This window comes from Kribbella deserti (assembly GCF_042434725.1).
Classification (GTDB): Bacteria; Actinomycetota; Actinomycetes; order Propionibacteriales; family Kribbellaceae; genus Kribbella; species Kribbella deserti.
Genome location: NZ_JBHLTC010000011.1, coordinates 57,672 through 114,487, shown reverse-complemented (window position 1 = coordinate 114,487; position 56,816 = coordinate 57,672). Strand labels below are relative to the sequence as shown.

Below are 56,816 nucleotides of genomic sequence, written 5' to 3'. Positions count from 1 at the left end.
CATCCGCACGATCAGCGCGATGAGCGCGTCGTACAGCAAGACCTCCTGCTCAACCCCGCTCGCCAACGGATAGTCGCCCAGGTCCGTCTTGGCCTGCAACACCGCGACCAGGTCCTCTACCCGACAATCCCCAACCCGCAACCAACCAATCCGCGAGACCAATCCACCTGGCGGTACTAGGTCTTTGCCGCTCGGTGAAGTCATGCCCAACGCCAGTGCTGGGCAGGCTGTTTACTCCGAGCGACGATGCGTTGCCATCACACCCGTACCACCAACCTGCGACCAGCCGTCGAGCCCGTCGCCACTTCCACCGGCACCGGAAGGTCGTCCCAGTAGGCTCGATCTCACCGCGTCCGAACCGAAGGAGTGCCATGACCTGGGACGAGCTCCGCGCCCAAGTTCTTGGTGACCCGTCCATTGACCAGGGCCGGGGCGTTTCCGAGGCCAAGGTGCGCGCGGCCGAATCGCTGATTGGCCCGCTACCTCTCGAGTTCCGTCAGTACCTGCTGGACTTCGGCTCGCTAACGAAAGGCCACCGCCGGCTCTACGGCCTAGGGCCCGACGTCCATCCGAGTATGAACGTCGTGCGTATGACCCTCCTGGAGCGAGCCGACGCGCCGGGTCTCCCGCAGACAGCTGTGGTCTTCTACAACAACGGCTCGGGCGACCTCTCCTTCGTCAACCCGTCCGGCCAAGTACAGACCTGGCTCCACGAAACCCCCGCGGATCCATACTTCGAGGCGCCCACCTTTGCCACCTGGCTATCCGACCACTTCGGCTACTGAAGCCCGCGCGATAGCCAGTACGACGCGCCTTCACGGCCGGAGCGATTCTGCTGGGGATGCGGTAACCGAGGAGGCTAGCGTGGTTCCGGCTACCGGATCGGCGACTTCGCAGGGGAGTGATAGACGTGGCTAGTGACCTTGCGGACCGGTTCGCTCACATGGGCGGCAGTGAGATCGAGGTGGACCGTTGAGCACCCCACACCGACTGCACTGGCGGTTTGGAATTGCGGGCGCGGCAAATTCGGCGAGCGCGCGGCATGGCTGGGGAACGCGGGCCTGATCTGCGAGGTCGGGGATGACCGCTATCGGTTCCGATGCTCGGACGGTCCCGGCGGCATCGCCTTCGCAGCCCTGGTCTTCGATCTGGTCCTGGAGTAGCTGCAAGGCCCAGAGCACAATGGGCCCCTTCGGCCGAAAGGCCTTCACGTTCTGCTCAATTGGCAGCTCTGCGGTCAACCGTCACCGGAGGTGAAGGTGGCAGAGTTGGCGGCGTCGAGCGAAGGCTCCCGCTTCCGGGAAAGTGTCGATGTGAGGGTCGGAGATGAATCGAATGGAACTGCGCATCGAAGTGCCGGACTGTGGTGACGCGCTGCGATTCGAGTGGGACGAGGGATTCACGATCGCGGTGTCCGTTGATGAGGGCGGTCAGGTATTGATCAGTGCCAACAACGCGGGGCTCGTATCGCTGGCGAGGCACCTCCTGACGCTCGCACAGGACGGCGCGGGGCCCGGAGCGCATCTCCACCTGACGGCGGGCCAGGAGATTGACGGCGATCACGACCTGGTTCTGGAACGCTCTTCGCGAGCCACATGACCAAGGTGAATCAAGCATGGCTCGGTTCACTCAACGCCGATGGGACCGGTTCGTGACTGTCTTCGAGTTTGACGGCCGATTGATCGAAGTCACGGAACTGCTGCCCGCGGACGCTGCTGGCGCCATTGTCGAATGCTGGGACCTCACATCTGATTCCTCCGCAGGGTTGCTCTTCGCCTTGGAGCGCACGGCCCGAGGACTGACAGTGCGCTCGATGCAGAGCGGAGTGCCCGTCGCGCTGATCGTGACAGTGGCGCGGTTGGCGACGGAGCAGTAGAAACCTGTGCCGGTGGCGACCACCCGAATGACGCTGTGATCGACTACCGGACGGCGAGGTCGAACCGCCGGAGTCAACGAGGTGACGATATCCCTTGTGGATAACGAGATTCGGGCTGGCAGCTGCGATATAATCGCTAGTATGTTCGATCGTGGTGAGGTTGATGAGCTCGGCGTGGATCAGACCCTGGCCCGCGCCGCGGCCAGGCGCGCTCAGGTGGCCGACGCTGAAGCCGACTCCCTGCTCCTGGCTCTGCACTACGCCGATCTCAACGCCGCTGTTGAGCCACCGGCGGGCGGGGAGATCGTGCCCGGCATTGAACGCCTCCGCGTCTATGGCGGCGAGGGTTGTCCGGCGATCGCTGAGTTCTGTGCTCAGGAGTTCGGGTGGCGTCTTGGCATGTCGGGTGGCGCCGCGGCCGCTTATCTGGGTGAGGCGTTGGCGCTGCGGCACCGATTCCCCAAGACCCTAGCCCAGGTTCTGGCCGGCAATGCCGAAGCGTGGAAGGCCCGCTGGATTGCCCGCACCTGCCTGTCGCTGTCCCTGGAAGCGGCTCGCATTGTGGACGACAAGGTCAATGCGATCATCGACACTCTCAGCCTGTCGCGGCTGAGAGTGTTCGTGAAGGCCGCGAAGATGCAGGCGGACCCCGATAAGGCCAAAGCCGACGCCGATCAGTACGCGCGTCAGCACGGGGTGTGGCTGGGGCAGTCCAACGACCACGGCACCAAATCGCTGGTCGCCCGTACCGCGGCCGGTGACGCGATCCGGTTCGATGCCGCCGTCGAAGAATTGGCCGAGATCTTGGCCGAAGAGGGCGACACCGGCACCCACCAGCAACGCCGCGCCCGGGCCGTCGGTTTGCTGGCGGACCCGGCCCTCGCCCTCGGCCTGCGCGAACATGGCCGCAGCAAAGCCCGCCGAACCGCCGCCCAGAGTGCGCGCCCGACGGACAGCACCTGCGCCACGGCGCGTCCTTCCCGCGACGAGTACGACATCGGCGACGACGGTGCGCGCGCTGCGGGCGGCCCACGGCAGCCGGTGGACGGGTTGCTGGCGGGCATCACGTCCCGTAATCGCAGCCGGGGGCTGGGCCACGCGCCACATACCTTCTATGTGCACATCAGCCAGGAAGCACTCGCCAGTGGTGAAGGAATCGTGCGAGTCGAAGGCATGGGACCGATGCTGGTCTCGCAACTGAAAGGGCTCATCGCCAGCGAAGCCGTGGCACTCAAGCCCGTCATTGACCTGCGCGAACACCTGAGCGTCAACGCCTACGAGATTCCGGACCGGATGAGGGAATGGGTCAAACTGCGCTACCCCACACCGATGGAACCCTGGGCTACCGGCGAAACCACCTCGTTCGCCGATATCGACCACGCCGTGCCGTACGACAAGAACGGTCCACCAGGCCAGACCAGTACGAAGAATTTGCTGCCGGTGACGCGCACGCCACATCGGGCGAAGACCCATGGTGGGCTGCGCAACGTGATCCTGCCCGACGGCAGTGTCGAGTGGACCACTCCGCGCGGAGCCAGGTATCTGGTCGACCACAACGGCACCCATTACATCGGCCAGGTCGATCTCATCACCGGCGAACTCATCTCACCACCACGACCTCGATGGAAGGCCTCGAGGCACCTCAAGAGTGTCGAGCCCGCGTCGGGAGGCGACTAGGGAAGGCCGGCGCGGGTGAACTCCTCCTGGAGCCGGGGGCGGCGGCGGTGGGTTTCGCGTAGGTCGGCGATGAATTCGTCCACCTCGGCGGTCTTGCTTGTCCCGGCGGCGAGTTTGCGCATTTTGGCGAGGCGGCGAGCGGCGAGTCGGTAGTGCTGGGCGCCCGTTTCGACCAGCTGGTTCTCGACGAGGCGGACATGGATCGGCAGGGCGGCCAGCGGGTCGAGCTTCTCGTACGCCTTCACCAACTCGCTCCAGGTGTGGTCACTGACGAGTCCCAGTGAGTGCGCTAGGTTCCACGCGAACTGGACGTCCTTGAGCGTCAGGAGCGCGAACAGCACGGCGTCGTTCGGGCTGCCGGCAAGGATGGTGAGGACCTCGTCGCGGTAGCCGGGCCAAGCCTTGCCTGCGGCCTTGTGCAGGCGCGCCGCCGTCGTCGATGACGGCCAGCGCCTGAACACCAGCAACCTGGCCTCCAGCGCCTCGCTGGGCCGGTGTTCATCCAGGAGCTCGCACCAGTAGTCGGATGCCTTGAGGGACCGGTGGCCGAGATCGAAGTACGTTGCTTGCTTCGCCCAGTCGATCGCAAGATCCATCTCGCCGATCTCAGCGAACGCCCGCGCGGTGTCTTCGAACCAAGCGGCGACCTTCCGGTCCCTCGCATGAGTGCGGATGATCGCGTCGATGTCGTGGTCGAGGACGGCAAGACGCTTGGCGTTCCAGTGGAGGGTGAACCGCTCGTGGCTGTGTCCTGCCTGCCAATCGTCCTCTGCCGCCGCCGGCAAGCTGGCGCGGACCTCGTCCAGCTTCGTCCGGTAGGTCGCCATGCCCTTTTCCTTCAAAGCCGGCGCGTAGGCGACTGGGTCGAGTTCGAAGTAGTCGACCTCGCCGTCGAACTGGAACGTCATCATCCACGCGATGAGCTTCGATGCTGGGACGTCGGCAGCTGCGGCAGCCTTGGGATGGAGGTCGAGAAGGCGGTGGCACGCGTCGCCGATGATGCCGCTGGAGTCGTCAGCGCGGGAGATGACCTTGATCGCTGAGGTGAGAGCCTTGTGCGTGACGGCGTACATCTCTTTGGGGTCGGCGGTTTGAGCTGCCGCCTCCAAGATGTCGACCGCTTCGTGCATCTGACGGCCGTGAGAGTTCGATGCGCTCCAGCGGGTGACATCGCTGCGCGTGCGAATGAGCGGCAGGACCGCGTCCGCGAGTGCGGTCAACGGCCTAGCCGCTCTCGGCCTTGAAGGCGGTGTCGATCCCTGGTGAAGCACACCAGCACAGCGTACCTATCGGCTGACGGTGAGCTTGTCCTCGTCCGCTTCTGGGACGCGTTCGACGGCCGATAGGTCGAGGGCGGGGGAGACTTTGTGGACGGAGGTTTGGGCTACGAAGGCGCCGGCTAGAACGATGCAGCCGCCTAGGACCTGGAAGAAGGTGAGCTTTTCGCCTAGGAGGAGGAAGGCGAAGAGGGCGGCGGCTACCACCTCGACGTAGGCGACGGCTCCGCCTACTGCGGCGGAGAGGCGTTGAACGGCGGCGGCTCCGGCGAGGTATGCGATGACCGTGCTGACGATGATGAGCCAGGCGGCGAGGGACCAGCCGGGCGCCGTACGGTTGGCGAACGGCAGGGTGTCGGTCAGGACGTGCCAGGGCATCGTCCACGGCAGGGCGACGGCGGTCAGCAGGATAGAGCCGACGACGCTGCCGACGGCGGTCATCACCAGCGGATCGGCGAGGCCGGTGAGGCGGTCGATCAGGATGAAGTACGTCGCCTGGCAGGCCGCAGCGCCGAGACCGCAGAGTAGGCCGATCGCGTCGAGTTGGACGCCGGCCCAGATCTCGACAACACACGCGAGACCCAGTACGGCGATGCCGACGCCAAGGGCCGCCGAACGCGGTACGTGGCTCTTCCGGCCGAACTTGAGCCAGCCGACCACCAGCACCGGTCCGGTGAACTCGAGCAGGATCGAAACGCCTACCGGCAACCGGCTGGCGGCGATGAAAAAGAGGGTCTGACACCCGGCGATACCGGTTGCGCCGTACATCACGAGGGCCGGCCAGGAGGCGTGGGCGCTGCGTAGACCCGTGCGGCCGCGAAGTACCAGCATCAGCGGAACGAGCACGATGGCCGAACCGAGGATGCGCATCCATGCCGCCTGCTGCGGGGACATGCCGGCGGTGATCAGGGCCTTCGCGAACGGGCCCGATCCACCGAAGCAGATCGCCGAGAACAGGGCGAACCCCAGGCCGACCGATTTCACCCGAGCCGCGTCGTGCATTCGTACTCCCCACTGCGTTCAGGCCCCGTGCTAATGAGCGTAACGATGCCACACTCATTACAGGGCGTCGACCGAGATTTCTGTCGGTGGACGGCAAGATCGCGCCGGCCGCACGACTCGATCGCTACCCGTAGCCGCCTCACCGCGTAGGCCGTCGTTGTCGGCTGCGCGCGGGCGGCGAACCACGTCCGCCGCGGCGGCGAACCACGTCCGCCGCGGCGGCGAACTACGTCCGCCACTCGGCGTACGGCGGGGTGGTTGAGCGCCAACCAGAAACCCCGGCCACACCGGGAAGGGCGGCCGGGGCTCAGGCGGAGCGGGTTATTTGGTGTAGAGGGCTTCTACGTCGGTGGCGTGTTTTTCCATCACGATGTGGCGGCGGAGGCTGAGTTTGAGGCTCAGTTCGCCGGTTTCCTGGGTCCAGTCGCGCGGCAGGATGGTGAACTTGCGGATCGCCTCGGCCTTGGAGACGGCCGAGTTGGCGTCGTCGATGGCGCTCTGGATCTCTGCAATCAGGTCCGGATCGTCCACCAGCGCCGGGATATCCGCCGGCTTGTCGTGCTGCGAGGCCCAGTGGCCGATGGTCTCGGGGTCGATGGTGATCAGCGCGGCGATGAAGGGCTTGCCGTCGCCGACGACCATGCACTGGCCGACCAGCGGGTGGGTGCGGAGGCGGTCTTCGAGAATGGTCGGGGCCACGTTCTTGCCGCCGGCCGTGACGAGGATCTCCTTCTTCCGGCCGGTGATCTTGACGAAGCCCTCGGAGTCGAATTCGCCCAGGTCGCCGGTGTGGAACCAGCCGTCCGAGTCGATCGCCGCGGCGGTGGCCTCGTCGTTGCGCCAGTAGCCGATCATGACCTGGTTGCCCTTGAACAGCAGCTCGCCGTCATCCGCGACGGCCACGGTGACACCGGGCAGCGGGCGGCCGACCGTGCCGATGCGGATGTCGTCCGGCAGGTTCACGCAGATCGCCGCGGTGGTCTCGGTCAGGCCGTAGCCCTCGAGCACGGGTACGCCGATGCCGCGGAAGAAGTGGCCGAGTCGTTCGCCCAGCGGCGCGCCACCGGAGACGGCGTACTGCACCTTGCCGCCGAGGACCGCGCGCAGCTTGCTGTAGACGAGCTTGTCGAACAGGCGGTGCTTCAGCTTCAGTCCGAGACCCGGTCCGCCCTTGTCCAGCGACCTGGAGTAGTCGATGGCGACGGCGGCGGCCGCGTCGAAGATCTTGCCCTTGCCGGCGGAGTGCGCCTTCTGGCTGGCGCTGTTGAAGACCTTTTCGAACACGCGCGGCACGCTGAGGATGAACGTCGGCTGGAACGAGCCGAGATCGTCGACCAGGTTCTTCACGTCGGCGCTGTGGCCGACCTTGACCCGCATCATCACGCAACCCACCTGGATGATCCGGGCGAACACGTGCGCGAGTGGCAGGAACAGCAGCGTCGAGGCGCCGTTCTTGTCGAAGAGCTCGTCGAGGATCTTGGTCGCCGTGCCGAGCTCGTCCATGAAGCTCAGGTGCGAGATCTGACAGCCCTTGGGCTGGCCGGTGGTACCCGAGGTGTAGATGAGCGTCGCGACGTCGGCCGGGGTGACCGCCGTACGGCGCTTGTCGAGCTCTGCGTCGGATACCGAGGCTCCACGCGCCACCAGGTCGTCGATGCCACCCGCCTCGAACTGCAGGATCTCCCGCACGCTCCCGGCGCCGGCGGCCTCGACGGACGCCGCGTGGCTGGAGTTCTCGACGATGGCCAGTACGGCCCCGGAGTCGCCGAGGATCCACTGGATCTGCGACGCGGAGGACGTCTCGTAGATCGGTACCGTGACACCACCGACGGTCCAGATCGCGTAGTCGACCAGGGTCCACTCGTAGCGGGTCGGGCTCAGCAGAGCCACCCGCTCACCGTGCTGAACGCCCGCCGCGATCAAGCCCTTGGCGACGGCCGCGACCTGGTCGGCGAACTCCGCCGCGGTCACATCCGTCCAGCCCGACGACGTACGACGGCTGAACACAGGAGTGGCAGGATGGGACTGCGCGTTGGCCCAGACCGGGTCGCTGAGACTGCCTGTGGTCGGCGGATCGATCACCGCGGGCGTGGTGTACTCACGCATCCGTTCTCCTCCGTGCTCCGAGTTGTCGGCGTTTTTGCACGCTACAGTCACCTACTCGGAAGTAGCCAGGCCGGACACGTGTGACCCAGGGAACTGCGCATGCCATCGCTCGACGTCAATTGCGACGACCTCATAGTCGCGGAGCCAGCCTACGTCGCGCGTCGGCTCGGCGATGACTCGCTGTGGCGTTCGTGGTGGCCGAAGCTCACCCTCACGCCGTACGAGCGCCGTGGGCTGGAGGGGGTTCGCTGGACCGTCGCGGGGGAACTGACCGGCACGGCCGAGTTCTGGCTCGAGCAGGTTCGCGACGGTGTTGTCGTGCACTGGTACCTCCGGGCGGAACCGTCGCGCAAGTTGTCCCGCCGGGCGGTCGACCGGCTGCGTGAGTCGTACGTCGGGGGCTATCGGCGGCAGCTGTGGCGGTTCAAGGACGAGGTCGAGGCCGGGCGCGCGGCAGGTGAACACCGTGCGGGCTGGCATCCCGCGATAGTCTCCGGTGGTACCGGTGTCCCGTCAGCCTTCCGGCAGCGAAGAGGTGATTCGATGGCAGAGCAGACCACCTCGTCCATCGTGGTCGAAGCGAGTGCGAAGGAGATCCTGGCGGTGATCGCCGACTTCGAGGCCTATCCGGAATGGGCGGACTCGATGCGGGAGACCGAGGTGCTGTCCACCGATGAGGCGGGCCGGCCCAAGCAGGTCCGGTTCAAGGTCGACGCGGGCGCGATCTCCGACGAGTACACCCTCGACTACACCTGGGGCCGTAACGAGGTCACCTGGACACTCGTTGAGGCGAAGATGGTCAAAGGTCTCGATGGTGCCTACCTGCTGAAGGATCTCGGCGCGCAGGGCACCGAGGTGACCTACCGGCTGGCCGTCGACGTCAGCATTCCGATGATCGGCATGCTCAAGCGCAAGGCGGAGAAGGTCATCATCGATACGGCCCTGAAAGGCCTCAAGAAGCGCGTCGAGTCCTGAGCGACCGTGACTCGGGTTCTGCTGTACACCGGCAAGGGAGGCGTGGGTAAAACCACGTCTGCCGCCGGTACCGCGACCCTTGCCGCGCTGCGCGGACACCGCACGCTGGTGCTCTCGACCGATACCGCGCACTCCCTGGCCGACACCTTCGACGCCGCCGTCGGTGCGGAACCGACCGAGGTCGACGACCGGTTGTTCGTGCAGTTGATCGATACCCAGCGCCGGTTCGAGCGCTCGTGGGGCGATATCCAGTCCTACCTGCGCCGCGTGCTGAACACGGTCGGCGTGGATCCGATCGAGGCCGAGGAACTGACGGTGCTGCCCGGCGCGGAAGAGGTGCTCGCGCTGCTGGAGGTGCGCGACCACGTTCGGTCCGGCCAGTGGGACGTCATCGTGGTGGACTGCGCGCCGACCGCCGAGACGTTGCGCCTGCTCGCGTTGCCCGACGCCCTCAACTGGTACATGAACCGCCTCTTCACGGTCGAACGGCGCGTGGTGCGCACGTTCCGCCCGGTGCTGAGCAAGGCGGTGGGCCTGCCGTTGCCGGACGACAACGTGTTCGACGCGTTGCGCCGGTTGCGCGACGACCTGGCCGACGTACGGACGATGTTGTCCGGGCCGGACGCGTCCGTGCGGCTGGTGCTCACGCCCGAGGCCGTGGTTGTCGCCGAGGCTCGTCGTACGTTGACGACCCTTTCGCTGTACGGCTATCGCGTGGACGGCGTCATCGCGAACCGGGTCTTCCCGGCCGCCGGCGCGGACAACTGGCGCCGCCAGTGGGTCGCGGCCCAGCGGGGGATTCTCGAAGAGGTCGCCGTCTCGTTCCAGCCGCTGCCGATCTGGGAGTCGCCGTACCGTGCCTGTGAGCCGGTCGGTGTCGAGGAACTGGCCGCTTTCGCCGTCGAGATGTACGGCGGGGAGGACCCGTTCGTGCGGGCCACCGACGAGACCTCGCTGTGGGTGGACCGTCATATCGACACCGACGGGCGCAACTACACGCTGACCATGTCGTTGCCGTTGGCCACCGCGAGCGATCTCGAACTGGCCCGGCGTGGTGACGAGCTGCTGATCACCGTCGGCTCTTACCGCCGGGTGCTGCCGTTGCCCGCGGCGCTCGCGCGGGCCGAGGTGACCGGGGCCCGGCTGGACAACGGCCGCCTGCAGGTACGCTTCGCCCCGCAGGGAGCCCAGCAACCGGTGGTACCACCGCAGACCGAGCCGGGTTACCGCGAAAACGGGCGCCACCTCGGCCGCGAGCTGGGGCACGCCACCCGCGGTGGCGCGGGCCGGCTGGCAGAGCACAAGGCCATGACGGACGGCAACAGGTGAGCGCGGAGGACAACTCGTGAGCAAGGAAGCGATCGGCTCGGTCGGCGAAGAGGCGGCGAAGCTGTTCGCCGTGCTCCAGCAGGCCTCGGCCGACGCCCGCCACGGCGCCACCACCGACTCCCCGCCCGCTCACACCTCGGGCGCTGACGCCTTCGCCGAGAACGACGCTTCCGTCGGGGCTGAGACGGAGGCTGGGGAAGCGGCGGCGGGCGACGCGTCGTACGACGGGCATGCGCACTCGCCGGCCGAGTGCCAGTGGTGCCCGGTCTGCCAGCTCATCTCACGGGTGAAGCAGACCAGTCCCGAGACCATCGAGCACCTCGCGACCGCCGCCGCCGGAGTTCTCGGCTCTGTTCGGTCGTTGCTCGAAGCCGCCGCCGAGGCCGCCCGCCAGGCCCGGACCGATGCCGATGCCGCCGCCGGTTCGCAGGCTCAGGAAGAAGAACAGACCCGGCCGAAGGCGGACCGGATCGACGTGAGTGAGGACCCTGAACCATGGGACTGACCATCGGCATCGATGTCGGCGGTACCAAGATCGCGGCCGGCGTAGTCGGCACCGACGGCCAGATCGGCGCACGCAGCCATCGCGATACCCCGGCCGGTTCGGTCGATGAGACCGCCAAGGCCATCTGCGACGCGGCCGCTGAGCTGATCGCCGGACACGACATCGAGGCGATCGGGATCGGCGCCGCCGGGTTCGTCTCCTCGGACCGATCCACCGTGCTGTTCGCGCCCAACCTGGCCTGGCGCGACGAACCGCTCGGCGCCCGCGTACAGGAGACCCTCGGCCTGCCGGTCGTCGTGGAGAACGACGCCAACGCGGCGGCCTGGGGTGAGTTCGCCTTCGGCGCGGCCAAGGACGTCGAGCACATGGTGTGCCTCACGGTCGGTACGGGTATCGGCGGTGGCGTCGTCATCGATGGCGAGCTGCTGCGCGGTGAGCATGGTGTCGCCGCGGAACTCGGGCACATGCGGGTCGTGCCCGGCGGTCATCGCTGTGGCTGCGGGGCCCGCGGTTGCTGGGAGCAGTACGCCTCCGGCAACGCGCTGGTCCGCGAAGGCCGGGCGCAGGCCGAGTCGGGTTCGCTCGCGGCAGCTCAAATGCTCGGCGTCTGCGGTATCAGCGACCCGGCGGAGTTGAGCGGCCCGATGATCACCAAGGCCGCGGCTGCTGGTGACGCCTGCGCGATCGAACTGCTGGACGACCTCGGCCGCTGGGTCGGCGAAGGCCTGGCCAGTATCGCGACGTTGTTCGACCCGAGCCTGATCGTGCTCGGCGGTGGCGTCAGTGCCGCCGGTGACCTCGTCCTCAAGCCGGCCAAGCGCGCGTTCGAGCGGGTGCTGCCGGCCAAGCAGAACCGGCCTCATCCGGGCTTCGGCCTGGCCCTGCTCGGCAATGACGCCGGGCTGATCGGGGCGGCCGACCTGGCTCGGCGACACTGATTCTGAACGCTGGGGGTTCAAGAGAGGAGTCGAGGCGATGGCGTTGACACAGGCGCTCACGATCGGCATCGACATCGGTGGTACGAAGGTCGCCGCCGGTGTGGTCGATCCCGAGGGCAACGTGCTGGACCGGTTGCGCCGGGACACGCCGACCAAGGACCCACGCGAGACCGAGGACGCGATCGCCGAGGTGGTCGAGACCCTCGAGGCCAAGCACGACGTGATCGCGGTCGGCATCGGCGCGGCCGGATTCGTCGACGGCACCCGGTCCTCGGTGTTGTTCGCGCCGCACCTGGCCTGGCGGCACGAGCCGCTGCGGGACGCGGTCGAGCGCCGCCTCGGCGTACCGGTCGTGGTCGAGAACGACGCCAACGCGGCGGCCTGGTCCGAATGGCGCTTCGGCGCGGGCCAAGGCGAAAGCCACCTGGTCTGCGTCACCCTCGGTACGGGTATCGGCGGCGCCATCCTGAACGACGGCGCCTTGCAGCGCGGCAAGTTCGGCATCGCCGGGGAGTTCGGCCACATGCAGGTCGTGCCCGGCGGTCATCGCTGCGAATGCGGCAACCGCGGCTGCTGGGAGCAGTACGCCTCCGGTAACGCGCTGGTCCGGGAAGCCCGTGAACTGGCCGCGTCGGGCTCGCCGGTCGCGCACAACCTGCTTCGCCGGGTGAACGGCGATCCGCGCGCGATCACCGGTCCGCTGGTGACCGAGCTGGCCAAGGACGGCGACCCGGTGGCGGTCGAACTCCTCGAAGACGTCGGCCGCTGGCTCGGTATCGGCCTCGCGAACCTCGCTGCCGCGTTGGACCCGGGCACCTTCGTCATCGGTGGTGGCGTTTGCGACGCGGGGGAGTTGCTGCTCGCGCCCGCGCGGGAGGCCTTCCGTCGTACGTTGACCGGGCGGGGATTCCGGCCCGAGGCGCGCGTCGTGCGCGCCGTACTCGGACCAGAGGCGGGCATGGTCGGCGCGGCCGATCTCGCTCGCGAGGAGGCGACCTGGTTGCGCCGGGTCCGGGTGAAGACGACGGCCGTGACGACCGCCGCCCGGGCCACCCGTTCGGAGCGACCACCTCGCTCGGAACGCGCCGCCGCCCGCGCGGAACGTGTCGCCCGCCGTACGTCGATGCTCGGCACCAACCGCCGCTCGGCCCGTACGGGAGTGGACCACTCGAGTGATCCGGTCGACTCGGCCGGGGTCGAGACCGAGTCGATCCGCCTCAGCACGCCGTCATCCACTTCGGCGGTGGAGCGGCCGACTGCGGCGCCGGGGCAGGAGCCGGGCGCTTCATCGGGCCGGGATGACTGACGCCGGTCTGCGCGTCCTGTCGTACAACGTGCACCGCTGGGGCGACGACCGCGAGGCCCTGGCCCGGGTGGTACGCGCTTGTGCGCCGGACGTCGCGCTGATCCAGGAAGCACCGACCTGGTGGGGAACGCGCCGCAAACGCGAGGCGATGGCCGCGACGTTCGGCCTGCGGTACGTCGGTGGCGCCGCGCGGAACGCGATCCTCGCGGCCGACACGATCACCCTCTCGTCGTACCAGCACTGGCGAGTCTGGCGCCCGTTCATCCGCCGCCGCCTCCGCCTGATCGCCACCCAACTCCCCGGCGGCGCCATCGGTGCCCGCACGGTCCTACCCGGCGAGGGTCAGCCCGTCGATAGGGAAACGGTGAGCGGGCGCGAGGTGGCGCTGGTGGTGTGCCACCTCGGCCTTCACGTCGGTGGACGCCTGCGCGAATTCCGTCAGGTGATCCGCGGCTGCGAGTCGTTCGGCGTGCCGTACCTGCTGGTCGGCGACCTCAACGAAGAACCAGGCGGCGACCTGTGGGCCAAAGTCGCCGAAGCCGGCCTGACGGATAACGGCGAACACCTCGGCCCAACGTTCCCAGCCCGCGCACCAGGCCGTCGCATCGACGCCGCCCTAACCTCACCCGGCCTCACCGTCAACGCCATCCCACTCTCGGAAGTCCCCGGCCTAGACCCCGCCGACCTCCCCAAAGCCTCCGACCACCTCCCCATGCTCCTCCACCTCACCTAACCACCCACTTCCCGCACCCCCCGGGCGTGTCATCGGGCGCTTGTGACGCGGCGTGTCGGGGTTCATCGGACGCTTATGCCCGGACTGCGGCGTGTCGTCGGACTCTTGTGACGCGGCATGTTGGCGTTCATCGGACGCTTGTGACCAGGCTTAAGCCTTCTTGCGATTGAGGAATGCGAGCATCGCCTCCTGCGCCGCCTCCGAACCGAACAGCGACGCCGACAACGCCGCGAGATCCTTGCCCCTGGCATCGATATCCGCGAGCAGTTCCCGGTTGAGCAGCTTCTTGGTCTCACGCAAGCCCTGCGGCACACCCTTGAGCAGGGACTTCAGCACCCCGGCGAGTACGTCGTCCAGGTCCGCGTCGGGTACCGCCCGGCTGACCAGCCCGAGCGCCGCCGCCTCGGTCGCGTCGAACCCGTCGCCGGTGAGAAACGTGAACGCCGCCGCCCGATCCGTCATCCGGGGGATCACGGTCAGCGAGATCGTCGCCGCCGCCAGGCCGAGCCGTACCTCGGTCAACGCGAAGGTGGCGCTATGCCCGGCCAGGCTGATGTCGGCCGCCGCGACGATGCCGATCCCGCCCGCGCGGGCGGGCCCAGCGACGCGGGCGATGACGGGCTTGGGGTTGGCCACGATGGCTCGCTGTACGTCGACCATGCGCTGGGCGCCGACGCCCATGCCGACGGTGGTCGCCTCGGACATGTCGGCCCCGGAGCAGAACACCTCGCCCGACGAGCGAATGACGATCACCTTGGCGGCATCGTCCGCGGCGGCGGTTTCGAGATGGGCGAGCAGTTCGCCGGTGAGTTGCTGGGACAACGCGTTGCGGTTGTGCGGGGAGTCGAGCGTGATGCTCGCGACGCCGTCGGCCACGTCCAGATGCACGAGTTCGGTCATACCGGCCATCCTGCCCTCCCACCTAGCCCCTTCGCCGTAACCCACCTCTCTCTTCGACACCCATTCCCGAGGCTGCTGGCGGCGACCGCTGGATTGGCCACGCTGTTCGCGTTGGTGCCGGAGATCTACGTCACGCTGAAGATCGCCGGTGCGGCGTACCTGCTTTGGCTTGCGTGGAACGCCCTCCGCCCGCGCGGCGACTCGGCCTTCACACCGAACGCTGTCGAGCCGGATCGCCCGCGCAAGCTGTTCGGCATGGGCCTGCTGACGTGTCTGCTCAACCCGAAGATCGCGGTGCTGTACATCTCGCTGCTGCCCCAGTTCGTCGACCCGTCGCGTGGTCACGTTGGTGCTCAGAGCCTAATTCTTGGTCTCACCCAGCTGACCGTTGGTGTCGCGGTCAACGCGGTCTTTGTCATCACCGCCAGCTCCGTCGCGATCTTCTTCAACGGCAAACCGCTCTGGGCCAAGATCCACCGCTACCTGACCGGGACCGCCCTCGCCGTCTTCGCGATCAAGCTCGCCACCGACCGTACCCACCCGCCCCAGCGCCGTAAGCCGCACGAACCACCGAGGCACTGCGGTCACAAGGGTCCGATGAATGCCGACACGCCGCGTCAGAAGGGTCCGATGACACGCCGGGGAGGGGCCGGCCCGGCCCCGGGGCGGTGGGGCCGGGCCGGGGACGGGTTAGCCGTTGGTGGGGTGGAGTTTTACTTCGGCTAGGGAGAGTGGGGCGGTGGGGGATTCGAGTTGGATGCGGATGTGGCGCGCGGTGACCGGAAGGTCGATGAGGGTGGGGGTTCCGGCCGTGGCGGTTTGGCGGAGGGCGGTTACGCCGGGAGCGGTTCGGGCTTCTTCGAGCGTGTCGGCCGTGATCGGGTTCTCCGAGGCGATGATCCAGTAGTTCGAGAGGCGGTCGGAGCAGCAGTCGGTCCGGTTCCACACCGCGATCTGGGACAGGCCTTCGGGCTTGCCGAGGTCCACCTGCCACCACGCCTGGTTCGACGGCTCGGCCGTATGCGTGACCGAGTTGTCCCCCCAGCTCCCGCTGGTATTGCCGTCGACCGCTCGCGAGGCTGGTGCGTTGTGCGCGGTCGTGCTCTGCGTGGCGGTCTTGCCGCGTGCGAGGTTCACCCGCCACAGGCCCGTGCCGGCTCGGGCGGACAGCACGTGGTCCGATGTCTTGAGCCTCGCGACCAAGGTGAAATCGCCTTCGCCCGAGTCCAGCGTTGGCGTCACGGTGAACACCGCCTCGTACGGGCGGCCCGGCTTCACCGCGGGCGTACTAACCGTGGCGGGGGACACCTTCCACCCGGCGGGTACGGCGAGCGTGAGATCGCCCGCCGGGATGGAACCGCTGACAGAGGCCTTGACCTCCACCGGTTGGAACGAGACGGCCTTCGGTGCCGTGAGGTCGATCTGCGCCTTGGCCCGGATGAGGTACGTGCGACCGGCCGACGTACCGAAGGTGATCGAACCAGCCTCGGTACGGCGTACGTCGACCTGGCGGCCCTGGTCATCCGTGACGGTGAATGGGCCGTCGAACATCTGGTTCCGCAAGGTGACGGGTTCACCCTGGTCGGAACGTAGGCGGATCTCGGAGGCGGCTCCGTCCTGCCAAGTCGCTCCGACCGTGAAGGCGCCTCTAGCCCGTAGGCCGTCGTACGAGCCCTTGTCGGCCCAGGTGTCGGGTAGAGCAGGCAGTACGTCGATGGAGCCGGCGTGGCTCTGCAAGAGCATCTCGGTCATCCCGGCGGTGGCGCCGAAGTTGCCGTCGATCTGGAACGGCGGATGGGTGTCCCAGAGGTTCTTCAACGTACTGGTCTTGAGGAGTTCCGACAGCATCTTGTGCGAGTGGTTGCCGTCCAGAAGGCGTGCCCAGAAGTTGATCTTCCAGGCCTTGCTCCAACCGGTTCCCCCGTCGCCACGGCCCTTCAACGTCATAGCGGCGGCTGCGGCGAGTTCGGGCGACTTTGACGGGATCAACTGGCGTCCGGGATGCAAGCCGAACAACTGGGACGTATGCCGGTGCTGGTCCGTCGGGTCGTCCCAGTCCTCCTTCCACTCCTGCAACTGGCCCCACGAGCCAATACGCATGCCCGGGTCCAGCCGCTCGAGTACGGAGGCGATCTGCGCGCGGTAGGTCTGGGACTCGCCTACTACGGGTGCAGCCTCTTTGAGGTTCGTGAAGAGGTCCCAGACGATCTGCTGGGGCATAGCCGCTCCAGCAGAATAGTCGCCGTGTTCGGGCGAGAAGCTCGGGGAGACGACAAGCTTGCTGTCACGAGGATCAACTTGCAGTTCGTCGAGCCAGAACGCGGCGAGCTCCTTCATCAACGGGTAGGCCCGCTCCTTCAGGAAGCGCTTGTCCCGCGTGAACTGGTAGTGCTCCCAGTAGTGCTGTGCAAGCCATGCACCCGCGTCCGGCATCCAGAAGGCCAGGGGATAGCCGATGACGCCCGTGAAGCCGAACGGGTTGGTCTGGCTGTGTACGACCCAACCGTCGGCGCCGAACATCTCCTTCGCCGTAACGCGTCCCGGCGGTACCAGCGCGTCCACGAAGTCGAAGAGCGGCGCGGTCGTCTCACTGAGGTTGGTGGTCTCAGCGAGCCAGTAGTTCATCTGGAGGTTGATGTTCACGTGGTAGTCGGAACGCCAGGGCGGACTCGTCCACTTGTTCCACACGCCCTGCAGATTGGCCGGTAGAGGAGAGATATCCCGCGACGACGCGATCAGCAGGTAGCGCCCGTACTGGTAGAACAAGACCTCCAGAGCTTTCCGCTCCGCCAGAGAGGCCGTATCTTCCCGGTACCGCGAGAGCAGGTCGTCGGTAGGTACGGACGGCACAACCTGTCCCAAGTTCACTGAGACCCGGTCGAACAAGCGGCGGTGGTCCGCGATGTGCCGCGCCCGAAGCCCGTCGTACGACATGCGGCTCGCAGCGTCGACTCGACGGGTTATACCGGGCCCAGGGTCTTCACCGCGGTACGCCGGGTAGGTGTCGGCATAGTCGGTACCAGCCGACAAAACGAGTACGACGGAGTCGGCGCCGGTCACCGTGACACTGCCGTCCGGGTTGTCCGTACGCGTGCCGCCGGAGTTGATCACCTGGGCCTGCGTCTCGTACCGCATCCCGTTGTCCAGCAGGGTTCCCGTGACCTTGATCCGGCCGTTGACCGCAGTGATCTTGTGGGTGCGGTTGGCCTCGCCAGTGAGGGTAGTGGTGAATCCGACCTTGCCAGGCTTGCTGGCGCTCAACCTGGCCACTAGGACGTTCCCGGGCGCACTAGCGAAGTACTCCCGGGTGTAGCGCACGCGGTCGGCCTCGTACTGCACACCGGCTAGAGCGTTCTTGATGTCCAGGTGACGCCTGTAGCCGGAGGCAGCCGGTACAGGGTTCATGTCCAGCTTGAGGTCCAGCAGCGGCTGGTAGTCGCCGAAGCCGATCTCCTCTTGGGCCAGCATCTCGGTCGCCTTGTCAGGAAGGACCTTGAGGTTCTGGTCGATCAGGCGTCGGATGTCTTGCAGGGCCGTCGGCCGCGGCGTACGCCAGTTGCCGAAGTCGTAACCCTGTTTCGCACCGGGGCCACCGGTCCACAGCGTCTTCTCGTTCAGCTGCAGGTGCTCGGTCGAGGGAGCACCGAAGATCATCGCGCCGAGGGCACCGTTGCCGATCGGCAGGGCCTCCGATTCCCAGTCCTGCGCGGGTTCGTCATACCAGAGCATGGGACCTTCCGAAACACGAGCCGCCGAAGCGGCGGGCTGGCTGGGGGACGCGGTCATGCCGGTGAGAACGCTCACAGCGGCGACCATAGCGAGGCCGGCGGTCAGTGGGTGCATCCGTATCTCCTGGGGCGTAGAGATCCGATGAATTCCCGCACACGCTAAGCGGCGAAAACAACGTTGTCCACAGTTCATCCGATAGGAAATCGGATATCTCGCTCTCCAGTGCCACTAGGAGACACAAAAGCTCCCTCACCCGAACGACGGATGAGGGAGCTGACGTGCCTGGACCAGGAGGCTAGTTCGAGGACGCGTAGCCCGGCGCCAGTTCGCGAGCGAGGTGCTCGATGAACAGGCCGACATCGGTGACGATGCCGCGGGCCTGGGACGAACCCCGGTCGGCCAGCTTCGTCACCGTGGCCGGGTTGATGTCGACGCAGGTCAGCGGAATCGACGCCGGCAGAATGTTGCCGGTGGCCACCGAGTGCAGCATGGTCGCGGCCATCAGGCAGTAGCCGACGCCGGTCAGCTCGGCGCGCATCGCCCGCTGGCCTTCGAGTACGTCGGTGTAGACATCGGGCAACGGCCCGTCATCGCGCACCGAACCGACCAGCACGAACTGCTTGCCGTTCTTCACCAGCGCGTGCATCACGCCGGAGGTCAAGACGCCCTGCTCCACCGCGGCGGCGATCGAGCCGGCCTTGCGAATCGTATTGATCGCCCGGATGTGGTGCTCGTGACCGTGCTCGACGCCCCGGCCGCGAGACAGGTCGACGCCCAGCGAGGTGCCGTACAGCGAGGACTCGATGTCGTGGGTGGCCAGCGCGTTGCCCGCGAACAGCACGTCCACGAATCCGGCCTCGACCAGCGCGACCATGGCCGGCGCGGCGCCGGTGTGCACGATGCCCGGGCCGCCGACCCACAGCACCTTCTGGCCGTTCGCCTTGGCCTCGCGCATCCCGTCGGCGACCTGCATCACCAGCACGCGCTGCGGCTTCTCGCTGGACACGTCGGACTCCATGAACCCGAAGGACTCCTCGGTGTTCAGCACCAGCGGCGGGGTGACCTTGACACCCTGGGCGCTGGTGATGATGCGCATACCGGCCTTGACGTCCGACATCGGAATCGTGCGTACGGTGTCGCCCTCGACCAGCAGCCCGCAGTCCATCTCCGGATTGGACACCCGCACCCAGCGACCGCCGAGCCGCACGCTGGTCGGCAGGTTGGTGGTCGAGTAGAACCCGTCCGGAAAGACGCCGTCGGTGTCCGCCTCGGTGATCTGCGGCTCGCCGGGATTGACCAGGTTCGCGCCCTTGGTCTGGATCCGCATCAGCAACCGCTGCAGCGATTCCTCGTCGTCGGCGCCGACCGTCATCTTGACGGTGGAGGTGTCCTCCTTGTCGTGGCCGAGTTCGAACTTGTCCAGCGTGTAGTCACCGCCGTACTCCCGGATATCGTCGAGCACCCTCGACAGCAGACCGGAGTCCATCAGGTGGCCGGTGATCTCGACGGTCTCGGTGACCTGCACGGCGGTCCCTCCTTCAGCCCGCGATCGCCAGATTGTCCGACAATCGTTGGCCTTGTCTATCAGACTCAGACAACCGCGCCGTCGTCGCCACTGTCGTCGCCGGGTAGCCGGTCCTTCATCCGGACCACCAGGGTGAGGAATCCGGCCGCGAACGCGAGCGCGGCGAACAGCGTGATCCGGCTACCCGAACCGATGCTCAGCAACGCCACCAGGATGAGCACCAGCGGCCCGCCGAGCACGCCGGCCCAGGCCAGCCGGCTGATCCAGTCCAGCCGCGGTCCACGCGGTGGTTCCGGCGGGATGTAGTGGTCGTGCGGGTCCTTCGCCTGGGCCGGTCGCGGCTTGGGCTCGGATTCCGGCTCGTCCTCCTCGGTGATGCGGACGGGCTCGCTGCGATCGGTCTCGATGTCCAGGTCCTCGATCGCGGGCCAGCGCGCCACGGTCGCGGCCTCGCCCGGCTTGTCCGCGGCCGGAGCCTCGTCGAACTGCGCGACCAGGGCCTTCCACTCCGCATCCTCGCTGCTGCGGGCGATCACCACTCCGGCCCGTTCGGCCGAGGCCTGATCGACGTACAACTTGTCCATCGTGCGGCGGCTGGTCTCGCTCGGCTCCACCTGTTCGGCGTACGCCGCGATGCCGGCCTCGGCCAGGGCGCTCAGTACGGCGTCGGTGATGGAGGGGTCGACCTCACCCATCTCCGCGTACGACGACGCGGTCAGGCCGTTGTCACGCATCCGCGGCCACCCGGCGAATGAAGCCGACGCTGTCGGCGAAAATGCGTGGGGCGTCGTTGTCCAGCGTGGCCACGTGGTAGCTGTCCTCCAGCAAGGTCTCGGTGACGTCGCGCGACGAGATCGAGGAGAGGATCTTCAGCCCGCTGCTGGGCTCGACCACGTGATCCACGGTCGAGCGGAACAGCATCACCGGCTGCGTCACCTTGGCCAGGTCGTCGCGAGTGAGCCGCCACAGCTGCGACAGCGAGAACAGCGCCTTGAGCGGCATCCGGTCGTACGCATACTCGTTCACACCGGGCTTCTTGATGTCGTTGCTGATCCCCGGCAGCGACGGCACGAACCGCTTCAGCACCGGCAGCGCCACCAGCCGCTTGTCGTCGGTCATCACCGAGGGGTTCACCAGCACGAGACCGCGCAGGTCCGCACCATGCTGCTCGGCCAGTCGCAGCGTTAGGCAGCCGCCCATCGACAGGCCCGCCATGAAGACGTGGTCATGCTCCTTGCGCAGCCGCTCGAACTCGTTCTCCAAGACGGCGAACCAGTCCTCCCAGCGGGTGCTGTTCATCTCCTGCCAGGAGGTGCCGTGCCCGGGCAGCCGCGGCAGCGCCACCCCGAACCCCTCGGCGGCCAGGTGCTCGGCGAACGGCCGCATCGACGCGGGCGAGCCGGTGAACCCATGGCTGAGCAGAACGCCGATACCGGCATCGGCGCCGGAACCGGGGGAGCGGAACTCCTCCGCGTAAGAGTGCACTGGCACGCTGACTCCTCAGGCGGTACTGAACGACTTCAAGACGCCATGGTCGCAGGCGGGTGGGCCGTCGCCCAGCCTGGCGCGGCGGTTGCGCTACCAGCGTGACATCCCGCACAACTCCGCGCCTCCGCCGCCCGCTCCGTGGTCGTGTCTTCGGCGCTCGAATCCGGAACTGATCCCTGGTTCGCGACGAAGCGCAAGGGGCTGGAGGCGTGCGGTGACATTGCCGGAGGGGCAGAGTGGACGTATGGTCCTGTCGACTACGGCGTGACGGAGGTGAAGGCGTGCTGTATCTGTTTCTCAAGCGGTTCATCGTCGGACCGCTGGTGCGACTGATCTTCCGTCCTTGGGTCAAGGGACTGGACAACATCCCGACGAAGGGCCCGGCGCTGCTCGTCAGCAACCACCTCTCGTTCACGGATTCGATCTTCCTGCCGGTCGCCGTACCACGGCAGATCATCTTCCCGGCCAAATCCGAGTACTTCACCGCGCCCGGGCTCAAGGGCAAATTGATGGCCACCTTCTTCCGGTCCATCGGCCAGATCCCGATCGACCGCTCCGGCGGACGCGCCTCCATCGCCGCGCTGAACACCGGCCTGGACATCCTCAAGAAGGGCGAGCTCTTCGGCATCTACCCCGAAGGCACCCGCTCACCCGACGGCCGCCTCTACAAGGGCAAAACCGGCGTCGCCCGGATGGCGATCGTGGCCGGCGTTCCGGTCATCCCGGTCGCCATGATCGACACCGAGAAGCTCAACCCGCCCGGCACCCTCATGCCCCAGTGGCTCCGCCGCGAACCCGGCCGCCGCTTCCCGCGCATCCTGCGCCCCGGCGTGGTCATTGGCGAACCGCTCGACTTCTCCCGGTACGAGGGCATGGAACGCGACCGGTTCGTACTCCGCTCGGTCACCGACGAGATCATGTACGCCCTGATGGACCTGTCCGGCCAGGAGTACGTCGACCTGTACGCCGAAAAGGCCAAAGAACTCCTCAAGGCCGGCGAAGCCCTCGAAGACCACGTTAAACCCCGCCAAAACCCCGATACCAAAGCCTCCTGACCCACCGGTCCGGACCCACCGCGCTCCGAACCGGTGTCGCGGCGTCCGAGTGCTCGTCGCCTCGCCAGAAATGGGCCAGCCACTCCCGGGCACGCCACCCTCATCCCGCCGCTACCGGGATTTCGCCCGCCTACCCGGTTTCAGTGCACCCGCTACCGACCCACCCCGCCGCGCACCCGCCGGGTCGCGAGTGGCTCGGCGTACGGCGTCCTGCGCTGGTTCCGGTGGGGGTGGCCCGACATGAGCCCGGTGGCGGGGGATCCGGCGCGGAGCGTGCGGATCCCCTCGAACCCGGGCAGACCTCCCCGTCCCTCTGACAGCCGCCGCCTTTGGTTGGTTCGGACCGGGTCAAGGGCGCGCAGCGTCACCGGAGATGATCCCGGTGCGAACTGCCTGGGCGACCGAGTGGTCACAAGAGTCCGATGAACTGCAACACGCCGCGTCACAAGCGCCCGATGACCTGTATGCCGGCGCGCCGCGACGGCGGCCGCGACGGCGGGGTGGGAAGGGGCGACGCGGCGTGGGGTGGTGGCTGGGTGAGACGGGCGGGTGGGGTGGGGGTGGGGGCGTTTAGGGTGGGGGTATGCAATTTGCGATGTTGGGCTCGGGGGTTGTGCCGGGCGTGCCGAGTTTGGATGAGCTTCGGGCGCTCAAGCCCTTGCAGCAGCCGGAGTGGCCGGCGGGTGATGCTTTGGAGCAGGTGATCGGGGAGCTCCGGACGCTGCCGCCGCTGGTTTTCGCCGGTGAGTGCGACGACCTCCGGGACAAGATCGGTGCCGTGGCTCGGGGCGAGGCGTTCCTGCTCCAGGGTGGCGACTGCGCCGAGACGTTCGCCGGAGTCACCGCGGAGAACATCCGCGCCAAGCTCCGCGTTCTCCTCCAGATGTCCGTCGTTCTGCAGTACGCCGCGAGTGTTCCCGTCGTGAAGGTGGGCCGCATCGCCGGGCAGTACGCGAAGCCCCGCAGCAGCGGTTCCGAGACCCGCGACGGCGTCACCCTGCCGGCGTACCGCGGAGATGCCGTGAACGGCCTCGAGTTCACCGAGGCCTCCCGCATCCCGGACCCGCAGCGCCTGCGCGGCGTGTACAACGCGGCCGCCGCCACGCTGAACCTGACGCGCGCGTTCACCACCGGTGGTTACGCCGACCTCCACCAGGTCCACGCCTGGAACACCGACTTCGTCCGCTCGTCGCCCGTCGGCCAGCGCTACGAGCAGCTCGCCGGTGAGATCGAGCGGGCCCTCGCGTTCATGCGGGCCTGCGGCGCCACCTCGGACGAGTTCCGTACGGTCGATTTCTACGCCAGCCACGAGGCGCTCATCCTCGAGTACGAACACGCCCTTACCCGGATCGACTCGCGCACCGAGCAGCCGTACGACGTGTCCGCGCACATGCTCTGGGTGGGGGAGCGGACCCGCCAGCTCGACGGCGCGCATGTCGAGTTCCTCGCGACGCTGAGCAACCCGCTGGGTGTGAAGGTGGGCCCGACCACCGAGCCCGACTACATCCGCGCGTTGATCGACAAGCTGAACCCGAAGGGCGAGGAAGGCCGGCTGACCTTCATCACCCGGATGGGCGCGGGCAAGATCCGCGAGGGACTGCCGCCGCTGCTGGAGGCCGTCCGCGACCACGGTTCGCCGGTGGCGTGGGTGTGCGACCCGATGCACGGCAACACCTACGAGACCCCCAACGGCTACAAGACGCGCAACTTCGACGACGTGATCACCGAGGTCGAGGGCTTCTTCGACGCGCACGAGCAGATCGGGACGTGGCCCGGTGGTCTGCACATCGAGCTGACCGGTGACGATGTGACCGAGTGCCTCGGCGGTGGTGAGGACCTCGTCGCCGAAGACCTCGTCAACCGGTACGAGACCGCCTGCGACCCCCGCCTCAACCGGCACCAGTCGCTCGAGCTCGCCTTCCTCGTCGCCGAACGCCTCCGCGCCGCCCGCGCCTGAGCGCCCGCACGCAGGGCACACGCGAAAAGAACAACTGCAGAGGAAAACCAGGTGATCGACCTTCGCAGTGACACGGTCAGCCGGCCGTCGGCGGGCATGCTCGAGGCGATGGGCCGCGCGCCGGTCGGCGACGACGTGTACGGCGAGGACCCGACCGTCATCGAGCTCGAAACCGAGGTGGCGGGCCTACTCGGACACGAGTCGGCCCTGTTCACCGTGACGGGTTCCCTCGCGAACATTCTCGGCGTACGAGCGCTCGCTCCGATCGGCACCGAGGTGCTCTGCGAAGCCCGGGCCCACATCGCCCGGGCCGAACTCGGGGCCCACGCGGCCGTCAGCGGAATCACCACACGGACCTGGTCCGACCCGGCCGGCCTGATCGACCTGGATCAGATCCGGGCCTTGATCGCGCCCGACCTCGGGCCGTACTTCGTGACCACCGCCGCCGTTTCGGTCGAGAACACGCACAACTTCGGCGGCGGCACGATCCAGCCCAAGCACCAGTACGACGCCCTCGCGGACGAACTCGACGCGGCGGGCCTGCCGTTGCACCTGGACGGCGCGCGTCTGTGGAACGCCCATGTCGCGACGGGCGTTCCGCTGGCCGACTACACCCGTCGCGCGAAGGCCGCGAGCGTCTGCCTTTCGAAAGGCCTAGGCGCTCCGGTGGGTTCGGTCTTGGTCGGATCGGCTGAACTGATTCGCGAGGCCCGGGTCTGGCGCAAACGCCTTGGCGCGGGATGGCGCCAGGCCGGCGTACTCGCCGCCGCCGGGTTGTACGCCGTACGGCACAACGTGGCGCGGCTCGCGGAGGACCACGCGAAGGCCCGGGCCATCGCCGAGGTGCTCGCGGACGCCGTACCGGGTGGGGTGAAACCGGACGCGGTCGAGACCAACATCGTGGTGGTGGATCTGCCCGCCGAGGGTAAAACCGTGCCGCAGGTGGTCGCGGAAGCGAAGGCGGAGGGCGTGCTGATCGGTGGGGTGGGGGCGCGCACGCTGCGGTTCGTCACCCATCTGGACGTCTCGTTGTCCGACAGCCGGTACGCCGCCGAGGTCGTGGCGAGGATCGTCGCCACGGCGGGATAGGCTGCGCACGTCGGGTCTGAGCTGTGGTCCTCGGGGAGTCAGCAGTGCGCGAGATCGTCGTCTTCAGCGGTAGTGCCCATCACGGACTGGCGGAACAGATCTGCGCCGATCTCGGGGTCGACCTTTCACCGGTGGAGATCAGCCGGTTCAGCAATGACTGCCTGCAGGCGCAGCTCCAGGCGAACTGCCGCCAGCGCGATGTGTACATCGTGCAGCCGCTGGTGCCGCCGACGCAGGAGCACCTGATGGAGCTGCTGATGATGATCGACGCGGCCCGGGGTGCTTCCGCCGCGCAGATCACCGCGGTGATGCCGCACTACGCGTATGCCCGGTCCGACAAGAAGGACTCGTCGCGGATTTCCCTCGGCGGCCGGTTGGTGGCCGACTTGCTCTCGACCGCCGGCGCTCATCGAGTGCTGACGATGGCGCTGCACGCTCCGCAGGTGCACGGGTTCTTCTCGGTGCCGGTGGACCACCTGACCGCCATCGGCGTACTGGCCGAGCACTTCCGCGAGCGCGACCTCACCGACACGGTGGTGGTCAGCCCGGATCTCGGTAACGCGAAGACCGCCACCCAGTTCGCCCGGCTGCTCGGACTGCCGGTGGCGGCGGGGAGCAAGCAGCGCCTGGCCGACGACACGGTGGTGATCGACGCGATCGTCGGCGACGTGGCGGGCCGTCGCGCGATCGTCCTGGACGACGAGATCGCCACGGGTGGTTCGATCGTGGAACTGCTCGATCGGCTCCAGCAGTTCGGTTGTACGGGCGCGGCGGTCGCGTGCACCCACGGGTTGTTCACCGGCAAGGCGGTCGAACGGTTGCGCAACCACCCGTTCATCACCGAGATGGTCACCACCGACACCGTGCCGAGGCCGGCCGACTGGCCCGAACTCCAGGTCCGTTCGGTAGCCGGCCTGTTCGCCGAGGCCATCTCCCGCATCCACGCGGGCGAATCCGTCAGCTCCCTCTTCGACGGCGTAGACCCCTCCCACGCCCCACCCCAACCCAAACTCCCGTTCTAACCCCGCCTCGCGACGGCATCCACCCGTCGCCCCGCCCGGCGTGTCCAATATCGTTCATCGGACGCTTGTTACGCGGCGTGTCGCCGTTCATCGGACCCTTCTGACCATCCGCGTGCCCGTACCTCACCGACTCACCATCGCCCGTCAACGCTGCGCCCGGTCCCGCGCTGTGGTCACTAGCGTCCACCGACATGCCGGACTTGGTTACTAGGGTCCGATGAACGGCGACACGCCGCGTCACAAGCGTCCGATGAACGGGGAGGGCCCAGTTGGCGTGGTCGCTGTTTTTGCCGTTGCCGCCGTCGGTGGTGGCCAGGGTCAGGCGTTTCACGCCGGTGACGTTGAGGTCGAGTTCGTGGGCGGTTTCGCCCGCGCGGATCACCGGGGTGCGGGCGAGTTCGCGGCCATCGCCCACCACGATGAAGCCAACTGACCCCTCAGTGGTTTGGGTGCCGTCATCCACGCCGACCTCGGCCACGAAGCGGCTGCAGTTCGCTCCGAGCCAGGTGGTCAACGAACTCGGCGCGTGCGAACCGACGCCCTTCGCGTAGGTCTTGCCCGCGATGGTCAACGCGCCTGGCGGGCGATCACCACCGTGGCTGTGATCGCGTTGCTGCGCCCGGCCGTACCCGTTGCTCTCGTCCGTCCACGGCAGGTCACTGACGTACGTCGACCCCGTCGGCGGCAGCGGATCTGCGAAGATCGGCACCACATCGGCTGAGTAGACCCGACGGCCGTCCGGCGCGGTGTAGTTGCCCGCGACAACGAGTTCCAGATCGCCGCGCACGCCACCGCGCAACAGCTTCAACGTCCACTTGGCGCTGACGCTTTGCCCCGCCGCCAGTCGGCTCTTGCGCACGGGCTGTCCCGCGACAAGCGCCCATCCGGCCGGAACCTCCGGCGCCAGCGTCAGATCCGACACCACGCCACCGGTCCGCGCAATGAAGATGCCTTGCACCTGTTCGGAATTGTTTGGGAACGTTTCCGCCTCGGCTTCGACTGTCCCGTTGCGCACTCTGCAGCAGCAGCCGGCTTAGCCCTCGCGGTAGACCCGGTGCAGCCACTCGACGTACAGGAATTGGCTGGTGTCTTCGCGGAACCGCTTGCTGACGGTTTGACCGCTGCCAGCGCGACCTGCTTGCCATCGGGGGAGAACCGTGGCGCGGTTTGCGCTCCCGGCAGGCTCGAAACCCTGCGGTTGTTGCCGGAGGCAAGGTCGTACGAACAGAGGTCGGCGGTTGCGTCCCGATCCCTCCACCCTCCGCCCACCCGGTCAGCCCAACCGGCGCGTCCCGCTGAGCGCACCGCCTCGACGTTCATTCGTCGGAATCTGCCCTCTCAGCTCAAGCACACCGACGCCGGCAGGCGGGGGAGGACGGATTCCGACGAATGAATGCAGAACTACACGCTCACGGGATCGCGCGGGTCGCGTCGAACCAGGTGCCCGGGTCCGTCGGGTTCGCTGACAGATCGAGGCCCTCGCCGATGCGAGTCAGTTCGCCGCGAGGGTCCGCGAAGCCGGCCGTGGACAGATGAATAGCCACCTCGAACCCGTCGCCTTCGATGTAGAGGGTACTGAGGCCCGGCGCCTCGACGAGGGTCGCCTTCAGGCCCTGCACCGTCACCGGTGTTCCCTCGCGGGTTTCAGCCGGGCCCGGAGTGTAGGAGAGTTGCGCGCCGTGCTTCACCCTCGAGGTGCCGTCGCCACGGGCCTCGCCGCTGATGCCGAAGGCCGGGGCCGGACCGGACGAGCCGGCGGGCTTCTTCGTCAGTGGTGTCAGGCTGTCGACCGGCGCGGAAGCCGGCCAGTATCCGACCTTGAGCGGTGCGTCGATCCGCCCCGGCTTGAACGTCAGGCCCCCGGCGATCGTTTTCGCGATCGCCACCAGATCGCCGCCACCCGAGCAGCCGACCACCGCCCAGGAGTTGGCGTCGTACTGCCAGACGGCTCGTGGCAGTGTCTCGGGTGCGGAGCTGCCTGGATCGGTCATCGTGGCCAGGTGGCCGGGCTTGCCGTTGATCGAGATCCGCGGACTGCCGGCCGGGATTCGTTTCGGGTCGAAGAGCCCGGCACGATAGGCGGTGATATCGCACAGGGCGGTTGGCGGACCGCTCGCGGTGGTGCGGTGAAAGGTAGTGGTCACGTATTGGTGGTCAGCGGTGAAGCCGGTCGGCAAGTCGGTCGTGAACGCTGTCCGCCAGGCCGGATTCGCCGCTCTGTCGGCCCCGCTCGCGGGTAACGCCTGCTCGTTTTGCAACAGGATCGGCGCGGCGATGGCGACAGCTGCGGTCGCGGTAGCTGCGACGGCCGAGATCATCAGGATCCCGCGCTTGGGCTTCGTTCGCTCGGCCTGCTCGATCGCGGCGAGCACGGTGTCGGCCTGCGGCGCGTCGGCGGCGAGGTCGCGGTACGCCTTGGTGAGGTCTTGTTCAGTACGCATGATTGGCTCCTGTCTGCGCCGTGCGTCGTTGGTCCGTGGTTGAAGTGGTGGCGGTCAGCTCTACTCGCAAGGTCGCCAGAGCGCGGGAGGCGTGCGCCCGGACCGTGCTGGTGGAGCACCGGAGGGTTTCGGCGATCTCGGCGTCGTTGAGCCCGCCGTAGTAGCGCAAGGCCAAGACGGCGCGTTGCCGCCGCGGCAGCCGGCCGAGCTGGCTGATCAGCTCGTCCCGGGCCGTCACCGTCTCGGCGTGGTCGGCGTTGGTCTCGGCGATCCAGATCTCCGGCTTAGGGACGAACCGGGACCACTTCCGCCGCCAGGACAGAAACTCGTTCACCAGCATGCGGCGCAGATAGGCGTCCGGCCGGTCGGTTTGCTGGATGTGGTCCCAGCGCCGATGGGCGTTGATCAACATGTCCTGCGAGATTTCCTCGGCCAGATGGCGGCTGCCGCACAAGGCTGTGGCGAAGCGCAGCAGCCCAGGTAACTCCGTTCGGGCCCAATCCTCGAATGTCACTCTCGCTCCTCTTCGCTGTGTCCACTAAAGACCGCGGCAGGGCCGGATCTGCTGCGTCGGACTTCGAGAAGTTTGACCAGAGTGTGAGAAATCGATTTCCCCGCGTTCCGCGACGGCTTCGCGCGTGCCTAGGGTCGACACATGATCAGTGGAATGAGCGCGCTGTCGGACCGCCGGACCAGGTCGATCAGCCCGGAGAACCCGACCGGCGAACCAGGCCAGGGCGGCCGTCGTACGGAGGGCACGGGCGCGAGGGCGGCCCGCGACCTCGGGCTCGGCTGGAAGGTCTCGCCGTCGATCGAGATCGGTCCGGGAGAAACTGCCACGCTGGCCGATATCGCCGGGCCGGGCTGCATCACGCACATCTGGCTCACCACGCACCGGGACAACTGGCGCCGCCTCGTTCTGCGAGCCCGGTGGGATGGCGATGACCAGCCGGCCGTCGAGACACCGATCGGCGACTTCTTCTGCTCGGGCTGGGGCGAGTTTGCCCAGGTCAACTCCGTGCCGGTGGCGGTGAACCCCAATGGCGGGTTCAACAGCTACTGGGAGATGCCGTTCCGGTCGTCGGCCGAGCTGACTGTGGAGAACACGCACGACGAGCCCGTCATTTTGTACTTCCAGATCGACTACTGGCTTGGAGACGTCCCGGCGGACTCGGCGTACCTGCACGCGCAGTGGCGCCGGAGTAATCCCCTGCCCGCCAAGGAGGTTCATACGCTTCTGGATGGCGTGGAGGGTCCCGGCCACTACGTCGGGACCTACCTGGCTTGGGGCGTTAACAGCTCCGGATGGTGGGGCGAGGGGGAGGTGAAGTTCTACTTGGATGAGGATCTTGAAGCGGCCGAGCCGTTCCCGACGATCTGTGGCACGGGTACGGAGGACTACTTCGGTGGAGCGTGGAACTTCGACTTGGGCGAAGACCGCGGGGGTTACGCCACGTTCAGTACGCCGTACCTCGGGCTGCCGCAGGTGATCCGCCCGGACGGGTTGTACCGCAGTCAGCAGCGGTTCGGCATGTACCGGTTCCACCTGCCCGACCCGATCCGCTTCGGCTCCAAGCTGCGGGTCGACGTCCAGGCTCTCGGGTGGCGCTCGGGTGGCCGGTACCTGCCGCTGCAGGACGACATCGCCTCGACGGCGTTCTTCTACTCGGCGGTCACCAGCACTTTCCGGCCGGACACCCCGACGGCGGACACCATGGAGATCCTGTAGTGCCGGTAGGCTTCGGCCATCATGGAACCGAAGACCACCGTTGTCGTACCCACTTACAACGAGCGGGAGAACCTGCCCAAGTTGGTGGAGCTCCTTACGGCGTTGAAGATCCCGAACCTGCACGTGCTCGTCGTGGACGACAACTCCCCGGACGGTACGGGTGAGGTCGCGGACAAGCTCACGACCGAGGCCGAGATCCCCGTCGGCGTCCTGCATCGCACGGTCAAGGACGGCCTCGGCCGCGCCTACGTGACCGGCATGACCAGGGCCCTGGACGAGGGCGCGCACATCGTCATTCAGATGGACGCCGATCTCTCGCACCCGAGTGAGGCCATTCCGCGCATGCTGGAGAAGCTGGCCGGCACCGACGCCGCCGTCGTGCTCGGCTCCCGGTATGTGCCGGGTGGCGCGACCGCGAGCGACTGGCCCTGGCACCGCAAGGCGCTGTCCGCCTGGGCGAACTTCTACGTGAACGCGATTCTGCGCCTGCACGTGAAGGACGCGACCGCCGGGTTCAAGGCCTGGCACGCGGAAACCCTGCGCGCGATCGACGTCGCCTCGGTGCAGAGCAACGGATACGCCTTCCAGGTGGAGATGAACTACCGCGTGGTCAAGCGCGGGCTGACCATCGCCGAGGTGCCGATCCACTTCGAGGAGCGCAGCGAAGGCGTTTCCAAGATGAGCCTCGGCGTGCAGATCGAGTCCGCCCTGGTGCCGTGGAAGCTGCGCTTCAGCCGCTCCAAGTAGCCTGACCCTGAGCGGCCTGAGCGGCCTGAGGGTGGCTCAGGCGGATTGGCGTTTCACCAGCCGGGTGGGCAGGATCAGTGGGCTGGGGTCGTTGCCTGCCATCAGCGCGAGCAGCATCCGGCCCATCTCCTGACCGAGCGCCTCAACCGGCTGGTGCACGGTGGTCAGCGGGGGATCGGTGTGCCGTGCCCCGGCCAGATCGTTGAACCCGACCACCGCCACGTCACCCGGCACCGTGCGCCCGTGGTCGCGCAGCACCCGCAGAGCGCCGACGGCCATCGTGTCGGAGGCGATGAACACCGAATCCAGGTCCGGGCAGCGTTCCAGCAGCCGGGTCATCGCCCGCTCGCCGCTCTCCTCGGTGAAGTCGCCGGGCTCCATCCGTTCGGGACCGAGGCCCGCGATCGCAAGGGCCTCCTGGTAGCCGCGATAGCGCGCGGCGCCGGCGCCTTCGTCGAGAGAACCGGTGATGGTGGCGATTCGGGTCCGGCCGGTATCGATCAGGTGCTCGGTCGCCAGCCGCGCGCCGCCACGGTTGTCCGCGTCCACGTAGTACTTGGGCTCGAAGGTCAACGGACGACCACCGAACACGACCGGCAGGTGCGACCGGTCGGCGAGTCCGGCGAGCGGGTCGTCCCCGTGCAGAGACATCAGCATCACGCCATCGGCCTGGCGGTTGCGCAGCACCTGTTCGAGCTTGGCCTGGCCCCGGCTGGAGGTGGCCAGCACGAGCATCAGTTCGAGATCGGTCTGTTCCAGCACCGCGTTGACTCCGACGATGACCTGGCCGAAGAACGGTTCGGCGAACATGGCCGGGTTGTCGCCCGACACCGCCAGCACAACCGCGCCGACCTGGTTCGTTGCGAGGGCCCGCGCGGTCGGATTCGGCACATAGCCGAGATCGAGTACGGCGCGCTGAACCGCCTCGCGCTTGGCCCGGCTGACGTGCGGTGCGTTGTTGATCACCCGGGACGCAGCGGAACGGGACACCCCGGCGCGCGCGGCGACCTCGTCCAGCGTCGGCTGGTGCCTGGGCGTCTCGATCGCCATCACGTCCTCTTCCCTGGTCTGCCCGCTGAGCTTAGTCGGTGGCCGCACGCTCGTGGTCATGCCCGAACCGCGCCGTCCATGATCCCGCTGATGATCTGCTTACCGAACAGGATGAAGACCGCCAGCAGTGGCAACGTCGCGATCAACGTGCCGGTGAACATCAGGGTGTAGTCGGTGTAGTACTGCGTCGCGAGCTGGCTCAGCGCGAACTGCACCGTCGGGTTGTCCGACTCCAGGATCGCCAGCGGCCAGAGGAACTCGTTCCACGTGCCCATGAAGGTGAACAGCCCGAGTACGGCGGCACCGGGCCGCAGCGCCGGGGCAACCACTCGCCAGAACAGGCCGAACGTGCTGCAGCCGTCCAGTCGCGCCGCCTCGATCAACTCGTCGGGTACGGCGCGTTCGGCGTACTGGCGCATCAGGAAGACGCCGAAGGCGGATACCAGGAACGGCACGATCACGGCCTGCAGCTGGTTCTGCCAGCCGAGCTTCACCATCACCATGTACAGCGGCACGATGCCCATCTGGACCGGCACCATCATGGTCGCGAGGACGGCGACCAGCAGGATGTTGCTACCGCGGAACCGCAATTTGGCGAAGGCGAAACCGGCCAGCGACGAGAAGAACACCACCGACACCGTGACGGCCGTTGCCGCGATCATCGAGTTCACCATGCCGAGGGCGAAGTGGGCCTCCTCGGCGCCGAACAGGCGGGAGATGTTCGAACCGAGGTTGCCGCCCGGAAGCAGTGGTGGTGGCATCTGCCCGATGACGTCGTTGGACCGGGTCGCGACGACGAACAGCCAGTACAGCGGGAACACCGACAGGGCGATCGCGGCGAGCAGGGTGAGGTAGACGAGGCGATTGCCCTTGTTCGCAGGGTTGCTGCTTTTCACTGGGTGCCTCCCTTGAAGCGGCGGGCGATCACGGCGTTGAGGCCGCCGGCGATCAGCGTGATGACGAAGATCGCCAGCGCGATGGCCGAGCCGTAGCCGTAGTCGAAGTTCGTGAAGCTCTGCTCGAACATGTACATCGCGATGGTCTGGAACTGCCGCAGGCTGCCGCCCGAGATATCGCCCTGCCCGAACAGCAGTGGTTCGGTGAACAGCTGCATGCCGCCGATCGTGGCCATCAGCGCGGTGAAGATCAGGGCCGGCCGGATCAGCGGCACGGTGATCCGCCAGAACTGGCTGATCTGTCCCGCGCCGTCGATCGACGCCGCCTCGTACAGATCCTTGGGAATCGCCTGGATCGCCGCGAGATAGATCAGCGCGTTGTAGCCCATCCACCGCCAGTTCACCATCGTCGCGACGGCGATCCAGGATGAGCCGACGCCTGCCTGCCAGTCGATCGGGGTCACGCCGACGAGGCCCAGCAGGCCGTTCACGAGTCCGGTGTCACGGCCGAAGAGCTGGCCGAAAACGATCGCGACGGCCGCCACCGAGGTGACGATCGGCGCGAGCACACCGAGCCGGAACAACATCAGCCCCCGCAGCGGGCGGTTGAGCAGGCCCGCGATGATCAACGCGAGCGCGAGCTGCGGAACGGTCGCGAGTACGAACATGCCGAGGGTGTTGACCAGCGCGTTCCAGAAGTCGGGATCACCCAGAAGCCTGCTGTAGTTGGCGGTTCCGACGAAGCCTTCGTCGCCGGTCAGGTCCCAGTCGCGCAACGAGACCCAGGCGGTATAGCCGAGCGGGAACAACCCGAAGACGGCGAACAGCAGGAAGAACGGGGCCACGAAGAAGTACGGCGAACCGTTGACGTCCAGGCGGCTCCAGCGGGAGGCCTTGCGGCCCTCAGGGTTCGAGGGCCGCACCGGCTTCGTACGGTCGGGTCGGAGGGCGGTGACGGTCACTGCGGCACGGCCCGTCGGGCGTCCGCAAGGGCCTTCGTCCAGGCCTCATCCGGGTTGAGCTTGCCCTGCTCGACGGCGGTCAATGCGTCGCCCACGGCGTCCCCGACGATCTGGTTGTCCGGTCCGAGGTACACCGGCTTGAGGCTCTTCGCGCTCTGGCCGAAGATCCTGCCGACCGGAGCGTTACTGAAGTAGGCGTTGGTGGCACCTGAGACGGTCGGATCGTCGATAGCCTGCGGGGAGCTCGGGAAGTTGTTCTTCGCCTTGAACGCGCCGACCTGGCCCTTGGGGCTCGTGAGGAACTTGGCGAGCTCAGCGGCCTCCTTCTGGTGCTTGCTCTGTGCCGGTACGGCGAGGAACGATCCGCCGCGTACGGCGCCCTCGCCCGGTACGCGGGCCACATCCCACTTGCCGGCGTTCTCCGGGCCGGCCTGGTCGGAGATCACGCCGAGCATCCAGGCAGGGCAGGGGATCGTGGCGAACGTGCCCTTCTTGAAGCCGGCGTTCCACTGCGGGCTCCACATTTGCAGCTTGCCGGACAGACCTGCTTGGACCATGCCGACGGTGCTTTCCCAGGCCTTACGGACGCCAGGGTTCTGCTCGATCACTAGCTTGTTGGAAGTGTCGAAGTAGGTGTGATCGCCCTGCTGCATCAGGATGTTCTGGTAGACGCTACCGGCGGTGTCGAAGAAGCTTGAGCCGGTGTTGGCCGCCGTGAACTTCTTACCCGTCTCCAAGTAGCCGTCCCAGTTCGGCCAGAGCTTGCCGACTTGTTCGCGATCAGTCGGCAGGCCGGCCTTGGCGAACAGGTCCGTGCGGTAGCACATGCCCTGCGCACCGATGTCCGTGCCGAGTCCGACCAGTTTCTTGCCGTCGGTGGTCAGTGCCTGCTTCCACTTCCAGTCCAGGAAGTTCGGCTGCAGCGTGGCCGCGCCGTGGTCCAGCAGATTCACGAACTGGTCGGGCTTGCCCATCAGCTTGACCAGAATGCCCTCTTCAAGTGCGACGACATCGCCCGCGCCGCTGCCCGCGGTCAGCCACTGCTGGAGCTTGGGCGTGTAGTCGGCCAGCTTGGCGATGTTGTCCTCCTTGATGACAACGCCCGGGTGATCCGCTTCGTACTGCTTGTAGAGATCCTCGTAGCCGAACTTGCTGAACGTCTTGACCGTCAGCGTGATCTTGCCGTCGGTCTCACCACTCCCGGCGTCGCTGCCCCCGCAGGCGGCGGTGACCGCCAGCAGGGTGATGCCAACGGATAAGGCGAGGGCTTTGGACAGTCTTGGGCGCATGAACCTCTCCAGGGGATCTCAGGCTTCGTTCTGACGGCACCCGGCTGAAACTGGGCGGAAACTGGAAGCGCTTCCAGTCAGAGTAAGCAGACAATCGCTCTCTTGGGAAGGGCTTTCCCAGCCCGAATTAAGCGGGTTCCGGCTCTTGACAGCTGGTTGGCGCCTCGACAGCATTCGGGGAACGTCGCTGGATCCCCGGCGAAACCGCAAGCGCTCCCAGAGCGACCGCCCGCATTTCGGAGGTCCGGTATGTCCACACTGCGCAGGCTCGTACTGGCCTGCCTCGGTCCGACGCTGATCATTCCGTTGCTCGCTGCACCGGCGCACGCCGGCGGGCCCTACGAACGGCTGCTGAACACCGGCTTCGACACCGCCGACAAAAGCCCCTGGTGGAGCAGCGGAAACACTCCGTCGACGGTGACCGACGGTCGCCTGTGCGCGGAGATTCCGGCCGGCACGGTCAATCCGTGGGACTCGATGATCGGCCAGAACGACGTACCCCTGGAAAAGGGGCAGCCCTACACCCTGCGGTTCGATGCCTCGGCCAGTCAGCCCGTGACGATCCGGGCGGTGGCACAACTGGCGATACCTCCGCACACCACTCCGCTCAGTCAGGCCGTCGCGATCACGACGACCTCGCAGACGTACACGGTGAACGGGACGTCGACCATCGACTCGGAACACGGCCAGGTCAGCTTCCAGATGGGCGGCGCCACTACGGCGTACACGTTGTGCCTGGACAACATCTCGTTTGTCGGAGGTGTCGTACCGCCTGGTGGGCCCCGAGACCTCGGATCGCCCGTACGGGTGAACCAGCACGGCTATCTGGTCGATGGGCCTAAACGGGCCACGGTCGTCACTACGGCGACTGGAGCGCATCCGTGGCGTCTGCTCGACGCGAGCGGTACGGCGGTTGCTAGCGGACAGACCTCGTTGTACGGCCGTGACGCGATGTCGGGGGACTCCGTCCAACTGGTCTCGTTCGACAGCTTTCGCGTTGTAGGTAAGGGTTATCGCCTTGCAGTCGGCTCTGAGATCAGTGAGCCGTTCGAGATCTCCAAGGACTTGTACGACGGCCTGCGGCGCGACGCGCTCGCGTACTTCTACCACAACCGCAGCGGCATCCCGATCGAATCCGCCTACGTGGGTGAGGCCTACGCCCGGGAGGCGGGACACCTCGGGGTAGCTCCAAACACCGGGGACACGTCCGTACCGTGTCTGCCCGGTACATGCGACTACAGCCTCGACGTCCGTGGCGGCTGGTACGACGCCGGGGACCACGGCAAGTACGTCGTCAACGGTGCACTGGCCGCTTGGCAGTTGCTGGACCTCTACGAGCGTTCGGCGACTACCGGTGACTATGCGGGTGTTGCTGACCGTACGTTGCGTATTCCCGAGTCTGGGAACCGCAAGCCCGACGTGCTGGACGAGGCCCGCTGGGAGATCGACTTCATGCTGCGGATGCAGGTGCCGTCTGGAGAGCCTCTCGCTGGCATGGTGCATCCGAAGATCCATGACCTCGCGTGGACCGCTGTGCCGATGCTGCCGTCTGCGGACCCGCAACCGCGTCACTTGTACCCGCCGACGACCGCGGCGACTCTGAACGTTGCCGCCGTTGGAGCCCGGTGTGCCCGCGTCTACGCGGTCTGGGACCCTGCGCTCGCTCTGCGGTGCCTGTCGGCGGCTACGAAGGCGTGGAAGGCCGCGAAGGCGAATCCGGCCGTGTACGCGCCTGCCGAGAGTGTTGGCGGTGGGCCTTACTCGGATACCGATGTGCGGGACGAGTTCTCGTGGGCCGCGGCAGAGCTCTTCGCGACCACCGGGCTTCCGACGTACAAGAGCCAGATCACGACCGGCCTGACCACGGAGGGCTTCTCGTGGCGGGACATGGGTGGACTGGCCGATCTGGCGTTGGCCCGGGTGCCTTGGCGATTGACCGGTACGGCGCGTAAGGCGGTCGAGGCGCGGATCAAGTCCGTCGCCGACCAGTACGTCACGGCGCTTCGCCAGCAGGGATACGCGAATCCGTATCTCCCGCCGGACGGGCAGTACGTCTGGGGTTCGAACAGCGCGGTGGCCAACAACGCCATGGTGATCGCGATGGCCTACGACCTGACGAAGCAGGCGCGCTACCGGGAGGCCGCGCTGGAGTCGATGGACTACTTGCTCGGGCGGAACGCGCTGAACCAGTCGTACATCACCGGGTACGGCGAACGGTCGGCGCAGAACCAGCACCACCGGTTCTGGGCGCACTCGCTGGAGCCGGCCCTGCCGAATCCCGCGCCGGGCTCGCTAGCGGGTGGCCCGAACTCGGGACTGCAGGATCCGGTCGCGCAGCGGTACCTGCCCGGCTGCGCGCCCGCGGCCTGCTACGTCGACCACATCAGCTCCTGGTCGACGAACGAGGTCGCGGTCAACTGGAACTCCGCCCTCGCCTGGATCACCGCCTTCGCCTCCTCTGCCGCTTCAAGCCGCCCGGGCCATAACGGCGGCTCGGCGGCTCCGGCCTCGGGCGCTTCGGGTTCCGGGGCGGCGCGGGTGCTGGCCAGTCCGGTGGAGTTGACCAGCGGGTTCTACGTGGACCCGAACTCGACTCCGGCGACCTGGGTACGCAACAACGGCGGTGACTCCCGCGCCAGCGCGATCAACGCCTCGATCGCGACCAAGCCGATGGCCCGCTGGTTCGGCAACCCGCCGAGCGGAACCACCATCGGTACGATCGTCGGGGCCTTCGTTGGAGCGGCCGACAATGCCGACAAGCTGCCGATCCTGGTCGCGTACAACCTGCCGGGCCGAGACGCTTGCGGCGGTCATTCCGGCGGGGGAGCGGGATCACCTTCGGCGTACCGCACCTGGGTCGCGGCGTTCGCGTCCGCCATCGGCACCCGGCCCGCGGTGGTGGTCCTCGAACCCGACGCCCTGGGTGATTTCGACTGCATGACCGCGGCGCAGATCACCGAGCGGAACGCCATGCTGTCGTTCGCGTTGCAGCAGTTCCGGGACAACGCGCCGAACACCTGGGCCTACCTCGACGGCGGCAACGCGGGCTGGGTAGCGGCCGACACGATGGCCCAACGCCTGCACGGCGCGGGTCTGTCGTACGCCCGCGGTTTCGCGGTGAACGTGTCGAACTACTACACCACCAGCGCCTCGACCAGCTACGGCAGCGCGGTCCGGAGCAGCCTGAGCAGCCGGTACGCGTACACCAAGCCGTACGTCGTCGACACCAGCCGCAACGGCAACGGTTCCAACGGCGAATGGTGCAACCCGGCAGGCCGACGCCTCGGCTCGGTCACCCAACTGGGCGGCGGCGCCGAAATGCTGCTCTGGGCCAAAGTTCCCGGCAACTCCGACGGTCCCTGCGGCACCGCTCCCGACACCACCGCCGGCCAATTCTCCCCAACCCTGGCCACCAACCTGATCACCAGCACCTAGCCCACCCCCACCCCCACCCCCACCCCCACCCCCACCCGCGACACGCCGCCTCACCCGTTCATCGGACGCTTGTGACCAGGCGTGTCGGGGTTCATCGGACCCTTGTGACACGCGCCCGGCGGGGTTATGGGATGGGGAGGGGGCGGTCCAGCGCGGTGGCCGTGAGGACCACTAGGGCGGATGTCCAGCCGAGAGGGGCTTCGCCGGCGACGGCGTTGAGGCGGTTGACCTTTTCGGGGATGGAGCCGCTGCTGGTGCGATGGTTGTCGAGCCAGGCCAGTACGGATTCGGCCGTACGGCGATCGCCACGGGCCGCCGCGCTCAGGCCGAACAAGGCGGTTTGCGGCGTCCACGCGACTCCGTCGGCACGCCAGTCCTGGCCCGGTGTGACGCCGCCGTTCGGCAACGTCAGCACGGCGTGGCTGCGTTCGATGGCCTCGACCACCGGTGGCCGGGCCGCGGCGAAGGGTGGCCCGAGAACCGTCACGATCGCGTCAGCACCACCGTGCTTGGTCCGGGGATAACCCCGGCGGCCGCCGAAGGCCCGGTCGATGGCGTGCTCGAGCCGGCCCGCCGCGTTCGACCAGCGCTCGGCGTCTTGCAGGTGGTTCGTCCGCTTCGCCAGCGCACTCGCTGAACGTAGGCCCGCCAGCAACGGTGCCACCGTGCCAAGCGTGAGCTCGGATTCGTTGCGCTCCCAGTAGTCGGGCGAAGGCGACGGTAGACCGTTGGACCCGAGCTCCATTGTGATCTGGTCGGCCGACTGCCGCAGCATCGGCCAGTTCCGGACCACCTGGGCATCGGCCGCGGCCCGGTCGCCTTGCAGCGTGGCGCAGAACCAGGCGGACCAAAGGACCCAGCCCGATCCATCGAGCTGCGGATGGCGTCCGTCGAGCATGGGTCCGGACGCGTCACCGTGGTACCGCGCCTCCCAGCGTCCACCGCCGTGCCGCCCACCGCTGTGCGGCTGAGCGCCGGCGGCCAGCTCGCGAGCGGCTCCGCCCGCCTTGGTTTTCTGCGGCCGGACCTTGTCCAGGAACGCGAAGACCTCACTGGCCTCGTCGTACTGCCCGACCGCGCACCAGGCAGCCGCGGTGAACGACGCGTCGCGCGGCCATACGTACCGCCAGGGTCCGTCCCAGCCCGCGAGCGGTCCGTAGCCGTTCGGCGTTAAGGCTTTGAGATCGGTCAGCGCCTGCCGGACCAGCTCCGGATGGGTCGAGGGAAGGCGCAGATCGGTTGCCAAGGACACCTTTCGGTATTCGGGCGGCAAGCCTTCGACCAACTGGGGATGAGGATTCATCCGCACGTTGACCAGAGCGCCCGCCGTCAACGTGACCAGCAGTACGCCGATCACCGCCCACGGGTAGACCGTGGCAGCACGTCGCATCCGGTCCACCTCCACTTTGCGCACTCGCCCTTTGCCCGGGTCCTTCGGCCTGGTCCCTCGGATGGCCGGTCGATCAGGTCCTTCGCCAGGTCAGGATAGTCATTGCGCCAGGTGCTGGACTTCGGCCTCGATCTTGCGACGTGGTGAAAGTTCGACCAGGAACATCGCGGCGAGTACGAGCGCCCCTCCGGCGAGCATCCGCACGGTGAGGTGCTCGCCACCGAAGAGTACGGCGAAACCGGACGCGAAAACCGGTTCCATCGTCATCGCGATCGCCGCCCGGGTCGGAGCGAGATGCGCCTGCGCCCAGGTCTGCACGATCAACGCGAACGCGCCGGCGATCAACGCCATGTACAGCACGCTGATCCAGTCCTGACCGCCGCTCGGCAGGGTGAAACCGCCCGGAATGGCGCCTATTCCGCACACTCCGACGATCACGACCATCTGCAGGGCGGAAAGCCCGAACGCGTTCGATGAGGTTGACCAGGCGCCGAGGCCGACAATGTGCAGCGCGTACAGCGCGGCCGAGGCCAACGTCAGCAACTCCCCGTGGCCCATGGTGAACCCGCGCAGGGAGAGTACGGCGAGACCGATCGTGGCCAGCAGTACGGCGATCCACGCCCACCGGCCGATCTTGTGCCGCAGGATCACCGCCGCCAGGAGAGGCGTGAAGACGACGTACATCCCGGTGACGAACCCGGACACGCTAGCCGAGGTATGGCGAAGGCCTTCGGTCTGAACCAGCTGCGCGATTCCGTACGTCACACCAAGAGCGACCGCCCGCCCCTTGTCGAGGCGGCTCAGCCGGGAGATGGCGGGCGGATTGATCGCGATCAGCGCCACGGCCGCGATCGCGAACCGCAACGCGAGATAGTCCGCGACATCCATCCGCGTGAGCAGATCCTTGGTCAGGAAGAAGGTCGAACCCCAAGCCGCCGCAACGGCAAGCAGGGCAACGACGGCGATACGCGGATGTGTCACCAGCAAAGCCTCTCAGACGCCTGTTCCGCTCGGCCGTGGCGGTCGGGGGTACGGCGGTCGGGTGTACGGCGGTCGGGGGTACGGCGGTGAGGTGCGGGTGGTTGCGGTGCGTCCGCTCTGGGGGTACGGCGGGTGGGGTGCGGGTGGTTGTTGGTGCGTCCGCTCTGGTGGTTTCGGTTGGCACCCGTCCCCCTGAGTCTTTCGAATTGTGAGGTCGGTTCGGGCCGCGTCAAGGGTTTGGGAATCACCTGCGGTGACGCTGCGCGCCCTTGACCCGGCCCGAACCGACCAAGGGCGGCAGCTATCAGGGGGACGGGTGGGGTTTGGCCGGGTTTCGCGATTTCCGCACGCTCCGCGTCGGGTAGTCGGGCACGCTCCGTGCCGGGGTGGCTGGCGGGGTGGTTTGCGGCCGGCTGGCGGTCCCGTTGGCCCGGCTGGCGGTTCAAATGGGGCTGGCTGACGGTTCGGACGAGCCGGCTGCCGAGTTTTTGCTCGACTACCTGGCTGCAACCGGGTAGCGGCGCAAAAACTCGGCAGCGGCGACGCCGAAACCGGGTAGTCGCGCTAAAACCCGGTACTGGGCGAATTCCGGGACTCCGTTCCCGTTCAGACCACGCAACCTCGCGTTCCCGGGCTCCATGACGTTGACGGCCAGCCCGACACCGGCAGACGGTTGGCCCGACATCGGCAGAAGGTCAGGCGGACACGGGATGGCTGGTCCGAAGGCGGGGTAGCAGGCCATCGGACCGCGCCTGCGGCAGCCTCGCGGCGCGCCGGGCGCGGGCGGGGACGTGTTGGGTCGGTATGAGGTCGATCCGGGAAAGTGCGGCGACGCGAATGCGCGCTATCCGAGTACCGATCCGCTCGGGCCTTCACGGCAACCACCCGAGTCGACCGGCCACACCTCACCCGTCCACCTGACAATTCGGAAGACTTAGGGGGACGGGTGACCACGGCTCATCCCGGCTTCGGTGGCGCAACGCCGTGACATCCCGCCGCAACGCCGTGAGGCCCGCAGCGCCGGGGACGCGAGGACTAGAGGATGGTGATGGTTACGGTGCTGCCGGGTTTGGCCATGGTGCCGGCGGTGGGGTTTTGGGCGGCTACCAGGTTCAGGTGGAGGTCGAAGGGGCCTCGGCGGATTTCGACCTTGAAGCCGGCGGCGGTGAGGATCCGCTTGGCGTCTTCGACGTTTTTGCTGCGTACGTTGGGGACTTCGCGCAGGGCCGGGCCCTTGGAGACGAGCAGCTTGATGGTGTCCCGGGTGTACCTGATGCCGGTGCGCGGGTCTTGGCTGATGACGCGTCCCTCGGGCACCTTCTCGCTGAAGGCGAGGTCGATCTTGACCGTGAAGCCCAGCCGGCGAAGGGCGGTCTTCGCCTGGATCTGCCGTTTGCCGGTTTGATCCGGCACGGTGATGGGGCGTTTGCCCTTGCTGACGGTCAACAGGACGAGGGCGTCGCGCTTCACCGAGGTGTTGACCTTCGGGTATTGGCCGAAGACCACGCCGGCGGGCACGTTCTCGTTGTAGACGGTGCTGATCTTGCCGAGACGCAGGTTGGTGTTCTCGATGGCCTGGGACGCGGCTTCTTGGCTGAGGCCCGTCAGCTTCGGTACGCCGTACCGCTCGGGTCCTTTGGAGACGGTGAGGCCGATCGTGCCGGTTTTGCGGATCCGTTCGCCCGCGCCGGGGTCGGTCGCGATGATCAGGCCGGCGCGCACGGTTTCGCTGAACGTGGACTCGCGCTTTTCGATCTTGAGACCGATCTCGCCGGCCTTGGCGCTCGCGGCCACCTCGGTGAGGTTCACCAGGTTCGGGGCGTGGGTGTAGCGCTGGACGCCGACGAACCAGGCCGCCGTACCGACGGCACCGGCGATGAGCAGGACCGCCAGCAAGGTGGCGAGGCCGCGGCCCCGGCGGCGTTTGGCTGCGGGAGGCCTGGCGACTGACCCGGGTTTGAGGGCGCTCGCGATGAGTTCGGGTTCGACCACGATGGTGTCGTTGTGGCCCGGGTTCTGCGGGAAGGCCACGCCACCAACACCGGCCGGGGCGGGCATCGCCGCGGCGGCGGATCGGGAGTAGCCGTCGTCGTACCCGCTGTCTTGGCGCATGGCCTGAATCGGCACGGTCAGATCGCCGGTGAGCTCGGGATCGTCCTGCAGGCCTTCGTCGAGGGCGCTGCGCACGCGGTTGACCTGGCGGCTGAAGACGCGGGCGTCGGCCGGCCTGAGGTCGCGGTCGCGGGCCGTGGCGCGTTGCACCAGGGCGTCGACGTACGGCGGGATGGAGGCTTCCAGTCGCGACGGCGGAGGCACATCCGCGTGCACGTGCTGGTAGGCGACCTGGATCGGGCTCTCGCCACTGTGCGGCTTCTCGCCGGTGAGCAGTTCGTAGAGCAGGATGCCCGCGGAGTACACGTCGGAACGGGCATCGGCTCGGCCGTCGGTGACCAGCTCGGGCGCCAGATACGAAACGGTGCCCATCAGCATGCCCTGGGTGGCGGTGTTGCCACTCGCCGTACTCGCTCGGGCCAGGCCGAAGTCGGCGACCTTGACGGTGCCGTCGTTCGCGATCAGTACGTTCTCGGGCTTGATGTCGCGGTGCACGATGCCGGCGTCATGCGCGGCGCACAGCGCGGACAGCACCGGGGTCAGCAGTTCGAGCGCGCGGCTCGGTGACATGGGGGAGAACTGGCGGACCAGGTCACGCAACGTACGGCCCGGCACGTACTCCATGGCGAGGAACAGCGTGCCGTTGTCGTCGCCCTGGTCGAACACGGCGACCACGTTCGGGTGGGACAGCCGGGCGGCGGAGCGGGCCTCCTGCACGAAGCGGCGGGCGAACTCCGCGTCGTCACCGAGGCCGCTGTGCATCACCTTGAGTGCGACGATCCGGTCCAGCCGGGTGTCGAGGGCCTCGTAAACCGTGGCCATACCGCCCTTGGCGACCCGGGAACCCACGCGATACCGGCCGTCGAGCAACCGCCCGACGAGAGGGTCGCTGGTCTGGGTGTCCACGTGGGCCTTCCCGCTCAGATCATCGCTGCTGTACGCACTCCTGCCTTGAGAGTGTAAAGAAGTGGCCCGGGAGCGCCTTCGGCGCCGCGCCGGACCACCCTCGGTGACCGCTCTCGTACCAGGTCGACGTGCCATCGTACGTGTTGTCAGCCGGCGGGGTTCCAGCCCTGATCGAGCCGGTTCATGATGCGGGTCACGTTCTGCACGTAGACCTTGGTATCGGCGTACATCCCATGGCGCCGGACGCCGCCGAGGCCCTGGTAGTAGCCCGCGATGGCGATCGGCAGCTCCGCCGCGTTGGTCAGCCGGTCGAGCAGTACGACGCCCGCGGTGATGTTGTCGCGCGGTTTGAGCAGATCGAGGTCGCGCCCGACGATGTTCGAGCTGAACCGCCCGGTGGACGGGATGACCTGCATCGCGCCGATCGCGTTCGCGGGCGAGACGACCCGCTGCTTCCAGCCGGACTCCTGCCAGGAGATGGCCAGTGCGAGGTTCGGGTTGACGCCGTGGCGCTTGGCCGTGGCGATGATCAGAGCGCGGATCTGGGCCCGGCTCGGCAGATCGCGCGAGCGCAGGATGGCCCGGTTACGGTCGGCGGCCGCGACCACCTTGTCCGAGTACGTTCGGCCGGCGAACGTGTTGTTCTTCTTCTTGGGCTTTGCCGGTTTCGAGGTCTTCGGCGGTTTCGCCGGTTTCCCTGGTACGGCGATCGGGATGCGCAGCGGCTTGCCGGCGAAGATCCGGGCGCTGCGGGTGAGGCCGTTGGCCGCCAGCAAGGCGCTTTGCTTGATCTTGTAGCGCCGCGCGATCCGCTCGATCGTGTCGCCGGGCTTGATCACGTAGACCACGCCGGCGCGCGGACGCTGCGGCCGCACGGTCTTGCCGCTGCCGCCCTTGCCGGGCAGCTTCAGGATGTCGCCGACGTAGATCGCGTTGCCGTTGCCCGGCAGGTGGTTCAGTTTGACGAGCGCGTTGACGGTGGTGCCGTAGCGCTGCGCGATGTGGCTGAGGGTGTCACCGCTCTGCACCTTGTAACCGCCGAAACCGGGTGAACCCGCCGTGATCAGACCGGCGGCGATCAGCGGGACGCTGACGCCCTTCGCGATCATCAAGGTGGTCCGCCGCCGGTTGTCCCGGGCCGCCGACCAGGCGGTCGCGGAGACGCTGACCGGTTCGTGCTCAGCCGGTGCGGAGGTCCTGCCGCCGGTGTGGGCAGGCCCGGTGCGGGTCTGACTTGGCCCGGTGTGGGGCTGAGCGGACCCGGTGTGGGTTTGAGTGGGGCCGGTGGTGCCGCCCGAAATCGTGGTCGCCGTCTCGGCAGCCTGGTCGGCCGCGCTGGTCGGCGCTGAATTGCGCAAGTTGTCCATCTGTCCATCTCCCCGTGGCTATCCCTTGACGGTAAGCGCGGTACTGATGTGACAACAGGTGCGCCTGTGCACCTTGTTACGGCTGTTACCAAAGGTTTACATGGTACGACTGAACTACAGTGGTGTTGTTCACAACCGCGAACACTCCGGTTGTGCTTTCGAGCCCGAAACCCTTGTCCCAAAGCCGTTTCGCGACCCTCGCTTGCCGAGAGCAACCGCCGAGATTGCCCACGGCAACCGCTCCCTTGCCCTTAGCAACCTCAGCTCCGAACCGGCCCACGTGGTGGAACGCCCGCGCTCGGCGCTGGGCTCCGCGCTCGCTGCTGGGCTCCGCGGAAAACGCGAAAGGGGGCGGACATGACGAAGGGCCTGCCGGAGTGGCAGGCCCTTTGTCGTTCAGCTGGATCGATCAGCCGAGGACTTCGTCCAGCGTGTCGTCGAGCAGGTCGGCCGCACACTGCAGCAGGTCGTAGGCCTCGTCGAGCAGGTCGTTGGCCAGGTCGACGATGTCGTCGACAGCGCCGCCGGTGGTCGACTGCGCTACCGCGGGTGCCGCCGCGGCGGGCGAAACTCCTACGAACGTGAACGCGCCGACCGCGAGCATGGCGCCGGCAACGATTCGGGTTGCTGAATTCCGCATTTGTCCTCCGTAGATCCAGTGATGGCTGATGCTTCACCGGCGGGCGGAGACCGGAACAACACGACAAAACGTAGTCAACCGCGTACGCAAAGTACAGAACTGTTCCCGTACCGGAGCATTGCGCCTCTGTCACAGCAAGACTGCGGCCGTACGACGGTTTGGGCACCCCGTACGACGCGCCGCGCCCGGCTCGCGCGACCGTCCCGAGGGTGGTACTTCCGCACTCCGAATTGGCGCTGCCCAGCGAGCACAAATGGTGCCAACTCGGACGAGCAGCGACGAACAACCGCTCGCCGAAGCGGGAGCCGATACGACCGCGGCCGACAAGGAGCTCAGCCGACCGCCGAAATGAGGCTGGGAACGACAGCCGAAGCCGGGCGGCCGAAGTGGCTGTAAAGCCCGACGTGGCCGTGCAGCGGGGAAGGCTAGTGTCCTGAGTCGGAAGTTCGTGCACATCTCCGGCGTCCAGGCACGCACCTCGCGGCGTTGGAGAAACGGCCACGATGCTAGAGCATCGCGACCGCTTCTCCGCCTTGCGATACACGCACCTGGACACCGGAGCTGAAGCACGAACTTCCGACTCAGGACACTAGGAGCCGAGGCGGCCTTCGAGAGGGGAGGACGGGTTGGAGGAGTGCCAGCGGCGGGGGATGCGGCCGGCCAGGTGGGCGGCGCGGCCGGCGGTTACGGCGTCGCGCATTGCCTGGGCCATCAGCTTCGGGTGTTCGGCCCGGGTGACGGCCGTGGCGAGCAGTACCGCGTCGCAGCCGAGCTCCATCGCGAGTGCCGCGTCCGAGGCCGTCCCGATCCCCGCGTCCAGCACAATCGGAACACCCGCCTCTTCAACGATCATCGAGATGTTGTGCGGATTGCGAATACCCAACCCGGACCCGATCGGGGAACCAAGCGGCATCACGGCCGAACACCCGATCTGTTCCAGCCGCCTCGCCAGGATCGGATCATCGTTCGTATAGGCCAGAACCTTGAACCCGTCCGCCACGAGCCGCTCGGCTGCGTCCAGCAGTTCCAGCGGATCCGGCAGCTGGGTGTGATCGTCGGCGATGACCTCCAGCTTGATCAGGTCCGTCTCCAGCGCTTCGCGGGCCAGCTTGGCGGTCAGTACGGCCTCACCCGCGGTGAAACAGCCGGCGGTGTTCGGCAGGACCTGGATGTCGTGACGTTTGAGCACGTCGAGCACGGACCCTTGCTGGCTCGGGTCCAGCCGCCGCAACGCGACGGTGGTCAGCTCGGTGCCGGAGGCGACCAGCGCCTCCTCGAGTACCTCGAGGCTGGGAGCCCCGCCGGTGCCGGTGATCAGCCGGGAGGTGAATTCGCGCCCGGCGATCCGGAAGATGTCGTCGGTCATCGTCAGCCACCCTGTACGGCGGTCAGGATCTCCACCCGGTCGCCCTCGGCCAAGGCCGTTTCCGGCCAGTCCGTTCGGGTGACGACGGCGTCATTGACCGCGACCGCGACCCCGGTCGGGCTCTTGGCCCAGCGCCCCACCACGTCCGCGACCGTGCTTCCGGCTTGTACTTGCTCGGCGGTGCCGTTCACAACGACGTTCACAAGGCCACTGTATGCAATGTGCGCCAGCGGGAAAGGCCGAGGTCCGTGGGATGGGTCACGAGGCCCGCGGCGCGGTGCGGAATCGCTCGGCCAGGAAGGGCTTCGCGAGGTCGGGCACCGTGCCGGTGAGTACGGTCTGGGCGATCAGGCCGGCCGTGATCGGACTCAGCAGTACGCCGTTGCGGTAGTGGCCCGTCGCCCACAGCAGGCCGTCGATGCCGGCGGGGCCGAGGATCGGCGCGTTGTCCGGTGTGGTCGGGCGCAACCCCGCGACGGCCTCGACCAGTTCCAGCTCGTCGGTGATCGGCAGCACCATTCGGGCATCCCGCAACAAGCTGAAGACGCCTCCGGCCAGAACGCGAGTGTCGTACCCGAGTTCGGTGCTGGTGGCCCCCACCACCAACTCGCCATCCGGCCGGGGAACCAGGTAGACCGCAAAGCCGCGTGCGGTCGCGCGCACGGTGTGCTGTAACGCGGGCCGGTAGGCCTCGGGAACACGCAGGCGGAGGATCTCGCCCTTCAACGGCCTGACCGGCGGCCGGAGTTCGTCCGGAATCCCGTCGATCTGGGCGGACCAGGGCCCGGCCGCGACCACAACCGTTTCCGCGCGGATGACCTCGCCGCCGGCCAGTTCGATGCCACTCGCGCGCTGCCCGTCCACGACCACCCGCGCGACCGTACGTCGTACCAGCTGGACCCCGGCGGCCTCGGTTGCGGCCAGCAGGGCGGTCACGGCGCGGCGGTTGTCCACGGAATGGTCGTTCGGGACCCACATTCCGGCCGAAACACCGACGGCCAGCAGGGGTTCGCGTTTGCGCGCTTCGCGACCGGTGAGCTCGACCACGTCCAGGCCGAGCCGGCGCTGGTACTCCGCGAGGCGGCGGATGGCGGCCGCGTCGTCGGCGTCGTACGCGACCGAGAGCGTGCCACTCGCGTACAGGCCGGAGGGCAGACCGGTGGCGTGCTCGAGGTCGGCGGCGAAGGCCGGCCATGCGGCCACGCCGGCCAGGTTGAGCGCGAGTAGATCGTCTTCGCCGTACTCCACCTCGGTGACCGGTGCCAGCATGCCCGCGGCCACGGACGAGGTCTGCTCGCCGGGCGTCGGATCGGCGACCACGACCCGCACGCCGTCGCGCGCCAGTCGCCAGGCGGTGGCCAGGCCGATCAGTCCACCCCCGACGATCACCACGTCCGCGCTTGTGTCTGCCATAGCTCGACCCTATGTTGCCTGAACCTGCAGAGCGGCCGAGGCCGGGAACATGGCAGGCTGAGCCTGTGACCTCCTTTGTTCCCGCTGATACCACCGCCCGCGAACGTCTCGCCGATGCGCGTCTGTACCTGTGTGTGGACGCCCGGCAGGAGCAAGGTGATCTCGAACAGTTCCTTGACGCCGCGCTACGTGGTGGCGTCGACATCGTGCAGCTGCGCCAGAAGGGCATCGAGGCCGCCGACGAACTCGCCGCGCTGGAGGTTTTCGCGGACGTCTGCCGCCGGCACGGAACGCTGCTCGCGGTGAACGATCGTGCCGACGTGGCGTTCGCGGCCGGAGCCGACGTGCTGCACCTTGGTCAGCGGGACCTGCCCGTGGCCGCGGCGCGCGCGGTGTTCGGGCCGGAGCCGGTGATCGGGCGATCGACGCACACCTTCAGTCAGGTCAACGCCGCGATCGAGGAGACCGGGTCGGACTACTTCTGCACCGGGCCGACCTGGACCACGCCGACCAAACCCGGCCGTGCCGCGGCGGGCCTCGAACTCGTGTCGTACGCCGCCAGCAGGAACTCGGCCAAGCCGTGGTTCGCGATCGGGGGGATCGATCTCGAACGGCTGGACGAGGTGATGGAGGCCGGAGCGGAACGAGTTGTGGTGGTCCGCGCCATCGCGGACGCGGATGATCCCGAGGCCGCCGCGGCGGCGTTCGCGCGGCGTCTGCGGGGGGCCGTGTGATCGGCAACCCGAAGGCCGCTCGCATCGTCGCGGCCGTGGTGATCGCCATGATGGTGCTCACCCTGGCCGCCTCGCTGTTCGGCTGCAGCCCGGAGGACGCCTCGAAGCACACCGAGGCCGATCCGGACAGCGGCCTGGTCCTGGTCAGTGTGAACGACCTGCCGGCCGAGGCGCGCCAAACGCTCGAGCTGATCGAGAAGGGCGGGCCGTTTCCGTACCAGCGCGACGGCATCGTGTTCGGCAACAACGAGCGCATCCTGCCCAAGCATGATCGCGGGTACTACCGGGAATACACCGTGAAGACCCCGGGGGAGTCCGGCCGTGGCGCCCGGCGCATCGTCACCGGCAAGGGCGGCGAGCAGTACTACACCGACGATCACTACCAGAGCTTCCGCAGAATACGGGTGGACGAATGAGCGTGACCGAGCTGCTGGCCGAAGGTCTTCCGCCAGGGGTGTATCGCTGGAATTCAGCCGAACCGGCCGAGGCCGTCGAGCGCGAGGCCGTCGAGGCCGGCTGGACCTACACGCTGCTCGACACCACCGGTGTGCTCGACAAAGCGGGCTTTCTCGACACCTGCGCGACGGCGTTCGACCTGCCGCGCTGGTTCGGCCGCAACTGGGACGCGCTGGCCGACTCGCTCGGCGATCGCGGTACCGGTGAGCCCGAGTTGGTGCTCTGGGAAGGCTGGCAGCACCTGCTCGACGCCGACCATGACACCGTGGCGGTCGCGTTGCAGATCTTCGGCGAGGACGCGAAGGAGTCGGGCCAGCTCCGGATCCTGATGCGCCTTCCGGGTGACGCCGAGGTGCCGTGCCTACTGGTCGGCCTGCCGGCGGTCTGATGCTGATCGAACCGATGGCCGCGGCGGACTGGCCGGCGGTCGAGGCGATCTACGCCGAGGGCATCGCGACCGGGGTCGCCACCTTCGAGGCCGAGCCGCCCAGCTGGGAGACGTTCGACCAGGGGCGGTTGCCGGGCCACCGGTTGGTGGCTCGCGCGGCCGAGGATGGACCTGTGCTCGGCTGGATCGCGATCACGCCGGTCTCGACCCGGGCGGTCTACGCGGGTGTGGTCGAGCATTCGGTGTACGTCGCCGAGGCGGCCGCCGGGCAAGGCGTCGGACGCGCACTGTTGCAGGCGTTGATCGACAGCACCGAGGCCGCCGGGATCTGGACGATCCAGTCCGGCATCTTCCCCCAGAACACCGCCAGCCTTGCCCTGCACAAGGCGCTCGGCTTCCGCGTCATCGGCACCCGCGAGCGAGTCGGCCGCATGCCGCAAGGACCACTCGCCGGTCAGTGGCTCGACGTCATCGCCCTCGAACGCCGCAGCCCACTTATCTGAAGGCACCCGCGTTGGTGGTGTCAGTCCCGTCAAGTGAGGCACTCGACAGGAGTGCGACGTGCCTGACTTCAGCGGTTTGAGCGGCTGCGAGCAGTTTGTCCTCGTCGTTGTACCCGCTGAGCATGAACAGTCCGTCTACGCCGCTCAAGGCGTCCAGGAAAGTCTCGGGCTGGTGGAGATCGCCCACGACGGCCTCGGCCCCTGCAGGCGCTCGGTCGGCTTGTCGTACTAGTGCCCGCACTGGCTCGTCGGCGGCCACTAGGGCTTCCACCAGCGCGCTACCGATGTTGCCCGTCGCCCCACACACGAGAATCATGTAGGCGATCCTGCCATCCACCCGGTCCCGGCCGGCAAGGATTTACCCGACCAGCGAAAGGCCCGACATGCGTATTGGAGCGGTGCTGCCGCAGCTTGAGATTGGTCATGACCCGGCGGTGGTTCGGGACTGGGCGCAGGCCGCTGAAGCTGCCGGCTACTCGCACCTGCTGGCGTACGACCATGTGCTCGGGGCCGGCGTGGACACGCGGCCGGGGTGGCGCGGTTACACCAGTGATGACTCGTTCCACGAGGTGCTCGTGCTGTTCGGGTACTTCGCGGCGCTGACCACCACCGTCGAACTCGTCACGAACGTGGTGATCCTGCCGCAACGCCAGACGGCCCTTGTCGCCAAGCAGGCGGCCGAGGTCGACGTACTGAGTGGCGGTCGGTTGCGCCTTGGCGTCGGCATCGGCTGGAACGAGGTCGAGTATCACGCGCTCGGGGTGCCGTTCAGTGAGCGAGGCGCGCGCCTGACCGAACAGGTCGAGGTGTTGCGCAAGCTCTGGGCCGACGACCTGATCACGTACGACGGCAAGTGGCACCAGATCGACAACGCCGGAATCCGGCCGTTGCCGCCGCGCCGGTCGATCCCGATCTGGTTCGGTGGCGGAGCCGACGCGGTGATCAAGCGGACCGGCCGGATCGGCGACGGCTGGTTCCCGCAGTTGGCGCCGAACGACGAGGCGCGGGCGAAGATCGACCAGCTCAAGCGGTACGCCGAACAGGCCGGCCGCGATCCCGAGGCCGTCGGGGTGGAGGCTCGCCTGACATTGTCCGCCGTACCGGAACACGAGTGGGCCGCGTACGCCGCCGCGTGGCGCGAGCTGGGTGCGACCCACCTCGGCATCAACACGATGGGCATGGGCCTGTCCGGCGCCGAGCACATCGCGGTGCTGGAACGCGTCCGCCCGCTATTCGACTAGTACCGGACGGCCGAACGAGGCGGCCACACCGTTGCTAAAGGCAACATGATCGGGTGGCCGGGCGGTGACCTGGGCGAGGCCGTGCGTGGCGAGCAGGCCGTCGTCGAGATCGAGCACTTCGGCACGGCGCAGGTCCCAAACGGCATGTTCGTTGGGTAGATACCAGGTCTTACCGAGGTGGCTGACGTGCAGCCCCCAGCGCGCGGTCAACCAGTGTTCGAGCGGTCCCGCTGTCAGCTGCTCACCAGCCCGGACCTGGACCCGGCTGGGCCCGCGCTCGGCCGTATACGTGTGGATCTCGCCGATCGCGCTGTGCCGAAGCCGGGTCCACCGGTAGGGCAGGCCGAAGACCGCGCGGGCCGCCGCGACCACCAGCGGCCGGTTGGCGTCCAGGCTGAGGAAGACCACGCCGCGACGGCCGGTTCGGTCGACCGAGTAGAGGCGCACGTTGGTTTCGAGGAAGTTCCCGGGCCAGGGCAACGCCGGGCCGAGGGGGAGGCCCGTACCCACCATGCGGAAGGGATCAGACCGACGTACGTCCGGCCCTCGAAGACGTCCGCTCGAGTCCCCGGCGGGTAGAACCGCTCGATCGCCTCAGGCTCGATCTCCCAGTGCAGGAAGGTGAGGTCGAGCCAGTGCTGGCGCAGCAGGCGCGGCCGGGGCACTGGTGGCGCGGTGACGCTGACCGGTTCGGGGTCCATGGCTACCTATCATGAGGGCATGCCTCAGGAGCTCTACTCGGTCGAGCAGGTGGCCGACCGATTGGGTCTGCACGTGCGCACGGTCCGCAACTACGTGCGCGACGGCAAGCTGAAGGCGGTTCGCATCGGCAAGCAGTACCGCATCGCCCGGGCGGACCTGGAGGCGTTGACCGGCCGGCCGGAGGTCACCGGCGAACGGCAGCTCGAGGTGTCCAGCATCGTGCGGATCGACGGCGTCGACCGCCTCGCCGCCGACCGGATCGGCACGCTGGTGCTCGCCGCGCTGCAAGGCCGGCGGGCCGAGGACGGCCGGCTTCGCGTCGAGACCATGTACGACGAGCAGCGCTCGGTACTCAAGGTCATCGTGCTCGGCGACCTCGACCCGAGCGCCGACCTGCTCAAACTCATCTCTGCCTACGCCGCCGGCTGAACCGCCCGCCGCGGGCTGAACCGGCCTGTGGGTTGAACCGGCTGCCGCGAGCTGAACGGCGGCGGCCGGGTTAGACCGAGCGGGAGGTGGCGGCCACGGCCAGGGCGGCGAGGGCCTCGCGGGCCTCGGCGTCGTCGATCGGGGCCTTGCCGAGCGAGGCGAGCGCGTCCTGGGTGCGTTCGGTGATGAGGTCCTCGCAGGCCTGGACCGCGCCCGTGTCCTGCAGGATCTCCCGCAGCACCTGGACCTCGTCGTCACCAAGCTCGTCTGACCCGAAGAGGCGATCGAACTCCGCCAGCTGGGCCGGTGACGCATGCTCCACGGCGTACGTCGTGAGGACCGTTCGCTTGCCCTCGCGCAGATCGTCACCCGCGGGCTTGCCCGTCACCTGGGGATCGCCGAAGACGCCGAGCAGGTCGTCGCGCAATTGGAAGGCCTCGCCGAGCGGCAGACCGAAGGCCGACAGCGAGTCGATCAGGCTCTGGCCGCCATGCGCGAGCGCCGCGCCGATGTGCAGGGGCCGCTCGACCGTGTAGGTGGCGGACTTGAACCGCAGCACCCGCAGGGCCCGATCCATGTCGGCCTCGCCGCTGGCCTGCGCGACAAGGTCGAGGTACTGCCCGGCGGTGACCTCGATCCGGACGGCGTCGAAGAACTGCGAAGCGCGGCCGAGGGCCTCGGTGGAGAAGCCGGAGGTGTGCATCATCTCGTCGGCCCAGACCAGGCAGAGATCGCCCAGCAGGATGGCCGCGCCGATACCGAAGCTCTCCGCGTCACCACCCTTACCGGTACGCGCGGTCCGCTCGCGCTGCAGCGCCTCGAACCGCCGGTGCGCGGAGGGTGCCCCGCGCCGTACGTCCGAGGAGTCCATCACGTCGTCGTGCACCAGGGCGCTGACGTGCAGCATCTCCAGGCTGGCGGCGGCCTTCAGGATCGGTAGTTCCGGATCACCACCGGCGGCGCGGAAACCCCAGTAGCAAAAGGCGGGCCGCAACCGCTTGCCACCACTGGTCGCGTCCCGCGCGGCTTCGACCTGCGCGGCCAGTTCCGGCCCGAGCGCGGTCAGGCGCTTTTGCTGGATGTCGAGAAAGCTGGTGAGGGCGAGCTGCACTCCACCCGCGATGTCCGGTGCCGTGTTCGCTGCTTCAGGGTCCACGTCTCGGAGAGTAGTCGGTCCCGGCACGGACCCGGTGCGGGCGGGTAGCCTGGTGCGCATGGCGACCGGCTTCCCCTCGATGCGCAACGACAGTGCGCCGACCATCCGTGAACTGCTCGCGGCTGGGACCAAGTCGTTCTCGTTCGAGTTCTTCCCGCCGAAGACGCCCGAGGCCGAAGAGGTGCTGTGGCGCGCGATCCGGGAGATCGAGCAGCTCCGGCCGACGTTCGTCTCCATCACCTACGGCGCCGGCGGCAGCACTCGCGACGGCACCATCCGGGTGACCGAGCGGGTCGCCCAGGACACCTCGCTGACCCCGATCGGCCATCTCACCTGTGTCGCCCACTCCCGCGACGAGCTCCGCTCGGTGATCGGGGCGTATGCCGGGGCCGGCGTGCGCAACGTGCTGGCGCTGCGCGGCGACCCGCCGGGTGGTCCCACCAAGGAGTGGATCGCCCACCCCGACGGTCTGAACCACGCGGTCGAGCTGGTTTCGCTGGTCCGTGAGCTCGGCGACTTCTGCGTCGGGGTCGCGGCCTTCCCGGACAAGCACCCGGAGGCGGCCGATCTCGACGCGGATGCGCGGGTGCTGGTGGCCAAGGCCGAGGCCGGTGCGGACTACGCGATCACCCAGATGTTCTTCCGGGCGGACGACTACTTCCGGCTGGTCGACCGGGTGGCGGCGCTCGGTTGCGAGATGCCGATTCTGCCCGGCATCATGCCGGTGACCAACGTGAAGCAGATCCAGCGCATGGCCGAGCTGACCGGAATGGCCCTGCCCACCGAGGTGACCGACCGGTTGTATGCCGTGGACGGCGATCCCGCCGCGGTCCGGGCCGTCGGCATCGAAATCGCCACCGACTTGTCCGACCGCCTGCTGGCCGGTGGCGCGCCCGGTATTCACTTCATCACCCTCAACCGCTCGACGGCGACCCGCGAGGTGTTCCAGAACCTGCAGTCCCACGTCGCCGCCGGCTGAAAGGCCCAAGGCCAGATGGCTGACCCCACTCCCGCTCCAGCCGGCAACCGTCTGCTGGTGTTGCTGCGGCACGCGAAAGCCGTACCGCCCGAGTCGATGGCCGATCTCGAACGCCCGCTGGCCCCGCGCGGCCGCGCCGACGCCGCCGAGGCGGGCAAATGGCTGGCCGAGCAGGGGATCGCGGCCGACCTCGTGCTCTGCTCACCCGCCGAACGAACCCGCGAAACCTGGCAGTACGCCGCCAACGCGGGCGCCTCGGCCGGCGACGTCTGGTTCGACCGCCGGATCTACAACGCCTATCCGGAATCCCTGCTGGAGGTCCTTCGCGATGTGCCCGCGGAGGCCCGCACGGTGATCGTCGTCGGCCACGCGCCGGGTATCCCGTGGCTGGCCGACGAACTCGCCGCCCCGGCCGAGACCGAGGCCCGGACCGCGCTGACGCAGAAGTACCCCACCACCGGGCTCGCCGTACTCCAGCACAACTCCGCGTGGCCCGACCTGACCGCGGACGACGCCACCCTGCTGCACTACGTCATTCCTCGGGCCTAGGCACGGTTCGCCAGGGGAGCAGGGCAGCGCTCAGGAGGCAGGCGAGCGCGGCCAGGAGTATCGCCGTGGGGAGCGAGAACGCCGTGGCCAGGAGGCCGCCGACGGCGATGGCGAGTGGGTGCGTGGTCCGCGAACTGATGGACCACGAGGCGGTGACGCGGGAGAGGTAGCCGTCCTTGACCGCCCGCTGGCGGTACGTGGCGAACGACGGATTGAAGACGCCTGCCGAAAGCAACAACCCGAACTGCGTCCCGATCAGCAGCACCATCCCGGAGGTGCCCGGACCCGCGAAGGGCAAGGGGAGAAGCCAGACGGCGCGGGCTATTCCCGAGGCCAGCAGGACCCGGTGGTCGCCGTACCGCCTGGTGAGCCAAGGGGTGCAGCGGGCGCCGAGGATGCCGCCGAGGCAGGGAGCGCCCAGGACCAAGCCGTATTGCCAGGGGGCGAAGCGCAGGTCTCGCAGCAT

Annotated in this window: 52 protein-coding genes and 2 pseudogenes (2 of these 54 cut by a window edge); 27 read left to right on the top strand and 27 right to left on the bottom strand. The window is 67.8% G+C overall.

All coding sequences use genetic code 11. The features are described from left to right. The 5 genes from ACFFGN_RS09990 to ACFFGN_RS09970 form a co-directional block, all read left to right on the top strand. Positions 1-73: the final stretch of a hypothetical protein gene (locus tag ACFFGN_RS09990; protein WP_380045714.1), read on the top strand. 77 nt of this gene lie to the left of the window's left edge; 73 of the gene's 150 nt are visible here — the last part of the coding sequence; its start codon lies beyond the left edge, outside the window; it ends in the stop codon at positions 71-73. A 298-nt stretch (positions 74-371) separates the two neighbouring features. After that, on the top strand, positions 372-785 hold the full coding sequence (locus tag ACFFGN_RS09985) for an SMI1/KNR4 family protein (protein WP_380045712.1): 414 nt from the start codon (positions 372-374) through the stop codon (positions 783-785). Positions 786-1,335: 550 nt separating this feature from the next. Next, entirely contained in the window at positions 1,336-1,599 is a 264-nt protein-coding gene (locus tag ACFFGN_RS09980; protein ID WP_380045710.1) for an Imm32 family immunity protein, read from the top strand. 52 nt (positions 1,600-1,651) lie between these two features. Then, positions 1,652-1,876, top strand: coding sequence for a hypothetical protein (locus ACFFGN_RS09975; protein ID WP_380045708.1), 225 nt, complete (start codon positions 1,652-1,654; stop codon positions 1,874-1,876). A 174-nt stretch (positions 1,877-2,050) separates the two neighbouring features. Then, entirely contained in the window at positions 2,051-3,553 is a 1,503-nt protein-coding gene (locus ACFFGN_RS09970; RefSeq protein WP_380045706.1) for a DUF222 domain-containing protein, read from the top strand. Here the strand turns inward: ACFFGN_RS09970 and ACFFGN_RS09965 are convergent. The 3 genes from ACFFGN_RS09965 to ACFFGN_RS09955 form a co-directional block, all read right to left on the bottom strand. Further along, positions 3,550-4,683, bottom strand: a complete 1,134-nt coding sequence (locus ACFFGN_RS09965; protein WP_380045704.1) for a hypothetical protein — start codon at positions 4,681-4,683, stop codon at positions 3,550-3,552. The genes ACFFGN_RS09970 and ACFFGN_RS09965 overlap by 4 nt on opposite strands. 156 nt (positions 4,684-4,839) lie before the next feature. After that, positions 4,840-5,832 (bottom strand): EamA family transporter, encoded by a 993-nt coding sequence (locus ACFFGN_RS09960; protein ID WP_380045702.1) that lies wholly within the window; start codon positions 5,830-5,832, stop codon positions 4,840-4,842. A 321-nt stretch (positions 5,833-6,153) separates the two neighbouring features. Continuing rightward, complete coding sequence (locus tag ACFFGN_RS09955) at positions 6,154-7,938, bottom strand: AMP-dependent synthetase/ligase (protein ID WP_380045700.1); 1,785 nt, start codon at positions 7,936-7,938, stop codon at positions 6,154-6,156. A gap of 99 nt (positions 7,939-8,037) precedes the next feature. Between ACFFGN_RS09955 and ACFFGN_RS09950 the strand changes: the two genes are divergently transcribed. From ACFFGN_RS09950 to ACFFGN_RS09925, 6 genes and pseudogenes are all read left to right on the top strand, one after another. Continuing rightward, on the top strand, positions 8,038-8,913 hold the full coding sequence (locus tag ACFFGN_RS09950; protein WP_380045697.1) for an SRPBCC family protein: 876 nt from the start codon (positions 8,038-8,040) through the stop codon (positions 8,911-8,913). A 6-nt stretch (positions 8,914-8,919) separates the two neighbouring features. Next, a complete protein-coding gene (locus tag ACFFGN_RS09945) occupies positions 8,920-10,242 on the top strand; it encodes an ArsA family ATPase (RefSeq protein WP_380045695.1) in 1,323 nt (440 codons plus the stop codon). Positions 10,243-10,258: 16 nt separating this feature from the next. Further along, entirely contained in the window at positions 10,259-10,747 is a 489-nt protein-coding gene (locus ACFFGN_RS09940; protein WP_380045693.1) for a hypothetical protein, read from the top strand. Next, positions 10,738-11,685: an ROK family glucokinase gene (locus ACFFGN_RS09935; RefSeq protein WP_380045691.1), complete on the top strand. Its 948-nt coding sequence runs from the start codon at positions 10,738-10,740 to the stop codon at positions 11,683-11,685. Before ACFFGN_RS09940 ends, ACFFGN_RS09935 begins: the two co-directional genes overlap by 10 nt. 37 nt (positions 11,686-11,722) lie before the next feature. After that, positions 11,723-12,670, top strand: a pseudogene (locus tag ACFFGN_RS09930) (ROK family glucokinase); the annotation flags it as partial. A gap of 313 nt (positions 12,671-12,983) precedes the next feature. Beyond that, entirely contained in the window at positions 12,984-13,724 is a 741-nt protein-coding gene (locus tag ACFFGN_RS09925; protein ID WP_380045688.1) for an endonuclease/exonuclease/phosphatase family protein, read from the top strand. A 150-nt stretch (positions 13,725-13,874) separates the two neighbouring features. Here ACFFGN_RS09925 and ACFFGN_RS09920 read toward each other — a convergent pair whose 3' ends face one another. Further along, complete coding sequence (locus tag ACFFGN_RS09920) at positions 13,875-14,624, bottom strand: enoyl-CoA hydratase-related protein (protein ID WP_380045686.1); 750 nt, start codon at positions 14,622-14,624, stop codon at positions 13,875-13,877. Here ACFFGN_RS09920 and ACFFGN_RS09915 point away from each other — a divergent pair. Next, positions 14,511-15,350, top strand: a complete 840-nt coding sequence (locus tag ACFFGN_RS09915; RefSeq protein WP_380045684.1) for a LysE family translocator — start codon at positions 14,511-14,513, stop codon at positions 15,348-15,350. The genes ACFFGN_RS09920 and ACFFGN_RS09915 overlap by 114 nt on opposite strands. Here ACFFGN_RS09915 and ACFFGN_RS09910 read toward each other — a convergent pair. The 4 genes from ACFFGN_RS09910 to ACFFGN_RS09895 all read right to left on the bottom strand — a co-directional run bounded on the left by ACFFGN_RS09910 (position 15,315) and on the right by ACFFGN_RS09895 (position 21,369). Continuing rightward, positions 15,315-18,428, bottom strand: a complete 3,114-nt coding sequence (locus ACFFGN_RS09910; protein WP_380045682.1) for a glycosyl hydrolase family 95 catalytic domain-containing protein — start codon at positions 18,426-18,428, stop codon at positions 15,315-15,317. The two genes, ACFFGN_RS09915 and ACFFGN_RS09910, sit on opposite strands and share 36 nt — an antisense overlap. A gap of 220 nt (positions 18,429-18,648) precedes the next feature. Beyond that, positions 18,649-19,878 (bottom strand): ornithine cyclodeaminase, nickel-pincer nucleotide-dependent, encoded by a 1,230-nt coding sequence (locus ACFFGN_RS09905; RefSeq protein ID WP_380045680.1) that lies wholly within the window; start codon positions 19,876-19,878, stop codon positions 18,649-18,651. A gap of 65 nt (positions 19,879-19,943) precedes the next feature. After that, entirely contained in the window at positions 19,944-20,612 is a 669-nt protein-coding gene (locus ACFFGN_RS09900) for a hypothetical protein (protein ID WP_380045678.1), read from the bottom strand. After that, complete coding sequence (locus ACFFGN_RS09895; protein WP_380045676.1) at positions 20,605-21,369, bottom strand: alpha/beta hydrolase; 765 nt, start codon at positions 21,367-21,369, stop codon at positions 20,605-20,607. The genes ACFFGN_RS09900 and ACFFGN_RS09895 overlap by 8 nt, the downstream gene beginning before the upstream one ends. A 278-nt stretch (positions 21,370-21,647) precedes the next feature. Between ACFFGN_RS09895 and ACFFGN_RS09890 the strand changes: the two genes are divergently transcribed. From ACFFGN_RS09890 to ACFFGN_RS09875, 4 genes are all read left to right on the top strand, one after another. Further along, on the top strand, positions 21,648-22,421 hold the full coding sequence (locus ACFFGN_RS09890; RefSeq protein ID WP_380045673.1) for a lysophospholipid acyltransferase family protein: 774 nt from the start codon (positions 21,648-21,650) through the stop codon (positions 22,419-22,421). Between the two features lie 583 nt (positions 22,422-23,004). Then, a complete protein-coding gene (locus tag ACFFGN_RS09885) occupies positions 23,005-24,378 on the top strand; it encodes a class II 3-deoxy-7-phosphoheptulonate synthase (protein ID WP_380045671.1) in 1,374 nt (457 codons plus the stop codon). A gap of 51 nt (positions 24,379-24,429) precedes the next feature. Beyond that, on the top strand, positions 24,430-25,467 hold the full coding sequence (locus ACFFGN_RS09880) for a threonine aldolase family protein (RefSeq protein ID WP_380045669.1): 1,038 nt from the start codon (positions 24,430-24,432) through the stop codon (positions 25,465-25,467). Positions 25,468-25,511: 44 nt separating this feature from the next. Beyond that, positions 25,512-26,489 carry a ribose-phosphate diphosphokinase gene (locus ACFFGN_RS09875; RefSeq protein WP_380045667.1) on the top strand — a complete coding sequence of 326 codons (978 nt, stop codon included), beginning with the start codon at positions 25,512-25,514 and terminating at the stop codon, positions 26,487-26,489. Here the strand turns inward: ACFFGN_RS09875 and ACFFGN_RS09870 are convergent. The 3 genes from ACFFGN_RS09870 to ACFFGN_RS09860 form a co-directional block, all read right to left on the bottom strand. Continuing rightward, the gene (locus ACFFGN_RS09870; RefSeq protein ID WP_380045665.1) at positions 26,425-27,447 is read right to left on the bottom strand and encodes an NPCBM/NEW2 domain-containing protein; all 1,023 of its coding nucleotides are present in this window, start codon (positions 27,445-27,447) and stop codon (positions 26,425-26,427) included. The two genes, ACFFGN_RS09875 and ACFFGN_RS09870, sit on opposite strands and share 65 nt — an antisense overlap. A 451-nt stretch (positions 27,448-27,898) precedes the next feature. After that, the gene (locus tag ACFFGN_RS09865) at positions 27,899-28,930 is read right to left on the bottom strand and encodes a hypothetical protein (RefSeq protein WP_380045662.1); all 1,032 of its coding nucleotides are present in this window, start codon (positions 28,928-28,930) and stop codon (positions 27,899-27,901) included. Then, on the bottom strand, positions 28,920-29,444 hold the full coding sequence (locus ACFFGN_RS09860) for a SigE family RNA polymerase sigma factor (protein WP_380045659.1): 525 nt from the start codon (positions 29,442-29,444) through the stop codon (positions 28,920-28,922). The genes ACFFGN_RS09865 and ACFFGN_RS09860 overlap by 11 nt, the downstream gene beginning before the upstream one ends. 141 nt (positions 29,445-29,585) lie before the next feature. Here ACFFGN_RS09860 and ACFFGN_RS09855 point away from each other — a divergent pair, with 141 nt between their 5' ends. Together ACFFGN_RS09855 and ACFFGN_RS09850 are read left to right on the top strand one after the other, a co-directional pair. Beyond that, positions 29,586-30,659 carry a glycoside hydrolase family 172 protein gene (locus ACFFGN_RS09855; protein WP_380045656.1) on the top strand — a complete coding sequence of 358 codons (1,074 nt, stop codon included), beginning with the start codon at positions 29,586-29,588 and terminating at the stop codon, positions 30,657-30,659. Positions 30,660-30,680: 21 nt separating this feature from the next. Further along, positions 30,681-31,406: a polyprenol monophosphomannose synthase gene (locus ACFFGN_RS09850; RefSeq protein ID WP_380045653.1), complete on the top strand. Its 726-nt coding sequence runs from the start codon at positions 30,681-30,683 to the stop codon at positions 31,404-31,406. Positions 31,407-31,442: 36 nt separating this feature from the next. Here the strand turns inward: ACFFGN_RS09850 and ACFFGN_RS09845 are convergent, their stop codons facing one another. Genes ACFFGN_RS09845 through ACFFGN_RS09830 form a run of 4 tightly spaced genes read right to left on the bottom strand, consistent with a single transcriptional unit; the run spans position 31,443 to position 35,603 of the window. Further along, the gene (locus tag ACFFGN_RS09845; protein WP_380045650.1) at positions 31,443-32,516 is read right to left on the bottom strand and encodes a LacI family DNA-binding transcriptional regulator; all 1,074 of its coding nucleotides are present in this window, start codon (positions 32,514-32,516) and stop codon (positions 31,443-31,445) included. Beyond that, a complete protein-coding gene (locus tag ACFFGN_RS09840; RefSeq protein WP_380045647.1) occupies positions 32,513-33,352 on the bottom strand; it encodes a carbohydrate ABC transporter permease in 840 nt (279 codons plus the stop codon). Before ACFFGN_RS09840 ends, ACFFGN_RS09845 begins: the two co-directional genes overlap by 4 nt. Next, a complete protein-coding gene (locus ACFFGN_RS09835) occupies positions 33,349-34,275 on the bottom strand; it encodes a carbohydrate ABC transporter permease (protein ID WP_380045644.1) in 927 nt (308 codons plus the stop codon). Before ACFFGN_RS09835 ends, ACFFGN_RS09840 begins: the two co-directional genes overlap by 4 nt. A 35-nt stretch (positions 34,276-34,310) precedes the next feature. Next, positions 34,311-35,603 carry an ABC transporter substrate-binding protein gene (locus tag ACFFGN_RS09830; RefSeq protein ID WP_380045641.1) on the bottom strand — a complete coding sequence of 431 codons (1,293 nt, stop codon included), beginning with the start codon at positions 35,601-35,603 and terminating at the stop codon, positions 34,311-34,313. Between the two features lie 249 nt (positions 35,604-35,852). Here ACFFGN_RS09830 and ACFFGN_RS09825 point away from each other — a divergent pair, with 249 nt between their 5' ends. After that, positions 35,853-39,038 (top strand): glycoside hydrolase family 9 protein, encoded by a 3,186-nt coding sequence (locus ACFFGN_RS09825; RefSeq protein ID WP_380045638.1) that lies wholly within the window; start codon positions 35,853-35,855, stop codon positions 39,036-39,038. Between the two features lie 124 nt (positions 39,039-39,162). Here the strand turns inward: ACFFGN_RS09825 and ACFFGN_RS09820 are convergent, their stop codons facing one another. The 8 genes from ACFFGN_RS09820 to thiO all read right to left on the bottom strand — a co-directional run bounded on the left by ACFFGN_RS09820 (position 39,163) and on the right by thiO (position 49,213). Then, positions 39,163-40,428 (bottom strand): glycoside hydrolase family 15 protein, encoded by a 1,266-nt coding sequence (locus ACFFGN_RS09820; RefSeq protein WP_380045635.1) that lies wholly within the window; start codon positions 40,426-40,428, stop codon positions 39,163-39,165. 99 nt (positions 40,429-40,527) lie between these two features. Then, on the bottom strand, positions 40,528-41,409 hold the full coding sequence (locus ACFFGN_RS09815; protein WP_380045632.1) for a DMT family transporter: 882 nt from the start codon (positions 41,407-41,409) through the stop codon (positions 40,528-40,530). 1,035 nt (positions 41,410-42,444) lie between these two features. Then, on the bottom strand, positions 42,445-44,427 hold the full coding sequence (gene pknB / locus ACFFGN_RS09810) for a Stk1 family PASTA domain-containing Ser/Thr kinase (RefSeq protein ID WP_380045630.1): 1,983 nt from the start codon (positions 44,425-44,427) through the stop codon (positions 42,445-42,447). Positions 44,428-44,573: 146 nt separating this feature from the next. Beyond that, a complete protein-coding gene (locus ACFFGN_RS09805) occupies positions 44,574-45,794 on the bottom strand; it encodes a lytic transglycosylase (RefSeq protein WP_380045627.1) in 1,221 nt (406 codons plus the stop codon). A gap of 409 nt (positions 45,795-46,203) precedes the next feature. Then, positions 46,204-46,434, bottom strand: coding sequence for a hypothetical protein (locus tag ACFFGN_RS09800; RefSeq protein ID WP_380045624.1), 231 nt, complete (start codon positions 46,432-46,434; stop codon positions 46,204-46,206). Positions 46,435-47,023: 589 nt separating this feature from the next. After that, on the bottom strand, positions 47,024-47,800 hold the full coding sequence (locus tag ACFFGN_RS09795; protein WP_380045621.1) for a thiazole synthase: 777 nt from the start codon (positions 47,798-47,800) through the stop codon (positions 47,024-47,026). Positions 47,801-47,802: 2 nt separating this feature from the next. Beyond that, positions 47,803-48,003 (bottom strand): sulfur carrier protein ThiS, encoded by a 201-nt coding sequence (gene thiS / locus ACFFGN_RS09790; protein WP_380045618.1) that lies wholly within the window; start codon positions 48,001-48,003, stop codon positions 47,803-47,805. Positions 48,004-48,058: 55 nt separating this feature from the next. After that, positions 48,059-49,213 (bottom strand): glycine oxidase ThiO, encoded by a 1,155-nt coding sequence (gene thiO / locus ACFFGN_RS09785; RefSeq protein WP_380045614.1) that lies wholly within the window; start codon positions 49,211-49,213, stop codon positions 48,059-48,061. A 65-nt stretch (positions 49,214-49,278) separates the two neighbouring features. On the opposite strand from thiO, the gene thiE reads away from it, so the two are divergent. The 4 genes from thiE to ACFFGN_RS09765 are packed head-to-tail and all read left to right on the top strand — an operon-like array spanning position 49,279 to position 51,294. Next, positions 49,279-49,947 (top strand): thiamine phosphate synthase, encoded by a 669-nt coding sequence (thiE, locus tag ACFFGN_RS09780; protein ID WP_380045610.1) that lies wholly within the window; start codon positions 49,279-49,281, stop codon positions 49,945-49,947. Then, positions 49,944-50,363, top strand: a complete 420-nt coding sequence (locus tag ACFFGN_RS09775) for a guanyl-specific ribonuclease (protein WP_380045607.1) — start codon at positions 49,944-49,946, stop codon at positions 50,361-50,363. The genes thiE and ACFFGN_RS09775 overlap by 4 nt, the downstream gene beginning before the upstream one ends. Beyond that, positions 50,360-50,791, top strand: coding sequence for a barstar family protein (locus ACFFGN_RS09770; RefSeq protein ID WP_380045603.1), 432 nt, complete (start codon positions 50,360-50,362; stop codon positions 50,789-50,791). Before ACFFGN_RS09775 ends, ACFFGN_RS09770 begins: the two co-directional genes overlap by 4 nt. Then, positions 50,791-51,294 (top strand): GNAT family N-acetyltransferase, encoded by a 504-nt coding sequence (locus ACFFGN_RS09765; RefSeq protein ID WP_380045600.1) that lies wholly within the window; start codon positions 50,791-50,793, stop codon positions 51,292-51,294. The genes ACFFGN_RS09770 and ACFFGN_RS09765 overlap by 1 nt, the downstream gene beginning before the upstream one ends. Here the strand turns inward: ACFFGN_RS09765 and ACFFGN_RS09760 are convergent. After that, a complete protein-coding gene (locus tag ACFFGN_RS09760; RefSeq protein ID WP_380045597.1) occupies positions 51,287-51,610 on the bottom strand; it encodes an SDR family oxidoreductase in 324 nt (107 codons plus the stop codon). The two genes, ACFFGN_RS09765 and ACFFGN_RS09760, sit on opposite strands and share 8 nt — an antisense overlap. Positions 51,611-51,677: 67 nt before the next feature. On the opposite strand from ACFFGN_RS09760, the gene ACFFGN_RS09755 reads away from it, so the two are divergent. Continuing rightward, positions 51,678-52,535 carry an LLM class F420-dependent oxidoreductase gene (locus ACFFGN_RS09755; RefSeq protein ID WP_380045594.1) on the top strand — a complete coding sequence of 286 codons (858 nt, stop codon included), beginning with the start codon at positions 51,678-51,680 and terminating at the stop codon, positions 52,533-52,535. On the opposite strand, the pseudogene ACFFGN_RS09750 reads toward ACFFGN_RS09755, so the two are convergent. Next, positions 52,524-53,236 (bottom strand): annotated as a pseudogene (locus ACFFGN_RS09750) (YqjF family protein). The gene ACFFGN_RS09755 and the pseudogene ACFFGN_RS09750 sit on opposite strands and share 12 nt — an antisense overlap. Positions 53,237-53,255: 19 nt before the next feature. On the opposite strand from ACFFGN_RS09750, the gene ACFFGN_RS09745 reads away from it, so the two are divergent. Beyond that, on the top strand, positions 53,256-53,666 hold the full coding sequence (locus tag ACFFGN_RS09745) for a helix-turn-helix domain-containing protein (RefSeq protein WP_380045591.1): 411 nt from the start codon (positions 53,256-53,258) through the stop codon (positions 53,664-53,666). A 70-nt stretch (positions 53,667-53,736) separates the two neighbouring features. On the opposite strand, the gene ACFFGN_RS09740 is transcribed toward ACFFGN_RS09745, so the two are convergent. Beyond that, complete coding sequence (locus ACFFGN_RS09740; protein WP_380045588.1) at positions 53,737-54,822, bottom strand: polyprenyl synthetase family protein; 1,086 nt, start codon at positions 54,820-54,822, stop codon at positions 53,737-53,739. A gap of 58 nt (positions 54,823-54,880) precedes the next feature. On the opposite strand from ACFFGN_RS09740, the gene metF reads away from it, so the two are divergent. Further along, positions 54,881-55,801 (top strand): methylenetetrahydrofolate reductase [NAD(P)H], encoded by a 921-nt coding sequence (gene metF / locus ACFFGN_RS09735; protein WP_380045585.1) that lies wholly within the window; start codon positions 54,881-54,883, stop codon positions 55,799-55,801. 15 nt (positions 55,802-55,816) lie between these two features. Next, a complete protein-coding gene (locus tag ACFFGN_RS09730; protein WP_380045582.1) occupies positions 55,817-56,350 on the top strand; it encodes a SixA phosphatase family protein in 534 nt (177 codons plus the stop codon). On the opposite strand, the gene ACFFGN_RS09725 is transcribed toward ACFFGN_RS09730, so the two are convergent. Next, a protein-coding gene (locus ACFFGN_RS09725; RefSeq protein WP_380045579.1) for an MFS transporter crosses the window boundary here: on the bottom strand, positions 56,334-56,816 show its final stretch. Its footprint extends 732 nt past the window's final position; only the last 483 of its 1,215 coding nucleotides appear in the window; the start codon falls outside the window, past its right edge; the stop codon is at positions 56,334-56,336. The genes ACFFGN_RS09730 and ACFFGN_RS09725 overlap by 17 nt on opposite strands.

Coding starts and splice junctions, on each gene's coding strand:
- ACFFGN_RS09865 (WP_380045662.1), bottom strand. CDS start 28,930: ATGCGTACTGAACAAGACCTCACCAAGGCGTACCGCGACCTCGCCGCC.
- ACFFGN_RS09805 (WP_380045627.1), bottom strand. CDS start 45,794: ATGGACAACTTGCGCAATTCAGCGCCGACCAGCGCGGCCGACCAGGCT.
- ACFFGN_RS09935 (WP_380045691.1), top strand. CDS start 10,738: ATGGGACTGACCATCGGCATCGATGTCGGCGGTACCAAGATCGCGGCC.
- ACFFGN_RS09770 (WP_380045603.1), top strand. CDS start 50,360: ATGAGCGTGACCGAGCTGCTGGCCGAAGGTCTTCCGCCAGGGGTGTAT.
- ACFFGN_RS09925 (WP_380045688.1), top strand. CDS start 12,984: ATGACTGACGCCGGTCTGCGCGTCCTGTCGTACAACGTGCACCGCTGG.
- ACFFGN_RS09830 (WP_380045641.1), bottom strand. CDS start 35,603: ATGCGCCCAAGACTGTCCAAAGCCCTCGCCTTATCCGTTGGCATCACC.
- ACFFGN_RS09820 (WP_380045635.1), bottom strand. CDS start 40,428: ATGCGACGTGCTGCCACGGTCTACCCGTGGGCGGTGATCGGCGTACTG.
- ACFFGN_RS09855 (WP_380045656.1), top strand. CDS start 29,586: ATGATCAGTGGAATGAGCGCGCTGTCGGACCGCCGGACCAGGTCGATC.
- ACFFGN_RS09850 (WP_380045653.1), top strand. CDS start 30,681: ATGGAACCGAAGACCACCGTTGTCGTACCCACTTACAACGAGCGGGAG.
- ACFFGN_RS09900 (WP_380045678.1), bottom strand. CDS start 20,612: ATGCGTGACAACGGCCTGACCGCGTCGTCGTACGCGGAGATGGGTGAG.
- ACFFGN_RS09825 (WP_380045638.1), top strand. CDS start 35,853: ATGTCCACACTGCGCAGGCTCGTACTGGCCTGCCTCGGTCCGACGCTG.
- ACFFGN_RS09800 (WP_380045624.1), bottom strand. CDS start 46,434: ATGCGGAATTCAGCAACCCGAATCGTTGCCGGCGCCATGCTCGCGGTC.
- ACFFGN_RS09920 (WP_380045686.1), bottom strand. CDS start 14,624: ATGACCGAACTCGTGCATCTGGACGTGGCCGACGGCGTCGCGAGCATC.
- ACFFGN_RS09745 (WP_380045591.1), top strand. CDS start 53,256: ATGCCTCAGGAGCTCTACTCGGTCGAGCAGGTGGCCGACCGATTGGGT.
- ACFFGN_RS09795 (WP_380045621.1), bottom strand. CDS start 47,800: ATGACCGACGACATCTTCCGGATCGCCGGGCGCGAATTCACCTCCCGG.
- ACFFGN_RS09960 (WP_380045702.1), bottom strand. CDS start 5,832: ATGCACGACGCGGCTCGGGTGAAATCGGTCGGCCTGGGGTTCGCCCTG.
- ACFFGN_RS09965 (WP_380045704.1), bottom strand. CDS start 4,683: ATGCACGAAGCGGTCGACATCTTGGAGGCGGCAGCTCAAACCGCCGAC.
- ACFFGN_RS09980 (WP_380045710.1), top strand. CDS start 1,336: ATGGAACTGCGCATCGAAGTGCCGGACTGTGGTGACGCGCTGCGATTC.
- thiO (WP_380045614.1), bottom strand. CDS start 49,213: ATGGCAGACACAAGCGCGGACGTGGTGATCGTCGGGGGTGGACTGATC.
- ACFFGN_RS09885 (WP_380045671.1), top strand. CDS start 23,005: ATGCAATTTGCGATGTTGGGCTCGGGGGTTGTGCCGGGCGTGCCGAGT.
- ACFFGN_RS09955 (WP_380045700.1), bottom strand. CDS start 7,938: ATGCGTGAGTACACCACGCCCGCGGTGATCGATCCGCCGACCACAGGC.
- ACFFGN_RS09915 (WP_380045684.1), top strand. CDS start 14,511: ATGGGCGAGCAGTTCGCCGGTGAGTTGCTGGGACAACGCGTTGCGGTT.
- ACFFGN_RS09730 (WP_380045582.1), top strand. CDS start 55,817: ATGGCTGACCCCACTCCCGCTCCAGCCGGCAACCGTCTGCTGGTGTTG.
- ACFFGN_RS09755 (WP_380045594.1), top strand. CDS start 51,678: ATGCGTATTGGAGCGGTGCTGCCGCAGCTTGAGATTGGTCATGACCCG.
- ACFFGN_RS09765 (WP_380045600.1), top strand. CDS start 50,791: ATGCTGATCGAACCGATGGCCGCGGCGGACTGGCCGGCGGTCGAGGCG.
- ACFFGN_RS09845 (WP_380045650.1), bottom strand. CDS start 32,516: ATGACCACGAGCGTGCGGCCACCGACTAAGCTCAGCGGGCAGACCAGG.
- ACFFGN_RS09950 (WP_380045697.1), top strand. CDS start 8,038: ATGCCATCGCTCGACGTCAATTGCGACGACCTCATAGTCGCGGAGCCA.
- ACFFGN_RS09760 (WP_380045597.1), bottom strand. CDS start 51,610: ATGATTCTCGTGTGTGGGGCGACGGGCAACATCGGTAGCGCGCTGGTG.
- metF (WP_380045585.1), top strand. CDS start 54,881: ATGGCGACCGGCTTCCCCTCGATGCGCAACGACAGTGCGCCGACCATC.
- ACFFGN_RS09985 (WP_380045712.1), top strand. CDS start 372: ATGACCTGGGACGAGCTCCGCGCCCAAGTTCTTGGTGACCCGTCCATT.